We start from the raw sequence: 57,671 nt of genomic DNA on the forward strand, positions 1-57,671 counted from the left end.
ATTAAGAATCAGTGCAGCTTTATTTAACTCATTGAAAAATTCCGGTGTTCGTGAATGTGTACCTCAAAATTTCATTTGAGAACATAATTTGATTAAACCTCAAATGGAATACCCTTTGAACAATTTAACCCTTAGTAGAAAACTACGAGGAGTTAAATTGTTATGTAAAAAGTTTGTTTAATTATTAGCAGTTTTTGGCGGTTCGGCAGGTACAATTGCTAGTCCAAGTCGAGCAACCTAAGAAAAGAAAATACCCCAAAACGAGAAAATTAGCATATCCAGGTGAAAATGTACAATTTTTTTGTTTTGGGGGTATTATGAAATTCTTAAGTTGATGGGCATGCAACTGTACCCCATATTAGAAAAAACGATATTTTGATGCTAAGTTATCGTGCAAGCAAGAGCATTAAAGTTCTATCGCCAATTCTTTTTTTGATATAATAGATGCGTGGCAGAAATTAGATAGAAAGATACTGCTAGTAATTTATACTTAAAGTAGGGAGATTGAACAGAGTTATGGGGAATGAAAAAGAAATTAGTTCCGCTAAATTAATATGGAGGATGACGCGCCCGCATACATTAACGGCGACGTTTTCTCCTGTAATTTTAGGAACAGTAGCATCACTTTATGTTACAGACATTCATTGGCTTTTATTTATTGCGATGATGGTTGCATGTTTAGCATTGCAAATAGCAACGAACTTATTTAATGAGTACTATGATTTCAAACGTGGATTAGATACCGCTGATTCTGTTGGCATCGGTGGCGGAATTGTCCGTCACGGATTGAAACCAAAAAATGTGTTAACAGTTGCACTTTTATTGTATGTAGTAGCAGCAATTATTGGAGTTTATATTTGTATGAATAGCAGCTGGTGGTTAGTCGTCATTGGTTTAATTGGGATGGCGGTTGGCTATTTATATACAGGTGGTCCATTACCAATTGCGTACACGCCATTTGGAGAATTAGTTTCTGGATTGTTAATGGGGACATGTTTTGTACTCATTGCTTTCTTTATTCAAACGAATACGATAACGACTGAAAGTGTATTAATTTCCATTCCAATTGGAATTTTAGTAGGTGCAATTAACATGTCGAATAACATCCGAGATATCGAAGAAGATATTAAAGGTGGAAGAAAGACATTAGTAATCCTACTTGGGAGAGAGAAAGCAATAGTAACACTAGCTGTAGCCTTTTTCGTTGCTTATTTATGGATCGCCGTAATTGTATTGATGGGTTATATAAGCCCTTGGGCATTAGTTATGTTCCTAGGTTTGAGAAAGCCAATCTCTGCCATTCAAAGTTTCCAAAAAGGAGCAAAGGATCCCGGATATATGCGCATCGCAATGAAATCAACAGCGATGACAAATACGATTTTCGGCTTCTTATTGTCAGCAGGATTATTAATTAGTTATTTGTTTTAAATAAAAAATATTGTTACGTGACTAAACCCCAATTTCTCGATTTTAATATGGAGAGATTGGGGTTTTTATTTTTGTATTTATTTAATAATGATCAAAACCTTTTATAAATCTACATTATGTAATAGATTAGTTGAGGTAAAGATCAGGATGATTAGAGGAATGATTTTTATATTTGTCTAAGTTATAGAGGTTTTCAATAAAAAAATAACAAAATACAATATTTTTTTATTGAAAAACGATAAATCACATGTTGATCTTTAAAAAAAGATAGACAAGGATGAAGAAGAATGAAAAAAATATTTTTAATTGGATTTTCTACTATAGCTTTAATTATTATTGGTTTTGTCTCTTACATTACATTAACAACGAAAGATCCATTAAGTGACAAAGAATTTCCAAAAACTCAAGAAAAAGCAAAGGTAACTGCTATTGAATATTTTCAAAAAGAAAAACAGTTAGATGTTGTTATAACTAAAGTTGGGGTAGTGGGAGAAATAGGATATAAAGTTTGGATCGAAGGACATGAGCTGAATAATAAACAACAAAAAATTGATGCAATTATAGATGTTGCAAAAGAAGATAAATATAAAGTAATAAGTTCTAATATTAATTAAATATCAATTGTTACGTATAATTCATTATAGAATACAACCTTTAAAATGAAAAAAGCGCTATCCTGTTTGTAGAAATATACAGAAAGGATGGCGTTTTTTTATGAATCTTTTGATTCAAGAGGAGTTTCATTATTCGCTGAAGAATTACAGCTATCGCTATCTCCACATATTCTTCAATAACTGGAACAAGATCCAGGTTTTGTAAAACGTAAAAATAAGTATGTTGCAAAAGATTTAGCTGCTTTATGTATATGGATTAGTCAACATGTAGCAAGCGATTCTCTTACTTGATTATGTAGTCAGCTTTGTGCAAATACAGCTACAATTATGAGTACAGAAGGACTTAATCAACGTTTTAACCGATGTGCTATTTTATTTTTACAGCGTGTATTTTCCCTTTTAATCAAAAGCAAACTTTAAAAACAAATAAAAATATCAAGCATGTGAGCATCAAGAACGGAAGTGCATGGAATATACATCTTTAGCTTGATGGGTATGTGGCGGTACCCCTATGCCAATCAAGCTAATATTTTGAAATGCCCCAAAAACGAAAATTTTATCTTTTCATAGGTGTCCATGAGAGTTGAACTCATTTTTTCGTTTTGGGGTAATTTTGAATTCTTAAATTGATGGCAATATGGTGAGACCCTTTAATCGTAATTAGCATTATGATAATCGTTATTTAAGCTGGGCACTCTTCCATGGGGACGATATTCTATGTGAAAGGTATTATGTTATTACTTGTATTGAGGCTCTTCATGTTCAATTTGTTGAAGACGAGGATTTAAAGATTCAATAATTTCTTGAGTTTGTTGTGCTGCACCTTTATATAATTGTTTTGCTTGCTTGTTATCAGTATCAAGAACAAATCCTTCTAGGCATGCTTGAGCACTCTTTAATCCAGCGATAGTTTGTTTAAGTTTAGTGCTTACTGTCATGTAGTATTCCTCCTTGTAAATGTACTTCAAAATATAGAATGCCTATTTTGTTATCATCGTACGACTTCCAATTTTAGGGTTATGCGAATGAGAAATTTTATAGTTAATCATTCAAAGAAGGATTTTGTTAGCTAATAGATGCATGGAATAGTTTTGTCCCAATAACAAAAACTAGCAGAAATAAAACGATAATATATAAAGGAGATTAAATATGCTGAAAAAGATAGGAAAAATTTTCCGAGTATTCCTCTTTTTATTTATCGGTGGATGTTTAGTTTTGTTTGTTTGGGGTGAAATTGACAGAACGATAGCCGAAAAAAATGGGGTATTTAGCCAGAATTCTAGTCAATACCCTATGCGTCAAAGTGATATTACTTTGTATACAGATGGGAAACAGTTAAACAATCAACTATTCTCAGATATAGAGAAAGCAAAGCATTACGTGCATGTTAACTTTTTTTCTATTGCTGATGATAAAGTAAGCCATCAGTTTCTAGAGTTATTGCGGAAAAAAAGTCAAGAAGGTGTAGAAGTATACTATGCTTTGGACAGGTTAGGTGGAATTTTACTAAAGAAAAAGGAAAGAGAATTATTAGTTAAAAAAGGAGTTCATTTTACATATTACAATAAACCTGCTTTCCCTTATCTTTTTTCTTCTTTGGATCATCGGAATCATCGTCGTATTTCAGTTATTGATGGAAAGGTTGGTTACATTGGTGGATTCAACATCGGAAAGAAGTATTTGGGGGAAAAAGAAAAACTTGGTTATTGGAGAGATTATCATCTTCAAATACGAGGAGAAGGAGTTCAAGATTTAGAACAACAATTTGTATTAGACTGGAAGAGAAACTCAGAGAAACCGATTCCGATACACAATGCGGTAAAGGAAAAGGGAGCAACCTCGCAACGATTTACTGCATATTATAGTGGAGAAAAACTTGGGCAAGATTATAAAATGCTGTTTCAACAAGCAAAAGAATCCATTATTATATTAACACCTTATTTTATACCAAAAGACAGAACTATTTGGAACGCATTAGTAGATGCAAGAAAGAGGGGAGTCCGTGTCAAAATTCTATTCTCACCTCATTCGGATGCACTATTAGTTAAAGAAGCAGCATATCCATATATCCGAAAAGCATTAAAACAGGGGATGGAAGTATATGGTTACAAAAATGGGGTGTTACACGGTAAAGTATTTTTGATTGATGAAAAAGTATTGATGGTTGGGACCGTGAATTTTGATTCACGCTCGTTTCATTTAAATGAAGAAATGAACTGTTATATTCATGACCCTATCTATATTTCGAGAATAAAACCAGTGATTAATGCAGACTTACAAAATTCAAAGCAAGTAACATCCTCTGACGTCAACCAATTATCTATAAAAGAAAAAATAAAAGAAAAGGTTGCAAAAATGTTTGAGTATTATTTGTAAAGACAATGTATTTTTATACTTGGATAACAGGGGCTATATGCTTAGTGATTTTACATATTTTCCATGGAATCAGCTGGGTAGTTGCTACAAGTTCGATAGAAAAGGCTGTGATTGATGTATTCCACGATCTCTTCGTGGAGAAGCAATGGCATGGCTTTAGGACCAGTATTAGATCTTTGGGTAATCTTAGGTTGATGGCGGTACCCCATCGCCATCAACCTAAGAAAACAGGTCACCCCCAAAACGATAAATAGGCTTTTTTCACAATAAAACCTAAAAATTTCGTTTTGGGGGTGTTATAAAACTTTATCTTGATGGAAATGGGGCGGTACCCCTGGTTTTAAGTTAAAAAAATCCCCGGAAATAAACCTTTTATAAATATGATTATTTTATTTCGAAGGGCTCCTTATAAATCTTAGCTATATATTTTACGAAATCAATGACGGGATAGTGTATGAGGGAACGGTGCTGCGTAAAATGGATCCCTTCTTTTTCCATTTTCGAAATGAGTTGTTCAATTTCCAACTCTTTTTGTTGTATCCTATTATAATTTTGATATACAATGTTTTTCCATTGATAGGAAGAACCGTGAAAAAAATTCTCCCCTTTTACCCTGTGACTAAATATAATTTCTATTTTTTCTCTACGTTGTTTTTCCTTCATATGCGCTTCCGTTGACTGCATGTTTATCGCCTCTTCCCTTTTTGTTGTATACTGTTTCACAAAATTTGGTCTAACTCATCATAGCCAATGTGTATTAAGCTTGTTGGGAATTGTCGTTTAAGGCTATCTCATCAACTATATTTTTTTCAAGCGCTTAATCTAATATATTGGATTATAATCTTACGTCTAAATAAGTTGATAGTGTATATAAAACACTATCAATCTTTATTATAAAACGATTCTTTATAGGCATGCACCTTTTTACACTCACCAAAATTTACAACATGACGAGTATCTTTATCCATGAATGTTATTCTGTATTTACTGAGGTTAGTTTTTATTTTGACTAACTAACATATTGTTTGCCTCAATATCTATTTTATAAAAAAGAAAATAGATGTAACGGTCCCTCTTTTGATAAAAAAATCCTATGAAAATATAGCACTCTTAAAGAGTTTTGTTACAAGTTTGTTATGTTTGATTTAAAAAAAGGAAAGTAATATTTATTTGTAGAAAATTTTTAGAGATAAAAATAAGCTGAATATTCATGGTAAGAAAAGGGGGCACTTATATGCTAACAAATGATTTAGATTTCCGATTAGAACCACGTTTAAAAGAACTGTATGAACAACATAAAATAAGAGCGCAGAAGATAGACTGGGGTTATCATGAGTTTTTACCATGGGATAAGGGAATGGACTTTAAAAGAGTTCCTTGGGATGAAAGTCAAGTTACTCTCCCTTCTGGTGTAATTACGGCCATTGAAACAGCTTTATTAACAGAAGTGAATTTACCATGGTTTACAACGTATTTATCTGCGACTTTTAAAGGTTCCCTTTCTGTTATTACAGACTTTATTCATACGTGGACCTCAGAAGAGGATCAACATTCGAATTTATTAGAGACATATTTACTACTCACTCGAAGTGTAAACCCTAAACGTATACATGAATTAAGAAAATCAGTCGTTGAGTGTGGATTTGAGCCTGATTTTCATACACCAATCGAAGCCATGACGTATACGACGCTACAAGAACTTGCAACAATGGTGTTTTACAATAATGTAGCTAAGGTGGCAAGTAAGCATGATCCAGATCTGGCTACATTATTACGCCGTCTTGCAAAAGATGAAACACTTCATTATGCGTTTTATCGAGACGTTATTCGAACACATTTAGAATTGGAACCAAATTATTGCTACCATATTGCCAATGTGATTAGGAATTTTAAAATGCCAGGTGCCGTCATGCCTGATTTTGAAAATAGAATGGCTGTGATTGCAAAAGAAGCAAACTATGGGCCACTACAATATTTTGATCAAGTACTTGATGTAGTGGTTGAGTATTGGGGGTTAAAAGACTTACGACCAATTGCCCCTCTAGCAGAAAAAGCAAGAATTGAGATTTTGGAGTATCATATAAGATTGAAAAAAATACGGGATCGATTTGGCCGTTTTCAAGGGAAAACTGATCTACGTTAATGAGTAGAGATTTCAGAATATACGCGTGGGAATTCCCTTTTCTTTTATTTGAAATCTAGAACGCTCTCTATTATTTTGCGGCTGTTTTCCTTAATTTAACTTCCGAAGAAAAAGTTATTGACACCAAAAATAAACTCATGATATTATTAAATATTTGATAAAAAACAACATGTGTGTTAAGCTTGAGAAGGTTACCACATATGGAGGTGGGTTATATGTTTCAAATTGGGGATAACATTGTTTATCCAATGCACGGAGCAGGTATAATTGAAGCCATAGAAGAAAAAGAGTTCTCAGGGAAAAAGCAACTTTATTATGTCATAAAAATGTCCATTAGTAATATGCAAATCATGATTCCTAAGGGCAAAATATTGAGTTCGAATATACGCCCAGTTATTGATATACTTACATTAACGCGCATTATACACATTTTTCAGCATGGAGAATCAGGCGAATTAATGCCTTGGAAACAAAGGTATAAAGTAAACACAGATAAAATAAAAACGGGTGAAATACAAGAAGGTGCTGAAGTTATACGTGATTTAATCCGTATAAAGAAGGAAAAAGCACTGAATACAAGCGAAAAAAATTGTTGGATGATGCATATAAATTTTTGGTCAGTGAGCTAGAATTAATTAAAGGAATCACTGAAAAACAAATAAAAAGTTTCTGTTGAGATTTATTATAAATACTGTATGACATTCCTCGGAAATATCCTGAATTCTCTGGGTATATGATGATTATTAAAAGGAAAGTATTTCAAAGATATTCAATTTCTTCAACTCACTTTTAGAGTAGATACCTCTTTTGTTATTACTTCAATCTAATCCATTTTTATTTTTAAATTTCTTTTACGAACGTTTGAAGTTTCATCAAATAACTCGATTAAATAGTCACTTGATTTTTACAATCCTGATTCACACTGGCACGGACAAGGAGCCGTAAGGATGAAAGAGAGGTAGGGCTTTCATTGTTTTAGGTAATATATTATCTAAGTCATTATTTCTAGAAGAAAAAACAATCAATCTCACCACTATCTGTAAGAGTGCCTTATATCTACTGAGACGGTGAATAGTAATTGTTTATCTTCTTTACGTAAAATTGATAAACGAACTGGTAACACCATATGGTCAACTACAAAAAATTGGTTTCCAGACCAGGAAACCAATTTAAATTTTATTTACATACCAATAGTAAATTAAGCAGTAAGAAGGAGTACACACATGAAAAAAATGTTAACAAAAGAATTAAGTAATGAATTAAAGAAGCGAGAAGGGATCATCTCTATTACAGTTGAGTCTTATGAAAAAATCGAAGTTGGTGGAATTCGTGTAGATGGACCAGCTATTATTCTAATTAATCAAGAATAGGTAAAAATAGTTGCATACAAGGAGAAAAGGATCGGCCTTTAAGAGAAGGGGGATCCTTTTTGCTTGTTGCAGCTAATATGGGATATACATAACTTTTATCTGATTTGTTGGGATTAAAAGGAAGGAGAGGGTCGGGATTATCATGGTGGAGAGCTTAATATTGGTAGGATTTCTTTTTACGTTATATAAATTAGTTGATAAAAAACAAACTAATTATTTAAAACGATAGATTGTTTCCTTTTTAAGGGCTAGATTTATTTGAGAGTGAAATGGATTATTTAAAGGAGGAATTTAGATGGATGCAAGGAAAGAACGCATAAAATACGAGAAGATGTCAAAGAATTATGATCGTATTTATTTAGTTTCGTTTATCCTATTAATTGTACTTGTTTGTAGTAGTGTGATTATCATAGGAGCTACAGGGGGAAAATATGGAGTGTTTTTATTGTTAGCAATTTTACTTAACGCACGTATTACGAAAGAATCTCAAAAAAAGTATGAGTACTATTCTAATAAAGGGCGTATTTAAAATGATACATATCCTGAAAGGAACAACCTAGATGTACATTCAAAATATCCCTATATCATCACCTATTAACTAGTAAAAGTAACTTTATATAAATAATTTTTTAGTAATGTAGAAATAGAAACCGTATCTTATTAAAATGTTATTTCCGTTCATATAATGAATTATCCTTCTAGCATATTTATAAGATTTACATCATATATTAGGAGAAAGAATGCGAGTTAGAAAGGAGTCTTATAGAATGAGTTATTTGGAGGGAAATGACTTTAGTAAACAAAATATGGTAAGTGTGCCTAATCCCTATGTATATCAGACATTACAATCAGTAATTGGTAAACATGTGTTTATTGAAACTGTAAGAGGAAATATAAGAGGTAAATTAAAGGATGTGAAACCCGATCATTTGCTCATTGAAGATACGGTGCCATATATTGTACGCATTCAACAAATTGTATGGATTATGCCAAAACAATAATCAAATTACATGTAATTTGATTCATAACAGATTAGCGTCATAGAACATCAAATAAAAACACAGGGTTTTATCTCTGTGTTTCTTCAAATTTTCGTTTTTGGATATATGCTTGAGCATGGATAATTTCTTTCTGAAGTTCTTTTAATTCTTTCGTAGATCCAGATTCAATCCTCATGTACGTAGTAACTAGACTAATCATCATATCCATCTTCTCTACTATATTTTGAATGACCTGTTCAGATTGCTCTTTTTTAGGGTGTTGTATTGCTATTAAAGCATTTTCTATATAATTGTTCTTTCGTTGCTGGATATCATAAATAAACTGTTTTGTGTTTGAGTTCATTTGTTATTCCTCCGTTTTGGATATACTTCCATTCTATCATATTTGAATGTAAAATATTAGATTACCCTAAATTCACACCTGTCCTGGTTTTAAGGTATTCATAATGTGTTCTAAATCAACTTTGATGTACTGAGACTGTTTTTTTACTGTTCCATTTCGAAAGTATCCAGGAAACTCATTTTTGATATACACCATATTATTTAGTTTAAGTCGCGATATCATAGTATTTCTTTTGGTTTTTTATTTGATTCAAATTCATTCCAATTACAAAATTATAATAGCATTTCAATAGTAAGGCTATCTCTGCATTTTATCTTTATACCGTCATGCTATTATCTTGATATAATTATGTTGTATGTAGTAGTAAAGGAAATAGTGAAAGATTTCTAATTGGTTAACATATAAAATGAACTATTTCTTCCTAACAATAAAATAAATCGTGGAGAAGATAAAAGATGCAAAGAACAATATTAATTGTAGAAGATGAAGATATTTTACGTGAAATTATGAAAGATTACTTATTAAACGAAGGGTATAACGTCTTAGAGGCGATGGATGGGAAAGAAGCGTTATCTATATTTGAAGAGCATGAGGTGCATTTAATTATTTTAGATATTATGTTACCGGAATTAGATGGTTGGACGGTTTGTCGGCGAATTCGGAAGAAATCTAATGTACCTATCATTATGCTAACGGCTCGGGTGGATGAGGATGATACTTTACTTGGATTTGAACTAGGAGCAGATGATTATGTTACAAAGCCGTATAGTCCTCCTATTTTATTAGCAAGAGCCAAACGATTAATGGAAAGCCGATATTCTTCCGCTGTTAATGTACCAGCTGAAGACACATTAACGAGTAGTGGCATCCATGTACATTTTCCTTCTCGTACAGTAACTATAGATGGAGAAGACATAAATTTGACTCATACAGAATTTGAAATAGTAACGTATCTCATGCGAAATCAAGGAATTGTAATTTCGAGAGAACAACTAATCAATAAAATTTGGGGTTATGAATTCGCTGGGGATGATCGCACTGTTAATAGTCATATTCGTAATTTGCGTCATAAATTAGGACAAAAAGCAGCTTGTATTGTAACGGTTGTACGAGCTGGTTATAAATTTGAGGGACAAGTATGAAAAAAGGAATTGTATTAAAGTTATTTATGTTAACAACAGCATTATGCACACTTATTTTAGTAACTATTTTTATTGGACAAACTATATTTTTTAAGCAATACTACGCAAATCGAAAAGTGAGTGATATTAAAACAAATATTCAATCCTTTGAAAAAGCATATGTAAAAGCTGGAGATGATGCGAAAGTAATTCAAGAATTAGAACAAAATTTCTATCAAGAGAATGCGACATGGATTACAACGTTAGATCGTGCAGGTAATATAAAATATGCAAATGATTTTTCTATAGAAATTCAATTAGACCCTAACGAAAATAAGAGATTTTCTGAACGTTCCATTCACATACCGTTGTATAGTTTTATCAATTTAGAAGATATACAAAGGATGAAATATAGTTTAGAACAAGGGAGTCATATTATTATCGATGGAGTACAGAAGGGGGGTATAGTAGTCCCTGCGATGTTAACAATAAAAGAGAAGAATGTTGGGCTAGAGAACAAGCAACTGTCAGAAAGATTGTATGGGCCAAAAGCTGTATCTTCAAAAGAAAGTTCACAATTATATTTATCAGGAAGCATTCAGAACGTGCAATTACCGGAGGGGACTGTAGGAACGAACTTTATATATGGAAATCGTGTGCTTATAGATAGAATAAAACAATTTCAGGTTGATTTATTATTGGAGCAAAAATTTAATGATGTTACTTCTATAGAAATAATGGATTACGAAGAAAATGATATTAAATATAAGCTATTAATTAAACCAACAAAAGACGCAGAGGGTAAGACAAACTATATATTTGCTATGACATCATTGCAACCAGTTGATGAAGCGGTGCAAATGATAAAGGATTATTATGTATATTTAATTATCTTTGTATTGATTTTAATTGTTTTAATATCGTTCTATTATTCAAAAAAAATCGCCAAGCCATTATTACAAATAAATGATACTACAAAAAAAATTGCGGGTTTAGATTTCTCAGAGACGATACCTATTACGACAAAGGATGAAATAGGTGATTTATCACAAAATATAAATACACTTTCTAAAGCTTTGCATTCGTACATTCATCAATTACAGCAAGATATCGAGAAAGAAAAGCAATTAGAAAATACACGTAAAGAATTTATTGCAGGTGTTTCACATGAGTTAAAAACACCTTTAAGTATTATGAAGAGCTGTATTTCAATTTTGGAGGATGGCGTTGCTAGTAATAAAAAGGAGTATTACTTTAAAGCAATGTCAAAAGAAGTAGATAAAATGGATATGCTCATTATTGATATGCTTGAGTTAGCGAAATTCGAATCTGGTACATATAAAATGGAAATGGATGTTTTCCATATTGATGAGATGATCGATTACATATGTGAGCAATTAACCTCGGATATAACAGCTAAGCAACTACATGTTCATAAACAACTTTCTAAAATTGAAGTTGTTGCAAACCAGCATCGCATAGAACAAGTTATAACGAACTTTATTACGAATGCGATTCGTTACACACCAGAGCAGGAGAATATTATTATTTCTACAATAGAAGAGAATGAACGTGTAAAAGTATGTGTAGAAAATAAAGGGGCTCATATTGCACCCGAACATTTAGAGAAAATATGGGATCGTTTTTATAGAGGGGATACGTCTCGTCAACGCTCCAAAGGTGGAACAGGATTGGGCCTTGCTATTTCAAAAAATATATTAGAGCTACATGATGCGGAATATGGTGTTTCAAATACAGAAGATGGAGTATTATTTTTAAACAAAATCGACATTATCTGCATTTTATCTTTATCAGCATTCATTACTATTTTCATTAGAAAGAGAATGAAAAGTTGATAAGGAGATTGTTAAAATGAAAAGAAGAGCAATATTGCTTTTGCTTATTATTATAATAATAATGGGTACAGGCGTTAGTTTCATACATGCTAAAGGGCACAAAAACATATCAAAAGAGGATTTACGATTAAAAGGAAAAACTATTGTAATTGATCCAGGGCATGGTGGAGGAGATAGAGGGACGAAAGGAAAGAAATTAGGAACGATTGAAAAAGAGCTTAATTTAAAAGTAGCACAAAATATAAAGAAAGAATTAGAAGAAAGAACGGATGCAAAAGTTATATTAACACGTGAAAAAGATACGAGCTTACTTCCAGAAACAAAGCAAAAGGAAGAATTACAAGCGCGTGTCAAAGTAGCGAAAGACCATGCGGCGGATCTTTATATTAGCATTCATCATGATGCTTTTGAGGATACAAATGTAAAAGGAATAACAACTCATTTTGGATCTAATAAAAGGAAAGATAAAAAGTTAGCTAAGACCGTACAAGAAGCTATTTTTAATCAAAATATAGACAGCCGTGATAGAGGCATTCATGGAAGTGATTTTCTTGTCTTACGAGAAAATCCTTCTCCGGCTATCTTAATTGAATTAGGGTTTACATCTAATGCGAGTGATGAAAAAAGAATGAATTCAGAAGAATTCCAAGCAAAATCGCAACAAGGTATTGTGGATGGCGTTATTAATTATTTTACGATGTAATAAAATAGGCAAATAGAAAAATACTATTCTTTCTAAATCTTAATTAGAAAGAGTAGTATTTTTTATTTTGGGTGTATATTTATTTTTCAAATTTAACAGTATTAATGAAACAAGTTCTTTTTTAGGTAAACACAATACGCTATTCTTTAACTGATTTCGACACTATCTGCATTTTATCTTTACCTCTCTCTATTAATCTATTTATTGTAAACACCGGTTGAAACGAATGATTCAGTCGAACAAAGGCTCAGCCTTATAAATAATGAAAATTAATAGGGAAAGGATCGGAAAATCATGAAAGAATCGAAAAGTAAGAAAAAAACAAGTGTAGTAACGAAGGCAATCATATCTTTAGGAGTTGTTTTAGCAACGACCTTTTTCACATTCTTTTTAATTGGGAAATGGAACTCTACCCCAGCGAAGGGAGTAGCTAATGAAAGTAGTAAACAAGTTGATACGCAACAACAAGAAAAGAAAAAGGAAACACCATCGGCAAAACAGAAAAGACCTGATGGAAAACCGTTAGGAAAGGTTGTGTATTTAACATTCGATGACGGTCCTAGCGAATTAACTGGAAAATTTTTAGATGTACTAAAAGAGCAAAATGTTGCATCGACATTTTTTATGCAAGGTAGCAATTTACAAAATACAGGTTTTCAGGAAAATGTAAAAAGAGCGGTAAAAGAAGGACATTATATTGGTGCTCATAGTATGACACATAATAGTGATAAGCTATACAAAAAAGGACAATTTGTACCGGAGATGAAAGAAACGTTAGCTCTTATCCATAATATTACGGGTACAACGCCTAAACTAGTTCGTCCGCCATATGGATCTGCTCCAGGATTAAAGGGTGAGGAAATTCGTAATCAAATTGTAGAAGCAGCAATAAAAGTTTGGGATTGGACGATAGACTCAAACGATTGGAAATTAAAAGATAATCCAACGCAGATTATCGAAAATGTAAAGAAACAAACAACAGAAGAAGTTGAAGTTGTATTAATGCATGAAAAGGCGCAAACATTACAAGCACTTCCGGAAATCATTAAATTCTATAAGGAAAATGGATATGAATTTGGTGTTTACAATGATGCAGATCATTTTCGACTAAATTTCCAAAAAGATCAACGTCTATAGTATATACATGGTTGTCTTTAAAAAGTGATTTTAAATTATTAAGTTACTACTTTTAATGTGTGTAATATCTATATAAAGCTAATATAAAAAGGGAAGTGAACTATTGCAATTAGCAATAATTCACTTCCTTTTTATTTATATCAATTCATATTCCGCACCATGAGATTGACCGTTAACAAACCATTACAGGGGTTATTAAACACATTTTCTTCAATCAAATTTCATAGAAATAAGGTTATATCGTTTATCGAAAATGTAGTTTTTGCAAGAAAATATTTACATGCCTTCCCGTAAATATGTTAGAAAAATCTTTGTAGCACTTGGAAATGTTTGATGTTTTTTTCAAAGAATATTTAGTCCAGCCTCTAGCTTAGGAGATAGGGGGCGGAAGCAAAGCGTACTTTCCTCAGACGTATTCATAAGCTTATCAATACACACTGCGTAGCCTATATTTTCTTTTACGAGTAAGGATGCATTATAGAGTAAATTATATGTACCTATAACATTCAAGTTTTCAATTTCCTCTCCAAGCCATCCTGATAATTCATTACTTACAGCGGTTTGTCTTGATATGATAAGAGGTTTATTTAGTAAGTCTGTTGGATGGATATAAGCTTTTTCAGCTAAGGAACTGTCTTTTCGCATAAGTACGCCCCATACATCAGTAGCTGGCAACTTTAAGTAGTCATATTTTTGTTTATTTGCTGGCTCCATAACGATACCAAAATCTAATAAACCACTATCTAATTTTGTTGTAATGTCATCAGCGTTGCCGCTATATAAATGAAATTTAATGCTGGGATGATGGGCAACAACTTTTTTTATAGTTTTTGCAATGAACTGCATTGCCTCTGTTTCTCCAGCTCCAATATGGATTTCTCCACTAATAATTTCAGATTGTTGATTAAAATTAGCTTCTGTTTTTTCTACTAAATCCACAATTTCTTTTGCGCGCTCTAATAAAAACATACCCTCGTCTGTTAAAGTAATTTTTCGATTTCCTCTTACAAACAAAGTAGTTCCAAGCTCTTCCTCAAGGTTGTTTAATTGTCTTGATAATGTAGGTTGTGATAAATGTAATGAATTCGCAGCAGCAGATATATTTTCTTGCGTTGCTACCGCAATGAAGTAGCGTAATACACGTATGTCCAAAAAACTCTTCTCCTTCATATGCTTATTTGTTATAGGAATGTATTCAATATAGGTATTTGTTATCTTGATAATACCATTTTATAATCACATTACCAAAATCATTGATGAGAAGTGAAAGAGGAGTTGAAGTGTTTTTTATGAAGAATTCAAAAAGTGTATTAATTTTTATATTAGCAGTAGGGGTTTTCGGTATTCTTAATACTGAAATGGGGTACATTGGCCTGCTCCCGGCATTATCAGATCATTTTGATGTAAGTGTTTCGAAGGCAAGTTTAATGGTTAGTCTGTTTGCGCTCGCCATTGCGATTGCGGCTCCAACGCTTCCTTTAGTTTTTTCGGGTGTAAATCGAAAAACGGTGATGTTGGTAGTACTAGCAATCTTTATTATCGGTAACATTATTTCAATTTTCACAACGAATTTTACAGTTGCTTTAGTTGCACGGGTAATTCCGGCTTTTTTCCATCCAGTGTACGTATCGATGGCTTTATCAGTAGCAGCAACTTCAGTTAATACAAAAGAAGCTCCAAAAGCAGTTGCCAAAGTATTTATTGGTGTTTCAGCTGGTATGGTTTTAGGTGTACCGATTGTTAACTTCTTAGCAAATGTATTTACACTTGAAATATCTTTAGTATTTTTTGCACTTGTTAATATTGCTGCGTTTATTATGACGATCGTATTTATTCCCTCTATGCCTGTTCAGGAAAAGCTTTCTTATGGTTCACAGCTTAAAATTTTAACAAAAGGCATCACATGGCTATCAATACTTGCTGTAACTTTCTTAAACGGAGCAGTATTTGGAATATATAGTTATCTAGCTGAATATTTAGATGTTGTAACAAAAATGTCGCCGTATATGATAAGTATCATGTTATTTGTTTATGGGTTAGCAAATATTATCGGGAATATTCTTGCAGGGAGATTACTGACAATAGCTCCTGTCCGTATGGTAATCATGTATCCAATTGCTCTAATTGCATTATATATTGCCTTTTTCTTTGTAGCAGACCTTACGATTCCAACGGCAATTATTATTGTAATTTGGGGTGTTTTTGGCGGGATTGGGGGGAATGTCAACCAATATTGGATGATGTCTTCAGCACCTAATTCACCTGATTTCGCTAACGGATTATTTTTAACTTCATGTAATTTAGGGACCACAATTGGTACCGGGATTGCAGGGATAATCATTGCACAAATTGGAACGAAATATATTTTATTTGTAGGTATGTTTGCATTAGTATTAGGGTTTATTTGTATTCTGCTTCGAAATATGTTGTATAAATCTACAAATGCCTAAATGCTATTTTACGTTACATTACTGAGGAAAAGTGTATTCGAGGTGTATTAGTAAGAAAATGAGTAAGTTTTTATTGCTTTTTATTGTAATGCCACTATTAATTGCTTGTGGTAGTGAAATATTTAATACGTAGCAATCCTATAACTATGAGAAAGTTTGTTTGTGATTACAAAGAATTATTCTTATAATAATATAAATAATCTATTTTTGAGAATTAGAAGGGATAGCTATGCAAGGTAAAATTATTGTTATGTTTCAAAAAGATTTTCGTTTATATGATAACCCAGCTTTATTTGAGGCTGTTCAGTCTGGTGAGGTTCTTCCGGTATATGTACAAGATGGAACTTTTTCAATAGGAAGTGCATCAAAGTGGTGGTTACATCATGCTATAATAGATGTCCAAAAGCAACTTGAGGCATTGGGATCTACTTTAATAATTCGCAAAGGAAATACACTGGAAGAAATACTTTCTCTCATAGAACAGTTAGGTATAACGGCTGTATATTGGAATGTTTGTTATGATCCAGACAGATTACAATCTAATCAAAAAATGAAAATAGTATTAGAAGGCAAAGGTATTGTCTGTAAGGAATTTAATTCGCATTTATTATTAGAACCGTGGATTATTAAAAAGAAAGATAACACTGAATATAAGGTGTTTACGCCTTTTTACAATGCATTTCAAAAGCAGGAAATACCTAAGCCTATTAGTAAAGTGCAGCGTATAAAGGGAGGAAACTCTTTACCAGCAAGCTTATCTGTTTCAGAATTACATTTGCTGCCGACTATACGGTGGACATCTCATATTGAATCAATATGGGAGCCTACAGAAGAAGGGGCATACAAAGCATGTAAGAAATTTTTCTCTAGCAAATTAGCCTCTTATAGTGAAGGAAGAGACTTTCCAAATGAAAATGCTCATTCGATGTTGGCACCTTATCTTTCATTTGGCCAAATATCAGTGAGATGGATGTATCATTACTTAATAAATAAAAGTACCGAAAGACAATGTAGTCTTTTTGAAAAACAAGTGAATAGCTTTATACGTCAATTAATTTGGCGAGAATTTTCTTATTATTTGCTATATCATTACGCATTTACAGTATATAAACCTCTTAATAAGAGCTTTGAACATTTTCCGTGGAATAATGAAGAGGAGTTATTAACAGTATGGCAGAAGGGTGAAACTGGTTATCCGTTTATTGATGCAGGAATGCGGGAACTATGGCAAACAGGTTTTATGCATAATCGGGCAAGAATGGCTGTAGCCTCTTTTCTTGTAAAGCATTTGTTAATTCCGTGGCAGGAAGGAGCAAAATGGTTTATGGATACACTACTAGATGCTGATATTGCAAATAATACAATGGGGTGGCAATGGGTTGCTGGAAGTGGGGCAGATGCATCACCGTACTTTCGTATTTTTAATCCCATCACACAAGGAGAAAAGTTTGATAAAAATGGAGAGTATATAAGAAGATGGGTACCAGAATTAAGAGATATCCCAAACAAATATATACATAAACCTTGGGAAGCACCTGAGCATATTTTACAAAAATCCAATATAAAACTTGGGAATACATATCCTTATCCGATTGTTGATCATAAGGCAGCACGAGAGAGAGCCCTTTTTGCATATAAAAGTATGAAAGAATTTGTATGAAATAGGTTAAACAATATGAATTTAGAATTTTAATATTAGAATTTTATCCATTACAAGGACATACTAATCATATAAAGTTTCTATAATCTTCTAGTAAAAAGGAGAATGTTTATGAAAAAATCTAGTATTATAGTATTTTTACTAACATATGGTTTGTTTTATGTTTCGAGTGTTTTATTCCCTATTGATCGTACTTGGTATGATGCGTTAGAAAAGCCGTCTTGGACACCTCCTGGTATGACAATCGGAATGATATGGGCTGTATTATATGGACTTATTGCATTATCAGTTGCAATTATTTACAACAAATATGGATGTAAGCCAAAAACATTTTGGTTTGTATTCCTTTTAAATTACATGTGCAATCAAGCGTTCAGCTACTTTCAATTCAGTCAAAAAAATTTATTTTTAGCAACAGTAGATTGTTTACTAGTCGCTATTACTACGTTACTTCTCATAGTGGTTTCTTCCAAATTATCTAAAGTATCGACATGGTTGCTAATTCCATATTTTTTATGGGCCACATTTGCTACATATTTATCTTGGACCATTTATAGTATAAATTAAAGAAGTAAATGAAAACTTGAGCATAATAAAAATGCTCGAGTTTTTATGTTTACTAATGAAAATCTAAAATATAGAATATATACATCTTAGGGAGGTCATCTTTGTGAAGAAATGGATAAAAATTACGCTGTACTCTTTACTAGGTATTTTACTTATAGGAAGTATTAGTTTTTTTGTTTGGTCTCAGTTTACTTATAAACCGACGAAAGAGGCTTTATCGTTAGTAGAGGATAAAAAAGATGAAGAGAATATAGTTTTTGGAGAGAAAGATGGTAAAATAGGGGTTATTTTTTATCAAGGAGCTAAAGTAGAAGCTGAGGCTTATAGTTACTTAGGAGAAGCTCTCGCAAAAGATGGGCACTTTGTAGTAATGCCTAAGTTGCCATTAAATTTAGCGATATTTGGAATCAATGTGGTAGACAGTGTAATGGAACAGTATCCTGAAGTTCAAAAATGGTATGTTGCGGGGCATTCAATGGGGGGAGCTATGATTTCTAAGTATGCCTTTCAACATGAAGACAAGATAGACGGGATCATTTTCTTAGGTTCGTATCCTGCAGATGACTTCTCTACGAAATCGATTCCGATGTTATCAATTTATGGGGAAGTAGATGCTTTAGCAACAGTAGAAAAAATAGAGAACAATAAAAAGTTCATGTCAAAGAATACAACTATGCACATGATAAAGGGCGGAAACCATGCTCATTTTGGCATGTATGGTGAGCAAAAAGGTGATAATGCGAGCTTAATTACGCCAAAAGCACAGCAAGATGAAACAGTGAAAGTAATGGAAGAATGGTTGTTAAAACAATGATAATGAATGTAATAAAGTGATCGAAGAATTCTTCTTCCTCAAAATATCTTAATGGTAGGTTGGAGAGGGAATTAGGAGCCAGCTCATAAGAGTAGGCTCTTTTATTTAATTTCTACCTCTAATTGCTTCCTTATTTTCTCCGGAATATCCTTTTCAGAAATAACGTCGTAAGAATAGACATACTTTCCTTTCACATGAATTTTTAAGTAAGTTTTTCTTCTAAAATCATTAAGCGTGTTCGTTCCAACTTTATATTCTTTTTCATTGCTTAATTCATCAACACCTTTTAGTGAGTACATAGCTCTTCCTTTATGATGATAATCTGGAACACCATATCCTTTCGCAACGGCATATACATTTTTTTCTTCAGCAATCGGATTAAATCTGTCTAAATCTCCGCGTAATATGAAAGGTAGTAAGTATATAGGGAGGCCTATTCCTAGTATGCAAATTACAAATTTCTTCATGATCGTTTCTCCTTTTGTCTATTTACATTTTTGAGTATAGAAAAAAGTTCTTATGAATATAGAGGGAAATTCTTTAAGTTTTTCTTAATAAAGTTTAACTTTGTGAAAAAAACTAATTTGAGCATTAAGTTTACGAAATGAATAGCCAAATAACCTGTTTTCTTTATTTTTTGATGGTAGGTTATTAGGTTTTATATTGGTATGAGTGAATTAAGAAATAAGTGAGATTTAGGAAATAGAATGAATTTATCTTACAGTAATAAGAGAATTACCTAAATAAATGATAGTGAGAACAATTAAAGAAAGCATCTAGTGGGGTGCTTTTTTCTTTTGAAACAGAGAATCTCATGGGTCGGTTACATGTAATTTCGTGCTGTGCTTCTAGGTCATTGGAAAATCCAACAATAAAAAAAGAGGGGGAAGGCGTTTTTTATTGAAGTTTGTTAATGATAGATTTTTAACTTGAGAGGGGGATTGTAAAATAGATTATTAATCTCTTTGGTAATTTTTATTTTCCTTATAGTTGGCATATTGTATTAGAAATTTTAAATTTTGAAGGGAGAATCAATAAGTATGGGTAAGAAAAGAAGAATAAGTAATAAGTTATTACTTATCAGTGCAATTTTTACAATAGCAATTCCCTCAGTCTCATATGCGGAGGAAGTAATTTCACCTGAAAATTTTAAGAGCTCTTCAAATTTGTATAAGGGACGGAATACGGAAATTTTGAAAACAAATTTATATCCTAATACATATAATAATCCATTTAACCACCAATTTATTTCAAAATTAAAGGAAGTAAACACAAATATAAAAAAAATAGACAATAGTGATGATGAAAATCCTATTATATCTACTACTCTTTCATTTATTCGCCATATGAATAGTGAAGATTATAAATCTGCATTTGATTTAACCTCAAGGTCATTACAGAAAATAATATCCGAAGAATGGTTGAAGAGCTATTGGGAGGGACTTCCAGTTCAATTACAAGCAGGTTCTTTTATAGAAATTGGAGAGGTTACACAAAAAGAGACAAATCCTGTTCATACAAATGTGGAGATTCAATTAGTTTTTGAAAAAATGACTGTACCTTTACTAATTAAACTAGATCCATCTGGAAAAATAGACGATTTTCAACTAAGCATGTCGTTTAGTCCTGTTGCTGAGCGTCCATCATATAGTAAGCCTGAATCATTTGTTGATAAAGAAGTAGTAGTTGGAAGTGGTGCATTTCCATTACCAGGAACATTGTCGGTTCCAAAAGGAAATGGTCCTTTTCCAGCGGTTATTCTTGTTCAAGGATCAGGAGCAACTGATCAGGATGAAACAGCGTTTGCTTTAAAACCATTTCGCGATTTAGCTGAAGGTCTTGCATCGAAGGGAATTGCTGTCCTTCGTTATAATAAACGAACGTATGAACATGGGTTGAAAACACAATTCAGTCCCTTCTATACAGTTGATAAAGAGACAACAGATGATGCTCTTCTTGTAACTCAATTTCTTAAAAATGAGCCTCTAATAAATAAGAATCAAATATATATTCTTGGTCATAGTCAAGGTGGAATGATGCTTCCGAAAATGATTGAAAAAGACCAAAATCAAAATATTGCTGGGGCAATTGTAATGGGTGGGCCAGCTCGTACGATTCAAGACGTTGTTTTAGATCAATTTGAGTATCTTTTTTCTATTGGAGCAATGAACCAGGAGCAATATAAATTCTACAAATCGCAATTTGAATTATTAAAGGATCCAAATTTCTCTGGTCAGAATCCTTCAAAAGATTTTTACTTAGGATCAGCAGTATTTTGGGATTCTATTCGGAAAATTAAAGCAGCAGAAATGTCAAAAGAACAAAAGACACCGCTTCTTATTATTCAAGGGGAAAGAGACTATCAAGTTCAATCAAAAATCGAAATTCCTCTTTGGAAAGAACAATTAAAAGAACGAGATAACGTTGATTATCAGCTATATCCAAAGTTAAATCATTTCTTTACAGAAGGGGATGGAAAAATAAGTAAACCGGATGAATATTATAGTCCTGCTAATATTCCTGAGTATGTTATAAATGATATTGCTGCTTGGGTGCAAGGAAGATCGCAATTAAATTAGCAACTATATGTTTTAATAAAGACTTTCTTTCTGTAATCAAACTAGAAACATTATTAGGTTATATGTTTTTTAGCACTCTTTTAAAAAGAGTGTTTTTTTATTTTCCTTTGATTTAATTAACGAAAAAAAATATCTTATACTCCTTTTGTAACTTTTTTAAATAGAAATTTTCTATAAAATAATGGACTTGTCTTCCAAACAAAGCGTTATTTGTAACCCTGTTATCAAAGCAAAGTGCTCGTGACATTTCTTTGATATTCAAAAACATTAATAACCTATTGTGTGAAGTTTTTTGAAAATTTAGGTTTAACATCTTTAAAATAGGTGTATTACATATTACATAACAACTAAATAAGAAAATAAAAAATCTAAGGGAGGAAAAATACAATGCATAAGAATGAAAGAAAACCGGTGGTTCATGAATATGAAAATGAACAGGAAGTAGTTATGAAAGTAAAAGAGCTAGAATTGCAAGGGATTCGCCAAGATGACATTTACGTTTTAACACATGAAACACATCTAACAAAAAAGATTGCGGATGATACAAACACAAATACGATTGGAGTAAAAGAACAAGGATTGGGTACAAGTATTATCAACTTTTTCTCCAAAAAAGGGGACGAACTCCGAAATCAAATGGAGGAAATGGGGTTGTCGAGGGAGGAAGCTAATTTATATGAAGAAAAATTAGATCAAGGGAGAATTTTACTTCTAGTAACAGCTGAAACACCAACGGCGAGTGATAGACAGCCGCAAAACTATCATTCTCTCTAATAGATTGCAACATCTGATAAATAGGTAAGTTAATTATTTTAGGTTGTAGTATGGAAGAAAATAAAAGTAGAGAAGGGTGAGAAAAATGAAACATACAATATTTAAATATGCTGTGATTGGGATTACGACCGGAGTCATGGTCTCCCTATTAAAAAAAGAAAATCGGAAAGCTATACAAACAAAAGGAAAAAGCGTAAAAGACAAACTACAAGAAGGAAACATAAAGGAAACATTAGAGAAGGTAACTGAGACAAGTAAACAATTCTCTGTAACTGCAGCTAATGTTGCAAAACAAACATTACCACAACTGCTTACAGCCACACCGGTTGTCATTTCTACTATTAAAGATTTAACAGAAAACGAAAATAACAAAAAGAAAAAAGATGAAAAGGATAACGAAATAAATCAAAATAGTAAGGACATAGACGGAGAAAAAACGAAAAATGAAAAGAAATATATGAAAGAAGGGAAAGAAGAGAGTGCTTAGATTTAATTCTAAAAAGAGAAAGTGAGGAAAAAAGTATGAAATCTCTGTATGCAATTGATGTAGGAATTGGTTTTACTAAGCGGGCATATCGACAGGATGTAGATTCTGAGGTGACGATTAAGAGTGAAGCTTCCACACTAGCCCCTGTACCTAATCATGCTGAAAGTGAAGATTTAACAAAGGTAAGTTTTATAGACTTAGACTTTGCATACTACATGGGAAATGAAGCACATCAATCTGACGTTTCATTTCTTCCTCCATTTGAAGAAGAAATAGAAAATTATTATGAAAGCGAACAGTTTAAACAACAAATATTTGGTTGCATTGCAATGGATTATAAAGAAAATGTCGTGTTACCTTTAGTTGTGACCGGGCTTCCCGTTACTTATTTTGGTAGTCAGCATGAGCAATTACAAAATGTATTAAAAAAAGAAACTTCCGTGCAAATTGATGGGAAATTTATTAATATTACGGTGGAAAATGTTTTGATTCTTCAGCAACCGGTTGCTTTACATGCCTATTTCTTAAAAGAGGGAATCATTCAGGAACAAGATCGTATCTTAATTATTGATGGTGGATTTCGTACATTAGAAATGACAGATATGAAACAGAATGTCATTTTAAATCATTATGAGACGGAACTAGGATGTAGCAAGCCTTTGAAAAATATTAAGAATATCCTGCAGAATCATGCAGGGGAAAGTGATGACTTGCATATTAACGACATGCCAAAAATATTAGAAAAAGGATATGGAGGTCGAGAAGAAAATCATCAGACAAGTCAGGTTAATACTTTGATTCAAGAAGAGTTGGATACACACTTCCAAGACGTTATGCGTGTATTACAAGAACAATTTAAGTTAGACCAGTATGACACTATTATTTGGACAGGAGGAATAGTAGACATCCACAAAAAACGAATTGAAAAAATGCAAGGTGAAATTTCTTCTTTCCGTATGGTAGACGCTTCGAAAGAGGCAGCACTTCATGGATACTATATGATTGGAAGTCAAGTATTTGATGACATCACCAATCAATCTGCATATGAATCCAAATTATAATAACGACCGAAATGGAGTTCGTTGAATAGACGTGCCAAATTATGTGGCTTCTTTTCCACATATAAATAAGAAAAGATACAAAGTGCTTGTATAGAGGAAAAGTTTAAAATTTAGAATGAAAATAACTAATATATAGGAGGTCTTCCTTGTAACAGAAGAAGACCTCCTATGCCATTTAGTTTGTAATTTAGAGGATCTAAAAACTTTTCCTCCAAGACATGAATACCTACATATAAATTTCATATTACGGATATTATTCGATGAAACATAAAACTATTCAGAAAGGAAGAATAATATGGAATGCATAAAAATGCCGAAATGGGATTGGTATCATGTGAAAACTAGTGAACTTGAAAAACTTTCTTCTATAATCCCTCGTGATGTAACATCTTATTTCTCTCAATTTGTAAAAAAAATAAGTTCTCCTTGTGAAAATGGATTATATGTTTATACGTTATCACCAAGTCAAACTTGTGTATATGGTTCGTTTTTATATGATCAAGATAAAAAGGACGCCAAAATTCAAAAATTTCTTCATTATTTCGTAGCTCATGGAATAATGATAACGGTCCAGGAAAAAGAGGAAGAGGATTTCCAAAAATTAATACATAATTTCCCTATGGGTATAAAAAAATGTAATAGTTCCGCTGAAGGATTATGTGCTATCTTATCAATATTTATATCTCACTATTTACGAAAGGTTGACTATTTTGAAAACAATTTCAGAAATGTGTTATGGGATTTTTATCATCATAATAACATAGCAGTTTTAGAAAGAATTTATCATATTCGTCATGAATTATTTATGAACACACATGTGTTTCGCTTAATACAAGAAGTGTTGCAAGGCTTGGAGGAAGCTTGGTTAGAAAACCTAACAAACACCCTTTGTTATAAACAAACACACGTAAAATTAGAGCGTGGATTACAACTTGTTAAAGAGTACCAAGAAGAATTAGACACGATGATTCATTTACAAGAAGTTGTTTCTTCTCATCGTGGGAATGAAATTATGAAAGCTCTTACTGTATTAACTGCTGTAAGTACGCCTTTGACGGCCTTAGGAGCATTGTGGGGGATGAATTTTAAATACATGCCTGAACTGGAATGGAAATATAGCTATTTAATCGCTCTCTTATTTATCATTTTCACAACAGGGGGGATGTATTTGTATATGCGAGTCAAAGGATGGACAGGTGATTTATTACGAGTAAAGAAAAAGAAATCTTTTTTTAAATCTAATTAATCCTGTTTATAAAAAATATGATAGATATTAACCTAGATATATGGTTAGTAATATTTATTAATGGGGGTAGTGCCATATCCCCATCAAGTTAAAATTTTGATGTCCCCGCAATGATAAAAATGGTGAATATTTATATGAAAGATTAGAGCTCTCCTACACGAAGGAGGGCTCTAATCTTTGTTTAAAAACTATATTATATAAATGGGCAGACACATCATCTGAAATTTGTCCGGGTTCAATTTAGAATATGACAAAAGAGAACTTGCGTTAGAAAACAAGCTCTCTTTAAAAGAAATAACGCAATTGAGATACTTATATAGTAACAATTGTTTTCTTCTAATTCTATATGTCTTATGTTGAGAAATAAATTATAAGTGGCTTGATAAAGCTAAAACGAATTATTGACATAATATTTTGACGATAATATAATAAATCTCGAATTCAAGATAACTTGTAAAGGATTGGTAATTAGGAACGTGAGTAACGATGAGAGCTTATCTTTAAAGTTATTTGTTATATTATCAAGGGCAGTACAGTCAATCACTAAGCGTATTGAAGAGGATATAAAAAGTTATAGACTTAATCCAACTGAATTTGCAGTGCTTGAGCTACTATACAGTAAAGGCGATCAGCCTATAAAAAATTGGAGACAAAATATTATTTGCAAGTAGTAGTATCACGTATACGTCAATTACTTCAGAAGGTATTGAATTGATGGATACTATTTTTCCACAGCATAAAGAGGGGATTCGGCAAATATTTGATAGTTTGGACTATATGGAGAAGAAATGATAATTAAAGAGTTGAAAAAGTTAGGATGTTACACACGGAAATTGTAAGTTTTTAGAGGTTATTTCTGTTTAGTAATATCCTAATTAAATATAAATTAAATAAATAGGAGGAAAAATTAATAAATAGTAGTAAATTTGTTGTAATACAAAATAAAAAAATTATGTAATTGCAATTAGTGTAGTAGGTAATAAAGTTGTTATGTTAACGTATACATATTGTCCTTTTCATTATAAATCTTTCATAAAGCGGAGAGTGGGTATCAAGAATGGAATTACGTCATTTAGAGTATTTTATTCAAGTTTGTAATAATAATAGTTTTACTAAAGCTGCGGAAGTTCTAGGTATTTCACAGCCGACTTTAAGTCAGCAAATACGTGTGTTAGAAGGTGAACTTGATACACCCTTGTTTCATCGAGTTGGAAGAGGTATCAAAATGACAGAAGCGGGTAAGCTGCTATTTGATAAAGGAAAATTTATCATGCAACAATTTGATGACGTTTATAATGAAATTTTTGAATTAAAGGGTGTAAAAAGAGGTGTGATTACTATAGGAGGTTTATTAGAGGACCTCACTTATTTAACACCTTATATTATGAAGTTTCAACAACATTATCCCAACATTATAGTAAAAATTATAGAATCCGAAGTTGCTGTAAATCAAATCGTTGACAAAAATATTGATTTAGGGATCACACGTAGTGCTCAAATTCCAGACACATTAACAAGCACCCTTTTGTATAGCGAAGAGCTCGTCCTTGTAATTCCAAAAAAACATCCTTTGAATGAAAAATCATTTGTTTCTTTTCGAGAATTAGCAGGGCTGAGTAGAATAATGGTTTCATGTAGTTGTCGTGAATCTATTAAGATATATTCTGAGAGTTTAGGGTTATCTTTATCTGAAGCAAATATAGAAACAAAATCTTCTATTTCTCTATTGAGCCTTGTATATAATGGACATGGCGTTGCCATAATACCTCTTTCACTAGTTGACTTTGTTAATAATGATAATTTGAGTATAGTTCGTATTATTGATCCGACACCAAGTCAAGATATTAATCTTATTCACTTTGATGATAAATTTTTAAGTTTTGCAGCACGTATCTTTATGCAAAAGTTAAATGATCCTGAAAAAGTATCAGTATAATAGAAATAATAATGATTCTAGTGTAAAATTTGAAAAAATCTATAAGTCTTGAGGTGAAACCTATATTAAAGTCAAAGGGCAGTGGCTTTATATGTGTGGTGTGATCGATTCAAATGGGAATCCCATTGATTTTTACTTAAGGGAAAAGGACAGACTTTGCCTGGAGAGAAGGCTGTAAAAAACAAGTCAAGTTAATCTATCAACTCTTCGGTCTTCTCGCATAGTAATAGATTCAATTAGGGATATACAATGCTACTTCAAATCTACATATCCTTATTGTAGAAAGAAACCCACCGGCATTATACCGGTGGGTTTGACTTAGAAAGCAAAACAAGTACAACCAATACCCCATTTAGTTCCATCTTTTCCTATTACAGTATGAGTGTGTTGATGGAGAGGGTTACTGCAACTATGTAACTTGTGATCATGGGCATCGTGAGAAAGTATAGTGTGGGCTAGGTTAGCACCACCATAACCATAAACTCCCGTCGGTGACCAATCAGGTGATGCTGGCGGCAATTCAGGTGATAAATTTTTAAATTCATCATTTCCATAAACAACCTGCCCACCCATAATGGTGAGTAATGATTCAAGGTCTTTGATTTCTTCTTCTGGCACAGTAAAGTAGTCAGCAGACAATACAGCAATATCAGCAAACTGACCTACTGTAAGGGTTCCCTTTTTACCTTCATCACCAGAGAACCACGCACTTCCTTTTGAATATAATTCCAGGGCTATTTTTCTATCAAGTTTATTTTTTTCATCGTATATCGAAAGACCACCAATGGTTTTTCCGGCAACCATCCAATAAAGAGCGACCCAAGGGTTATAGCTGGAAACCCTAGTTGCATCACTACCAGCGCCAACAGGTATACCTAGGTCTAACATACGATAAATTGGAGGAGTACGCTTTGCAGCTTCCTTTCCGTATAAATCAACAAAGTATTCACCTTGAAAAGCCATGCGGTCTTGGATGGCAATACCGCCATTTAAAGCCTTAACACGTTCCATACTACGATCTGAGATTGTTTCTGCATGGTCAAACCACCATCGTAGACCATTAAAAGGAATTTCTTTGTTGACTTCCTCAAATACATTTAAGAAACGTGTGATTGACTCGTCATAAGTTGCATGTAAACGGAATGGCCAACGGTTTTCCACCAATAAAGAAATTACTTTCTTTAAGTCAGCTTCCATCATCGTAGCTAGTTCAGGCCGTGGCATTTGAAATTTTTCAAAATCAGCTGCCGAGAATACTAACATTTCTCCGGCACCATTCATTTTATACTTATCAGTTCCTTGACCGGGAGAAACAATTTTTGCCCATGAAGCAAAGTCTTCATATTCATGATTAGGATTTTGCGTAAATAGATTATAAGCAATGCGCAAAGTTAATTGTTCTTTCTCGGCTAAATGTTCAACAACTTTGTAGTCATCAGGGTAATTTTGGAAACCACCACCTGCGTCAATGGCACTTGTAATACCTAATCTATTTAATTCGCGCATAAAATGGCGAGTTGAATTAATCTGGTCGTCAAAATTAAGTATTGGAGCTTTACCCAGACTTGAATAAAGAATAGAAGCGTTAGGATTTGCAATTAAAAGGCCCGTTGGATTACCTCGTTTATCCCGCTCAATTAAGCAGCCTGGAGGGTCTGGGGTATCTTTTGTGTATCCCAGTGCACGCAGCCCAGCACGATTTACAAGTGCTCTATCGTAAAGATGTAGCACAAAGACAGGTGTGTCTTCAGAAACAGCATTAATCTCTTCCAAAGTTGGCAACCGTCTCTCTTTAAATTGAAATTCAGACCAACCTCCAACTACTCTTACCCACTGAGGAGCAGGTGTACGCCTTGCCTGTTCTTTGAGCATTTCGAGAGCAATGGCAAGTGAAGGCACACCTTCCCATCGTAATTCCATATTATAATGAAGACCGCCACGAATAACGTGTATATGAGAGTCATTCAGGCCCGGAATAGCTCTCTTTCTTTTAAGGTCTATTTTTTTTGTTTTTTCTGTGGCACTATCAAGAAGCTCATCTCCACCTACTGCAGTTATTAAACCATCAGCTATGGCGATAGCAGACACCTCAGGTTGAGAGGGATCAAGGGTAGTAATTTTTCCGTTATATAAGATCATATCCGGTAAATTCATATTCACACCTCGTCTACTTCCTATTATTTTGTAACCATGGATGAAATAATTTACCGAAAATCGGCATAACTACCCATGATAGCAAGGACACTATACATACAGAAACGAAAAAAGCGGACATAATAGGATTCATATGTTTTATAATAGGTCCTATCAATTTAGGAACTAACATGCTAAGAGGCCATACACCCAGAAGGGTAACGATAGACATTTTCCATTTTGGCGGTGGAACTGGCGTTTTCGGAGTAACAAACCAATAGGCCAAACTGCTTTCAGTTTTGTACCTCGGATTAGTAACTTGAAATTGTTCTGCCGTTTTTAACAAATCTCGGCGAACATCTGATTCTTGCCAAGCACGTAGATGCTCATACGTATCAAAGCGAAAAATAACAGTATACTCTCTGGATGCATTATTAGGGACTATTAGATTTACACCTAAATGCCCTGGGAATTTAGTAGCGGCAGCTTCGATTTCATGTCTCCATGTTTCAAACTGTTTTTCTTTACCTTGTTGAATTTTCCATGTAACAATCGTTGTTACTGGATCAGCAGCATCCATCGTGTTCTCTGTATAAGTCTCCTCGACAGCTACTCCTTCTTGTTTCATATTTTCCTGCTTGGAAGCGCACCATGCACCATAGTATATGCGTATTCTACGCCTTGACCATAAGCACCAGTGTGTTCTTTTACAATCTCCATTACCGCATCATAAGTGTCTTTGTGTGCCCAGTCACGTTGATATTCAAGTAAAACTTGAATTGCTGTTACTGGAATTGCACCAGCTTGTTCTACACGACGCATAGCAGCGTTATGTGCTGTCAAACTAGTACCACCTGAAGCATCATCAACTGCATACACCTCATAGCCAGCTTTAATTGCTTCAAGCACAGGGAATGCAAGGCAAACTTCAGTCCAAAGTGCTGCAAATATTAATTTCTTTCTACCTGTTGCTTTAACTGCTTCAACAAATTTTGGATCTTCCCAAGAGTTCATTGAACTGCGTTCTATAATTTCATGGTTTGGGAATATGTCAAGAATTTGCGGCCAAAAATAACCAGAAAAGCTGCGTGTCTCAACTGTAGTAAGAATAGTAGGTACGTTAAAAGTTTTTGCTGATTTAGCAAGTAGCATAACGTTATTAATCAATGTTTGTCTATCAATACTTGCAACTCCAAAAGTCATTTGAGGTTGAAAATCAATCAAAATTAAGGCACTGTTCTCCGGATTTAACAATTCGAAATTACTCATAATAAAACGCTCCTTTTTTATTATTTAAGATTAAATTTAGAAAGTAATGTATTTTCTGTCAATATAAGCTGTAATCGTAAAAATAAAAGCTTTACTATACTTTTTAATTTAAAAGAGAGTGCTGACTTAATCAGCACTAAATTTATACTATCCATTTTTTTGAAAGTGATTTAAAGCTATTTCTTTGAAATACATTTATGCATTTTGTTTACTAAGGTCTCGTTGAGCTCCTAAATAGCTTCCAATTATATTTTGATAGCCGGGAAGATTACTAGCAAGTAAATTGCCAAAACCTTCAACATCGTTTCGCCAATCGCGTTGTAATTCGCAAGCTACGCTAAACCAGTTCATAAGTTGCACGCCATTATGTGCCATACGAGTATTGGCAGCATCTGCAACTTGTTTACTGAAAGTTCCTGAAGCATCAGTAACAGCAAATACTTCATATCCAGCTTTTATAGCGGAAAGTGCCGGGAAAGCAACACAAACGTCCGTAACTACGCCCGCGATGATAAGTTGTTTTTTTCCAGTTTCTTCGATTGCTTTTACAAAATCATCATTATCCCATGCATTAATTTGTCCAGGTCGAGCTATTTTTTGTGCGTGAGGAAAGAGATCAACCAATTCTTGCATTAAAGGTCCATTAGGTCCGTTTTCAAAGCTAGTTGTTAAAATAACTGGTAAATCAAAAAACTTAGCAGTGTGAGCAAGAGCTAAAACATTGTTCTTAAATTCATCAACACCATAGTCACGTACTAGTCCGGACATAAGACCAGTTTGATGATCTACTAAAAGCACGACAGCATCATCTTTGTTAATACGAGAATAGAGATCAGTCATTATGTATTCCTCCTAAAAATTAAGTAATCGAAGAAAGTTTAAATAGTCAAATATTATCATGATTTTCTTCGTTTGTTACGATTAGTTTGTAACTAAGCTGAACGATAATATTAGTTATAACAGCATTCACAGAATATGAAGCGCTATACAAATTTATAGTATTTGAAAACCGATTCATTAATCAATTCTAAATTATCTATAATTCGGATAGATGGTAACTATAGTTATTTTCACCATAAAATTGATTGGTTTTACCTATACATTCTATAGATAGAACGATATTGATAGTTACCTATTTTTGTTATTAGAATTGAACAGGAGGAATGTTCAGCAATTATTTCAAGATGAAAAAGCTATTAAATGGGGAATTGTTCCATGCTTAGAGTTAACAACATAAACACGCATAAATAGGTTACGAGATTCATCCGGATTATTGAAGAAAAGGATATATATTAAAATATTTTTTGGAGGTAGAAGAATGGCAAAGATTACTGTAGGAACCGAAAATCAAGCACCAATTGAGATATATTATGAGGATCATGGCATAGGAAAACCAGTTGTACTAATTCATGGTTGGCCGCTAAGTGGTCGATCTTGGGAATACCAAGTTCCCGCTCTTGTTGAGGCTGGATACAGAGTTATAACATATGATCGTCGAGGTTTTGGAAAATCATCTCAGCCGTGGGAAGGGTATGAATATGATACCTTTACTTCTGATTTACATCAACTATTAGAACAGTTAGAGCTTCAAAATGTCACACTTGTTGGTTTTTCTATGGGTGGAGGCGAGGTAGCCTGGTATATTGGAAAATATGGAACCAATAGAGTAGAGAAGGCTGTATTTGCAGGAGCTGTACCACCATTTCTTTATAAGTCAGCTGATCATCCTGAGGGTGTATTAGATGATGTAGCAATTCAAGGATTTGAAAATGGAGTAAAAAGTGATCGCCTAGCATTCCTTGATGAGTTTACGAAAGGATTTTTTGCTGCTGGAGATCGAACTGACTTAGTTAGTGAACCATTTCGACTTTACAATAGGGATATCGCTGCGGGTGCATCACCTAAAGGGACACTAGATTGTATCGCTGCTTTCAGCAAAACAGACTTCAGAGGCGATTTAGCCAAGGTTAATATACCTACCCTTGTTATTCATGGTGATTCAGATGCAACTGTACCATTTGAATATAGTGGGAAGTTAACACATGAAGCAATTCCTAATTCTAAAGTAGCGTTAATAAAGGGTGGTCCACATGGGCTAAATGCAACGCATGCCAAAGAATTTAATGAAGCACTCCTATCATTTTTAAAGGACTGATTACAACTATATAATTGTTAATTGATAAATTATAAACAAGTAAAAATAAAGCTTTATAAAAGATGCTCTTGGATAAATCCAGGAGCATCTTTTTAAATTAGGAGTAGTGCACCACGGTAATCTTCCATTATGAAATTTCTATTCATTTTTAAATGGTGATATTGAGATGTTATCTTGAAAAATACTCATTAATTTCGAATTGAATAATCTTCTTAACAGCTAAAATGTAATGGTTAGAGTTTTTTTAGACCTCTTAGATGTATTGCTATATTACTATCAAGATAATATTTTGAATAATCCTCAAAACAAAGATTTTTTTGTCAGAAAACAATAAAATCTTATTAATTTTTATAATTAGTTGAATTTTTATAGAAATAATCCTCTTAATATATTAAAATAACATCGTATTATGTCTGATTTTAATTAGGGGAGAGAAATTTTATGTTGAAAAAAATCATTCCAGTTGCTTTAGCAATAAGTACAGTTACTTTTACTAGTGTATTTGCTGCGCCTTCAGCACAAGCAAGTACAGAACCAAACCGCTACATAGATGTGCAAATGCTCGGTATTAACGATTTTCATGGGCAGGTAGACACTGTAAAAAAAATTAACAATAAAGATGCAGGGGGAATTGAGTACTTAGGGGCTTATTTACGTGATCGTGAAAAACAAAATCCGAATACATTAAAGGTACATGCTGGCGATGTTGTTGGAGCAAGTACTCCTGTTTCAGCATTATTACAAGACGAACCTACGATTGAATTTCTAAATGATTTGAAATTCGATGTTGGAACTATAGGAAATCATGAATTTGATGAAGGTGTTGCGGAAATGAACCGCCTTATTTATGGTGGATACCATGAGAAAACAGGGAATTTTAAAGGAGCAAAATTCCCATATGTTGCTGCAAATTTATATAATAAATCCACCGGTCGTTTATTTTTACCACCATTCACTATAAAAAAGGTACAAGGAGTTCCTGTTGGATTTATCGGAGTCGTAACAACGGATGTTCCTAACCTTGTTATGCCTACTATGCTAAAGAATGTAGAAATTACAGATGAAGTTGAAGCTATTAACAAATCCGTAAAGCAATTAAAAAAACTAGGCGTTAAATCTATCGTTGTTCTTGCGCATAACGGAGGTACAACAGATGGGAACGGCGTAACAAATGGTGATATCGTCCGATTAGCAAATGAGACTGATCCAGAAGTCGATGTTATTTTTGGTGGGCATAGCCACACTTATGTAAATGGAACTGTTAATAATAAACTTGTCGTACAAGCAAATTCTTATGGTATGGCTTTTGCTGATGTTGATGTAAAGATTGATCGTAAGACACAAGATATTGTTGAGAAAAAAGCAGAAATTGTTACAACTTACCATGAAGGCATGGAGCCTGATAAAAAAATAAAGAAGAAGATGGAGAAATATCAAGCAAAAATCGCACCTCTTGTTAATGAAGTTGTAGGCAAGTCTATTGCTCCACTAGATCGCAAACTAAATACGGCTGGTGAATCTACTCTCGGAAATTTAGTTGCTGATGCCCAGCGTGCAACAATGCAATCCCAAATTGCTCTTATGAATCCTGGTGGTATTCGTAATGACTTAGATGCTGGTGATATTACATGGGGAGAGATATATGGTATTCAACCATTCGGAAATCAATTAATAAAAGTAAATTTAACAGGCCAAGACATTCGTGATATTTTAAATCAACAATGGCAAAAAGACATAACAAGAATGCTTCAAATTTCAGGGATCCAATACACTTGGGATGCGAACAAGCCTAATGGAGAAAAAGTAACAAGTATCCGCTTAACAGATGGAGAAGAAATTATTCCTTCTAAAACTTACAGCGTAGTTGCGAATGCATTTCTAGCTTCAGGTGGAGATGGATTTGTATCCTTTAAAAACGGTAAAGATGCTGAAACAGGACCAACTGATTTTGAAGCATTAGTAGATTATATAAAAAAATCAAAAGAACCAATTCAGTCTATTATTGATGGAAGAATTCAAAAAATAAATTAGGTTTTTATTAATCTCAAAAACAACTAGATTACCTGTGCGCTAAACCTTTTAGTGTGCAGGGTTTATCATTCGTTATCCAAAGGAAAAGGAAAATATAACTGGTTATGCGTATGAGCCTTAGCGTATTTGCTGTGTAGGAGATATTGCAAAAAATATATAAGGAAAAATTAACTTTAGAGGAATATATGAGGTAAGAAAGCCAAAGTGAATTGCAAATCTGTATTTTTGTTTAGGGAATAGTATTTTATAAAATAGTAGGGTACTTTATTTTAATAGATTCAAAAACTGCCTATCTAAAAATTTGATAGGCAGTTTTTTTCTTTTGGGCACAAAGTGAAATAATTTTATGATGTTCGCACATGTAGAAAATGTAATGTGTAAATATATCCGAAACACCAATCATTGCCCCTCATTATTAGCGATAGGATAGCTACTTAAGGACAAAAAAGAATGGGCTAACTTTTGTGCAAAATGTAATGGAGGCTCTACCGACTGGATATGAATATACATAATTAAGGGATTCATGTACAGCCAGTGATTATGTAAAGCACTTACAATGATTCCTTGTTGTACAATTGATTTCATAAATGCAGGAATTTCTTCTTGTAGAACAGCGATTTCGCCTAAATTTAATGCATTACCATTTGGATCCAACGATTCAAAACTTACTCCGACGGGCACTACAGAAGTACTCGGTTTTGCTTGAACAAGCACCCTAAAATCGCGGTGAAAAGACACTGAACAACCACCTTGATTTCTTTTACCTTTCCCTTTAAGTATTGTAGCAAATTGTTCACAAAGGAAATTAAAATTTTGCATAAATTCAATTCCTTTCTTGTACAAAATTATATAATTAGGGATTCGATTGAGGAGATACAGATAAACAATCTTTCTTTAGCATTCAAAAAACAGGCTGTGATTTTAATGTATCCAATGTTTATTTTAAAAGAAATACACGCGATATTACTTGGATATTCAGGATTTCATTGAAGATGATTCGTGTATCCGGGTTAATAAATTTATGATTCATGATAGTCCGTTCGAGATATTGTTATAAAAAATCGATAAAGTATGCAATTATACGCTTTTAGTTTATGTAGGCTAGATAAATATGTGTCTAAATTTGAATGATAAAACTAGAAAACAACGTTGAGAAAATAACCAATATTATTTTATTTTCTATAAACAAGTACTGCTAAATAGTAATCTTTTTCGAAATGAGTGTAAAAAGACAATAAAACTATTAAATTTTAAAGCCTAAAACAAGCATAACCCCGTTCTAAATTTAGGACGGGATTAAAATATAGTTGTTTAATTTTCGATATAAGATACTTCACTGTACTCAAAAATATAACAATAAAGTCGTTTGAAAATCTAAGGTTTCTTCAACAATATCCCCTCTAATGGAAGATTGATCTACAATATCAGAGTGAAATAATCACCTGATTCATAGAAAAAACGCGGTTTATACTGTAATCCGTACCATAACAAAGCATTAGCCAGTTCCCATGTGTTCAATTAATTGAAATGCTGTCGGAGTTGGACCATTTTCGAGCCTCAAGCGAATTAAATTAGCACAATCTTCAGGGTTTAGTACTGAAGTATCGATTTCTAAGTCATAAATACCGAGCTCATGGACGGACTCTTGCCATAGTTTTACTGGTAATGGGATTGAACCATCTTCTGAGTAACCAACTTTCCATGTCTCTATCCGTCGTTTCATAATAATTTCAATTGGACAATGTACCCCCACAAACATAACTGGCAGTCCCTTTAGTATCCGTGCACATTCGGGCAAAATTCTCCGTGGGACGGAATAATTGTCATGATGACCAACATCAACTACGATGTTTATCCCTAAACGACTGTGTGCAGCAATAGACTCATACATGGCTTTATACATAAGTATAACCAAGGGCTCAATATCGGGTCGCTCGCCACCAGGACGTAACCCAATACCTGGGTGATAGCATTCTGGGGTCATTTGCATGAACCCATCTACTCCTAAGTTCATCCACACACCTTTAAACGTGCTCTGGATTATAGTGGCGATACTAGATTTTCCAGATCTAGGAGTACCGTTCATAATAATAATTTGTCCAGGTTTATCCATTGGTAACATACAGGAAGACCCCTTTCATGATTCTACCTTGTAATCGTAACTCCGATTTTCCCTTTAAAAGAATAACTTACAACTTCAAGAATGATCCTCAAGAGTCCTTTCTCATTTCACAATCTGGCCCAATTGTTGAATAACATAATAAAGTCGTTTAAAACAACTTTATTATGTTTTAAACGACTTTATTGTAAATCGAACAACTTTATTACCTCTGTACAATGAGTCTTTCTTATATAAGTATATTACTACTATGAATTAAATACAGGATTTCGTTTGAATACTAAAGAACGGGTTCTAAAATACCGTATCTATTCACGAAGAATCTAGTTGTTTCTTCTTGTATCTATTTACATTTTTCAAGAAAAAATATAGAGGTGAATTCTTTAATTTTTTCTTGGAAAATGTTCATGTACGGTTATTTTAACCAAAATTTTCATGAAAATACCTTCAGAAAGAACGTAGGTTCGTGTACAATGAGAACAAACGTTCTTTTTGTTAGGGGTGATAACCTTGTATGATTATTCTCTTTTACCGAATCGTATTATTCTTTGTGTAGATCTTCGTAGCTTTTATGCAAGCGTATCATGTATTAAAAAAGGACTTGATCCACGATATACGAAATTGGCTGTTGTAGGAGATGTAAACCGGAGTGGATCAATTGTATTAGCAGCAACACCGCCACTAAAAGCGTTAGGAATTAAGAAAATGGCACGGTTGTACGAAATACCGAAGCGGCCAGATATTATTATTGTAAATCCGATTATGCATACGTATATGAAATGTTCAACTTACATAACAGGCTTAGCTTTACAGTATGTTGCGCCGGAAGATTTTCATCAATATAGTATCGATGAGTTTTTCATAGATATGACCGCAAGTATTCATTTGTTTGCGAGTAATCCGTGCGAGTTTGCATTAAAGTTTAAGAGAGAAATATATGAACGTACACGGATTGAAAGTACGATTGGTATCGGTCCGAATTTATTATTGAGTAAAGTAGCGATGGATGTGGAAGCGAAGAAGAATAGGGATGGAATAGCGCAGTGGACGTATGACGATATACCCGAGAAGTTATGGAGTATTAGACCGCTCAGTAAATTTTGGGGTATATCGTATAAAACGGAAATAAAATTAAATCGAAAAGGTATACATACGATTGGGGATTTAGCGCAGTACCCATTGAAGTATTTAAAACAATCATTTGGTGTAATAGGAGAAGAATTACACTTGCATAGTAACGGGATTGATTTCAGCAGAATAGCAGAGAAATATGTTCCAGCGACAACATCTATAGCAAAAAGCCAAATATTATTTCGTGATTATTCAATAGAAGAGTTCGCTGTTATTTTATTAGAGCATACAGAAGAAGTTTGTTACAGATTGAAAAGCGAAAAGAAATACGCGCAAACGATTCATTTTTCAGTCGGATATAGTAGGGAATACGGGGGAGGAATAAAAAAAGCACATACGTTAAATAGAGCAACAAATTTAACGATGGACATTTACAACGTTTGTACCTATTTTTTATACGAGAGGCATACAGGAGAACCGATTCGATCGGTAAGCCTTTCCTTAACAAATCTAATAAATGAAGGAGAAGAGCAAATTTCGCTTTTCGATAACATTATACAAAGAGAAAAAGAAATGAGATTAACGAAGGTGATGGACGAAATTCGAACACGATTTGGTAAGAACAGTATTTTACGTGGGATTTCTTACACAAGCGTCGCAACAGCAAGATATAAAAACACATTATTAGGAGGGCACAAATCGTGAAGAATGCTAATATGCCAAAAGGAAGAGGAATGGTAAAGTGGCAACCGTTTGCTAGTATGCCAGAGCAGTTCATCTGTATTAAAGACATGATACAGGAGCAAACAAAAGTCCCGCGTCCAATCTTAACGCAAGATGCAAAAGAAAGGATTGAAAATAAGCTGTTAATTTCATATTTAGGTGAAGAAGAGGTTTTACTTACATATTATAAAGAGGGCTATCTATATAAAAATTACATAACAGTAGCTGATATAAATCCATTAAATAAGACGATTACTTGTACCGATACTTTTCATAATCAAAGGATGTTTAAGTTTGGTGATGTAGTTGAAGTGAATTAGAGGGGGGAATATCTCTTCCTAACTTAATTATATCATGTAAATCAAGTTCGAAATAGACTGTTTATTCGTATTTACTACTGCTACAATCAAGAACACATGCATAGTAAGGAGAGATGGTAAATGAGTTCTTTCGTTCTCGATTTTCAGGAAATAGAAAACACGCAGCTTGCACTCGTTGGTGGAAAAGGATTGAATTTAGGGGAGTTATCAAGCGTTCAAGGGATACAAGTGCCAGAAGGATTTTGTGTTACAACGGTAGGATATGAAAAGGCCATCGAGCAAAATGAGGAGCTTCAAACTTTGTTGCAGCAACTAACAAAGTTGAAAAAGGAAGAGCGAGCTCAAATTGGTGAAATGAGTAAGAAGATTAGAGAAGTCATTATGGCAGTAGAAATCCCTACTGATGTAGTGGAAGCGGTAGCTCATTATCTCTCACATTTTGGAAATGAACATGCGTATGCTGTGCGTTCTAGTGCTACGGCTGAAGATTTACCGTATGCCTCATTTGCTGGTCAACAAGATACGTATTTAAATATTATCGGTAAAGAAGCGATTTTGCAGCATGTAAGAAAGTGCTGGGCTTCTTTATTTACAGAGCGAGCAGTTATGTACCGCATGCAAAATGATTTTGAACATAATCAAGTTTCTATATGTGTTGTCGTTCAAAAAATGGTTTTCCCAAAGGCTTCGGGAATTTTATTTACTGCTGATCCGGTTACTTCTAACCGAAAGGTAGTATCAATTGATGCCAGTTTTGGACTTGGTGAGGCATTAGTATCAGGACTGGTCTCTGCTGATAATTATAAAGTAAAAGAAGGCAAAATTACCGAAACGATGATAGCAACTAAAAAATTAGCTATTTATGCTTTAAAAGAGGGCGGAACGGAGACGAAACAGATTGATCCGGCTCAGCAAAAAATTCAAACATTGTCTGAACAACAAATTTTACAACTAGCACAGATTGGAAGACAGATTGAAGCTTATTTTGATCGTCCGCAAGATATTGAATGGTGTTTAGTTGATGATACATTTTATATTGTCCAAAGTCGCCCAATCACGACTTTATATCCAATCCCTGAAGAAAATGATGAGGGAAATCATGTGTATATATCGGTTGGTCATCAACAAATGATGACCGATGCGATGAAACCATTAGGGTTATCTTTTTTCTTGTTAACGACTAGTGCTCCTATGCGTAAAGCGGGGGGAAGGCTATTTGTGGATGCTACACAAAGATTAGCTTCACCTGCTAGCAGGGATTACTTAATAAATACTTTAGGGAAATCGGATCCGCTCATAAGAGATGCATTAACGACTGTAGTCGAGCGAGATGATTTTATTACATTGTTACCAGATGATGAAACAGGAAAGAGCGCAGGTAAAAGTGTGCCACCTGCAAGCTCGCAACCAGATGTCGAAAATGATCCAGTAATTGTTACGAATTTAATACAGAATAGTGAAGCATCAATCGAAGAGTTAAAACGAAACATGCAAATGAAATCAGGGGTGGATGTACTTGATTTTATTTTGGAAGACATTCAGCAATTAAAAAAAGTATTATTTAACCCGCAAAGTATAGCTGTTATTATGGCTGGTATGAATGCTTCAACATGGATGAATGAAAAGATGGAGCAATGGCTAGGCGAAAAGAATGCAGCAGACACGCTTTCTCAATCTGTACAAAATAATATTACGTCTGAAATGGGTTTAGCATTACTAGACGTTGCTGATGTGATTCGGCCGTACCAAGAAGTTATTACGTATTTACAACGTGTAGAAAATGATAGGTTTTTAGATGAATTAGTTAAGTTTAAAGGCGGAGAAAAAGCTCGAGATGCCATTCTAACTTTTCTAAATAAATACGGCATGAGATGCAGCGGCGAAATCGATATTACAAAAACGCGCTGGAGTGAAAAGCCAACTACAATTATCCCGATGATTTTAAATAATATAAGAGACTTTGAAGCGGGTGCTAGTAAACGGAAGTTTGAAGAAGGGCTGCAAGAAGCATTGAAAAAAGAAGAAGATTTAGTAAATCGATTGCAGCACTTGCCAAATGGAAAGCAAAAAGTAGAAGAGATGAAGCGGATGGTTCGTAATATCCGTAAATTTATCGGTTATCGTGAATATCCAAAATACGGTATGATTAATCGTTATTTTATATATAAGCAGGCATTATTGAAAGAAGCTGAGCAACTTGTGCAGACCGGTGTCATTCGTGAGGTCGATGATATATACTATTTAACTTTTGAAGAACTTCACGAAGTTGTTCGCACGAATAAACTAGATTACGCGCTTATTCATAAACAAAAAAATGAGTACAAATTATATGAAAAACTCATGCCTCCTCGTATCATGACGTCTGATGGAGAAATCATTACAGGCAAATATAAACGAGAAAACCTCCCAACTGATGCGATTGTAGGTTTGCCTGTTTCTTCAGGAGTGATTGAGGGAAGAGCTCGCGTTATTTTAAACATGGAAGAAGCGAATTTAGAAGAGGGCGATATATTAGTTACTGCTTTTACTGACCCGGGCTGGACACCGTTATTTGTGTCTATAAAAGGGTTAGTCACCGAAGTTGGCGGGCTTATGACTCACGGGGCAGTGATTGCACGTGAATATGGATTACCAGCAGTCGTCGGGGTAGAGAATGCTACGAAACGAATAAAAGATGGGCAACGAATTCGGGTGCATGGGACTGAAGGGTATATTGAAGTGTTGTAATGAAATAAAAGATCATCCGCTATTATAGTGGATGATCTTTTATTATATAGCTGACTTATTTTTTTAAGCCAGCCGCATAAAAAGGTCCATGAACTGCGATTGTTGATAAAATACGAGCAATTTCCTCAGGTGTTTCTTTTTGCCCGTTATTTAACCATTGTTGAATGACACCTATATGAGCAGATGCCATATATGAAGTTAAGTATTGGCTTGGGACAAGTAAATTCTCCTTATTAATGAGAGCACCATTCGTATCTTCAAATAGTGTTTTCCACATAAAGTCTTTCAGTTTTGTTTGGAAAGATAAATCTCCTTTTGGGCTAAGTACAGCTTTCATAAAATCACTATTTTCATTTAGAAATTCAAGAATAGAAGTGATAAGTATAAACGGCATTGTTGGGGAAGGATTTGACCCAAGATCAGCAATAACTTCAGGCAATCTCTGTTTGGCAATGCTAGAAAACTCATACATAATTTCTTCTTGGCATTTTGTCATTAAATCAAATTTATCTTGATAATGTGCATAGAAAGTACCGCGATTTATGTTTGCTTTCGTTGTAATATCTTTCACTGTAATGGCTTCAAAACCTTTTTCTTCAATTAACTCAACCAATGCGTTTCGTATGGCAGTTTTCGTACGAATAACACGTAAATCTAAATTACTATCGCGCAAAGCATGTCCCTCCTTAATTTTTCTCAACACTTTTCAAGAATGTGTCTTATAACCGACACATTCACGATTTTTGATTATTGTATAAGGTTCAACTCGAACATATAATTCAAAATATAAATAAACAACACGTTGTTGGTTATTATAAATCAAATGATAGGAGGAGAAAAGAAATGTTTAAAAATAAACTTTTATATGTATCACCAGTTATTGCACTACTTGTTGTTTTTATTTTTTTATTAACTTTATTTCCAACCGTTCAACCTCAGCCGAAAAACTTGCCAATCGCAATTGTAAATGAGGATCAAGGAGTAGAAATTCCGAATCAACCGAAGATGAATATGGGGCAAACGATTGTTGATAATATGAAAAAGACATCAAAATCAGAGGAAGAACCTGCGGTGAAGTGGGTAGAAGTGAAAAATAAAGAAGCAGTTCAAAAAGGTTTAAATAATCAAGAGTATTACGCAGCATTAGTTATTCCGAAAGACTTTAGCGCAAAACAAGCATCATTACGAACACCACAGCCATCTTCGCCAGAGGTAGAAATATTCATAAATCAAGGAATGAATACAGCAGCTTCAACTATGGCGGGGCAAATGTTAAATGTGATCGTTGATAATATGAACAATACTGTTCGTACACAACTATTAGAAGGATTGAAAGCAAAAGGAGCTACATTAACAGCAGACCAAGTTTCAAATGTAATAACACCTATTGCAAAGAAAGTGACAAATGTGAATGAAATCGGCAAAAATAGTGCGAACGGTAACTCGCCAATGTCTTTATTCCAGCCGTTATGGATTGCAAGTTTAGCGAGCGCAGCAATTATCTTTATTGCGATAAGTAAAATGCCAGTAGGTACAAGAAAAGAAAGCTTCATATTAAAACTAAAACAAATCATAACAGGTGCTGTCACGACACTTGTCATTGGGTTCGGTCTTACATGGATTGCAGGTGGCATGGTAGGTTTAAATATTTCGAATTTCACGGATACAGCGTTGTTCTTATCTATTACATCTTTTAGTTTCTTCTTAATGATATCGGCGGTACTTTCAATAGTTGGACTAAAGGGAATCGGTCTATTCGCGCTGTTACTATTCTTCGGAGCACCGTTATTATCATTAGCACCGGAAATGTTGTCGCCATTTTATCAAGACTGGGTGTACGCATGGTTGCCAATGCGATTTATGATTGAAGGACTTAGAGAAATATTCTTCTTTGGAAAAGGGTTAAGCTGGAGTACACCCCTTACTGTGCTCGTTTGGATTGGCGTAGTAAGTATGGTTATTATTTTAGCGACTGCTTTCAAACGTAGTGTAGTAAAGGAACGAAAAACTGAAGTGAATGCATAAAAATAAGTAATGGAAAAACCGTTTCACTAGTAGTGAAGCGGTTTTTATGTTGAAATACAAGTAAGGGTATAAAATATATTGATATAATGAAAGGGAGTTAGCTATTTTTTAAACTAACTGTCCATTAGCTAGGCTTGGGATGAAGAAATCCTACTGAAAACTTTGTCGTATTATATAATTATTGTCCCTAATATACTTTATTTTTGTTAGTTTTTCTGCATTTTCTACCATACAGCGTGAAATCGTAGAGGTTGTTGCAAAGTTAACAAAACATAAACATGCAAAAATAAATGCATAAAGAAATATAGTACTCAAGATTATCTTAAAAAAGTAAGGATTTCATAATAAAGCTCTTTTAAGAAGGTATAAACAAAATAGACTAGTTTAAAATTGAACGTATGAAAAAGGAATGAGAGGAAGAGTAAAATGAAGCAGATTTCAATATTAATAGCGGATGATGAGGTGGAAATTGCTGAATTAATTGGGATACATTTAGAAAAAGAAGGTTATCATGTTGTGAAAGCTACTGATGGAGAAGAAGCAGTTCTTATCATTCAATCGCAACCAATTGATTTAGTTATTTTAGATATTATGATGCCGAAAATGGATGGTTATGAAGTAGCAAGACAAATTCGGATGAAACATAATATGCCAATCATTTTCCTAAGCGCGAAAACATCTGATTTTGATAAGGTGACAGGTCTTGTACTAGGTGCAGATGATTATATGACAAAGCCTTTTGCACCAATTGAATTAGTTGCACGTGTAAATGCACAATTACGTCGATTTCTTACGTTAAATCAACCGAAAGTAGAGGAGAATAAATCCGTTTTAGAAATAAGCGGAGTGGCTATTAATCTTGATCAACGAAAGGTAACTGTATATGGCGAACAAATTGAATTAACTCCAAAAGAGTTTGATATTTTATATTTATTAGTGAGTCATCCGAAGAAAGTGTACAGTGTGGAACACATTTTTCAACAAGTGTGGGCGGATGATTATTTCGATGGTGGAAGTACAGTTGCGGTACATATTCGTACTTTACGAAAAAAAATTGGGGAGGATACAAGAAAGGATAAGTTAATAAAAACGGTATGGGGGGTAGGTTATACGTTCAATGGCTAACATGATGAGAAGTTTTCGTTTTAAAATGATTGCTTTGTTTGCGCTAAGCATGGTGTTAGCAGCTGGCGGAACATATATAATTTATAAAGCATTACAGTTTTATTATAGAACGATGGTACGTTACGAAGATTATTTAGCTCAATTTAGACCAATTGTAGATATTAAATTCTTTTTAATGTGTTTTATCCCACTATCTGTTGTATTCTTTTTCTTTTTAACAAAACCATACTTAAAATATTTTAATGAAATTTCTAACGGTATTCACCATCTTTCTAACGGTGATTTTACAAAGAAAGTTCATATTACTTCAAATGATGAATTTGGCGAGATTGCGCGTGAAATGAATATAGCGAGTGAAAAATTAAAAGAGGCTGTTGAGAGAGGTGACTTTGCAGAAAGTAGTAAAGATCAGCTCGTCGTTAACTTAGCTCATGATTTAAGAACGCCTTTAACATCTGTTTTAGGTTATTTAGATTTAATTCTTAAAGATGAGAGTTTATCGAAGGAGCAAATTAAACATTTTTCTATGATTGCATTTGCGAAATCACAGCGACTTGAAAGCTTAATTGATGAGTTATTTGAAATTACGCGAATGAACTATGGCGTGCTAAAGTTAGATAAAAAAACAATTAATATAAGTGAATTGCTTATACAATTAGATGAGGAACTATATCCATTATTGGAGAAACATCATTTAGAAGCTAGGTTGAATGTTAATCCTCATTTATATATTTACGGTGACGGGAATTTGTTAGCTCGAGTATTTGAAAATCTTGTAACAAATGCGGTTAGATACGGAGATAATGGCCAATTTGTTGATATGAATGGATATATTGAAAATGGAGAGGTTATCGTACAAATTATTAATTACGGAGATAGCATTCCAGAAGAAGATTTACCCTATCTTTTTGACATGCTTTATACAGGTGATAAAGCAAGAACAGGGCAACAAGGTGGTACAGGCCTTGGGTTATTTATTGCAAAAAATATTGTTGAACAGCATAATGGAACGATTTCAGCAGAAAGTAATGTAATTAGAACAATATTTGAAGTAAGATTGCCAAAAGAAGAGAGTTCAAGAATTTAATAAAAATTTAATGTTTACCCCACTTTTTATTTAACTAGTTTTTTCTATCCTATACGTATGTTAGGTCAAGGAGGAACTGGTAATGAAAAAGTGGGGCTTTTTATATTGTACATAGTATGTACGAGGCTTTATATATCATTTTCAAAAACGTTCAAAAATTATTCAAGAAAAGGACGTACAGTTTCTAAAAGTAAAACACATGAAAAAGTGAGGATATTATGATATGAAGAAAGCAAAAAAACTAGTCATCGTTGGTGTGGTCACAATTGGTTTAGGAGTAGGGTCGTATATGACATTTGCAGGAGAATCTGAACCAGTTGAAACTTATAAAACATATGAAGTGACAGAAAAACAAATAGAGAATGAGCAAAAATTAGGCGGCGAGGTTATCCCAAATGGTATAGAAACAATTTCATTCGATCCAACAAAAGGTACGTATGAAATAGCTGTTAAAAAAGGTGATGAAATAAAAAAAGGGCAGCTTCTTTTTAAATATAATGACCCAATTACTAAACAAGGTGTAACAGAAGCGGAAATGCAAAAGAAAATTGGGCAAAAAGAAGTAACATTGCATCAGAAACAAATGGATGCAGCGAAGCAGAAATTAAAAAAAGATAAAAACGCTAGACTTCCTGAGGAAACGTTAAAAGCATCAGAAATCGAAGTACAACAATTAGAATCACAAATTGAAATGAAAAGGTTTGAAGTAGAAAAAGCTGATGAAATGATTAAAGCAGCAAAGGAGAAAGTAAACACACTTTCAGTAACGAGCCCGGCTGATGGTGTAATTGATGACATCGTCAAAAATAATGATGCTGGAATGAGTGGGATTACGCTTCGTCACGCTGGTCCATTTAAAGTAAAAGGTCAACTGTCTGAATATGAGCTTGCGAGTGTGAAAGTTGGACAAGAAGTAATAGTTTCATCAAAAACTGTATCTGGTAAGACGTGGTCAGGAAAAGTCACAGAAATCGGATCTACACCAGTAAAGAATATGGATGAAAACAAAAGAGTTTCTAGCTATCCATTCACTGTTACATTAAACGAAAGTGAAGGATTACAAAACGGTTTCCACGTAAACGTGACAAATAAAACAGGTGAAGCAACAGGTACAATCGTTCCGAAAAGCAGTATGGTGAAAAAAGGTGACAAAGATGTTGTATTTGTTGTCAAAGATGGAAAAGCGAAAGAACAAGTAGTTACGGTTGAATTTGAAACGGATCATGAAGCAAAAGTTTCTGGAGTGAAAAAAGGTGTACAAATTATCTCTGAACCTATGAAAAATGTAAAAGATGGTATGGAGGTTAACACAAAATGATTCATTTAAAAGGCATCACGAAATCTTTTCAAAACGGTACAGAGTCCGTCCAAATATTACATGGAATCGATGTAATACTGAACCAGGGGGAATTCACTTCCATTATGGGACCATCAGGTTCTGGTAAGTCGACCTTAATGAATATTATCGGTTGTTTAGATAAACCAACTGCAGGTACGTATGAATTAGCTGGTCAAAATATTTCAAATATGTCTGAAACAGAACTTGCACATGTACGTAATAAAGAAATCGGCTTTGTATTTCAAAATTTCATGTTACTACCAAGGCTTACAGCACTTCAAAATGTAGAATTACCTCTTATTTATGCAGGAGTTGATAAAACAGAAAGACGCGAGCGTTCGTTAGCTGCTTTAACGAAAGTTGGGTTAGCTGAACGTGCTACTCATCTTCCAAGTGAGTTATCAGGTGGTCAAAAACAGCGTGTTGCTGTAGCGCGTGCAATTGTAAATAATCCGAAATTTATTTTAGCCGATGAACCAACAGGTGCACTTGATACGAAAACGAGTGAACAAATTATGGACCTCTTTTACGAATTAAATAAACAAGGTTCAACGATTATTATGATTACTCACGATCGTGAAATCGGAGAAGCAGCAGCACGTCAAATTGTAATTCGTGACGGAAATATCGTACAAGATTGGAGAGAATAAATTTGAATACGAATGAAAATATACGCATGGCCATATCTTCTATTTTTGCGCATAAAATGCGATCTATATTAACAATGCTAGGCATTATTATTGGAATCAGTGCAATTATAACAATTATTTCAATGGGAGATGGACAGACTGCAAAGATGCAAAAGGAACTTGCAGAGAATCAGCATATGGATGAACTTAAAATAGAATATTTCAACCCTGATTCTCCGACAGAAAAAGCAAAAATTACACCACATATGGTAAAGCAATTGCAAGTGATACGAGGTGTAAAAGATGTGTATCCCAATGTGCATATGGACGTAAAAGTATATACAGGATCAAAAAATGTTTCCTTTAGTTTAAATGGGGGAACAGGAAACTTTATGCAGGACTCTAAAATGAAAATGGTGCATGGGCGAGAGTTAACACCGGATGAACTGAAAAAGCCAATTCCTGTTGTAATTGTAGCTGAAGATTTATTTAAAACACTATTTGAAACTTGGAAAGATGATTTGTATATAGATATAAAAGGAAAACCATATAAGGTTGTCGGGGTGTACAAATATGAAGACGGTTTTCAACGTCAATTTAAATTGTATGAAGGGTATACATCTATCGATAATGCAGCTTTAATTGCAGGGATTGAGGAATACGATACAGTGAAAATTAAGTTATCTTCCCCAAGTGAGCGAGAGGCTGTAGAAAAACAAGCTATATCTGTATTGAATGAATTGAAATCCCCAGAATTTGAGCATTCTTTTACAGTGGAGGATACGAAAGCATATGGTCAAAAAATAGAAGAGTCAACACGAACGATGAAAATAGTATTTGCTAGTATTGCTGGGATTTCCTTACTTGTAGGTGGTATTGGTGTGATGAATATTATGTTAGTATCCGTGACAGAGCGTACACGTGAAATAGGTATTCGAAAAGCACTCGGTGCAACGAGAGGAAAAATATTAACACAATTTCTCATCGAAGCATGTATTTTAACGTCATTAGGCGGGGCGATTGGTTTTGGATTAGGTATGTTTTTTGCTTGGATCGCATCATCAATAGGTGAATGGCCACTAGTTATTTCTGTAAGTCTTGGATTACTCTCAGTTGGAATATCGATGTCAATTGGTATTGTCTTTGGTATACTGCCAGCTAATAAAGCAGCTAAATTAGATCCGATTGAGTGTTTGCGATATGAATAAGTGAAAAGGGTAGTTTGTTAGTAAAGTGTTTTCAAAAAAAAGTAAATACTCCTGCGAGTATTCACTCTTTTTCCAACAAGTCATTGATGTAATGTCTTCTATTTCTGGAGGTTCAGATAAATGAATTTATTTGATATAGTTCAACGTAACATACGGCGTAATTTTAAAGAGTATATACTTTATTTTGTATCGTTAGCTTCCAGTATGCTTATCTATTTTATATTTGCATCACTTCGATATAGTACTCAAATAAAAAAAGAAATGGTTAATAATGTGATGATTAATAGTGTTCTTCAATCTTCAAAAGTGATTCTCATTATTTTTATAGCCATATTTATTATTTATTCTACTAATTTTTTTATAAGGAAACGTAAAAAAGAGGTAGGATTATATTCTTTACTAGGAATAACTAAAAAACAAATTGGTACGATGTTATTTTGTGAGACTATGATAATGGGAGGCGTTGCGTTAGTAGTTGGCATACTGATTGGTAGTGTGAGCTTTAAATTATTTTTAGAGTTGCTAATGAGTTTAATGAAATTACATGTACCTATTCATTTTGAGTTATCTATAAAAGCAATAATAGACACGTTCATCGTCTTTTTATCTATTTTATTATATACAGCATGGAAAAATTCTCGCATCATTTATAAATTTCCATTGATTGAAATGTTTCAAGCTAATCATCAAGGAGAACGTATGCCAAAAGGTTCTGTACTTAGGGCGTATATAGGTCTTATTTTAATGGGAGTAGGATATATATTAGCAGGCTTCTTCCGTGAAGTAGTAAATATAGTGCGGAATCCTATAGATCCAATGAACCCACTTATAAATCCTATAATGATTCCAGTTTTTATTTTGTTTGTAGTTGTTTTTGGGACATACTTTCTATTCACTTCTTATACAGTTATTGTTTTAAAGAAAATTAAAAGTAAAAGAGAAATATTTTATAGCGGAATAAATATAATAAACATTTCGCAATTACTGTACCGAGTAAAAGGAAACGCTAAGTTACTTGCAACAATCGCTATATTAAGCGCCACAGCTTTAACTGCAATTAGTACAGTCGCAGCAGGGTATTATGTAGGGCAATCTGAAACAAATGGAGATTTTATGCAACTGTATGGAGTTGCGTTATTTATTGGAAGTTTTTTAGGGGTAATATTTGTTTTGGCGACAGGTTCAATTATATATTATAAACAATTATCTGAAGCGTATGCTAATCAGAGATATTATGAAACTCTTCGTAAAATAGGTGTTATGAAAAAAGAGGTAAGAAAGTCAATTTCGAAACAAGTTAGCTTTAGTTTTATTTCACCTCTAATAGTCGGACTTGTTCATAGCTTATTTGCGATACCGATAATAAACAACATGCCTATAAATAATATCATTATTCCTATATTAATTAGTAGTGGTGCATATTGTATAATTTACTTTGGGTATTATGTGTTAACTGTTTATTCCTATTTTAAAGTTGTGTATAAATGAAATGTGTAAAAGATAAAAACGGTTCACTAATAGTGAACCGTTTTTTTGTGAATTTATTATTAATCTATAGGGAAATCAAGCAGTGATAGATAGATTTTTTTAATCGAAGAGTTGGGATTTGCGTTTTCCTTTTATATACATGCTCCTGCTATTTCAAATTGCATAAAATGTTATGTAAAATAATGGAGGGGATACGATGTATAATTCGAATGATTATGATTGGTATAGGCAAAATGATAAGTTGATTCGTGATATTGAGAAAGCAATCAATGGAGAATTTAGTGCAATAAGTTGCTATGCGAAATTAGCCAACATGGCTCCAAATGCGGCGGAACGAAATCAAATTCTTGAAATTCGTAACGATGAAATAAAGCATTTCCATCATTTTGTACAAATCTATACAAATTTAACTGGTCAGCAGCCGAAACCACAAATTACAGAAGAATGTCCAAATACGTACTTACAAGGATTAGAATTCGCAATACAAGATGAACAGAAGACAGTAGATTTTTATTTGGAAATTTCAGATGAAACATCAGATGCACATCTAAAAGAGTTATTGCGCAGAATAGCTGCCGATGAACAAAATCATGCAGTGTGGTTTTTATATTATTTTGTGAAGACGAAGTAAATGCTAAAGGAATTAAAACCGTTTCACTAGTAGTGGGACGGTTTTTTTGTGGAATAGAAGTTGTAAAATAGATATCTTTGAAGGGGGAGTAATTAATTTTGGTATATAATGTATAAAACGAAATAAAGGAAGAAGTAAACATTTGAAAGGGGAACGGCAATATGGAGAGAAACACAGTTAAAGAATATACAATTCGAACTGCTACTGAAGAGGAAAGCGATAGCATTATTACTCTATTAAGAGAAGTAGCAGAGTGGCTACAACATAAAGAAGTCGATCAATGGCAGTATCTGTTAGGTGGAGAAGCTACGGCTGAAATACTAGAAGGTATAAGAGAGAAATATACATATGTGGTTACGAAAGAAAATGAAATTGTCGGTACGGTTACCGTATCTCCTAAACAAAATGATTGGGATGAGCGTATTTTTGGTAAGGCGGAAGTTGCTGATTCTTTATATATTCATAGATTTGCGGTGAAACGGAAATATAAGGGAAATGGAATCGGAGAGTGGATTTTACAATGGATAGACGAGAATGTACAATGTGATAAAGAGTACTTGAAGCTAGATTGTGTGGGGCATAATCGTACGTTGAATGACTTTTATAAGAGTAGTGGTTTTGATTATATTGGAAGTACGGATGGACTTAGTAAGTTTCAAAAGAAAAGGAGAAAATAAATGAATCAAATTCATACAGATTTAGCTAAAAGGTTAATAGGGGAACAGTTTCCTGAATGGGCACATTTAGAAGTGAAGCCTGTAAAGTTTAGTGGGCATGATAATAGAACGTTTCATCTAGGGGATGATATGAGTGTCAGATTGCCAAGTGACGAGGCATATGCACCGCAAGTAGAGAAAGAAAATAAGTGGCTACCTATATTAAGTAAGGAGCTTTCTTTACCGATTTCTGCACCAGTTGCGAAAGGAAATCCATCTGAAGAGTATCCATTGCCTTGGTCTATTAATAAGTGGATAGAAGGGGATACTGTTACGAAACAAAATGTTCGTGATCTAAGTGAGCTTGCGGCGGACTTAGGATCATTTTTAGTAGAATTGCAATCCATTGATGCGAGTAATGGACCGATTGCTGGAGCACATAATTTTTACCGAGGCGGGCTTATATCTGTATATGATGAAGAGGCGAGAGGTGCGATCGAAAATAACAAGGACGTTTTTGATGAAACTGTATTAAAGCACCTTTGGGATGTAGCACTCCAGTCAACGTGGGAGCGTAAGCCAGTTTGGGTTCATGGGGATGTTGCACCTGGAAACTTACTCGTTAAGGACGGAAAGCTTTCTGCCGTAATTGATTTTGGTATTTTAGGAGTAGGCGATCCGGCTTGTGATGCAGCGATGGCATGGACATTTTTTGATAAGAATAGCAGAAACGTATTTAAAGACGTATTGCGCATAGATGAAGAAACGTGGAATAGAGCGAGAGGATGGGCACTTTGGAAGGCGTTGATTACATATGATGCGAATAAGACTAGTAATAAAATAGTGGCAGACGAATCGTATCGTGTGATTCAAGTGATTGTGGATGATTATGAGAGATAGTAGAAAAAGCCTATTTTAAAATAGGCTTTTTTTATATGATTAAATATTAGAAACTGAAAGAAGGAATGTAACATTATTATACAGAATATTTAGATAATGGGAGGTGTCGAATTTTGAGTGAAATTGAATTAAAAAGGAATGTAATTAAGACTGGGAGTGAGAAGGGGGTTATTCTCCGGTTTATACTCGCTAGTCTAGTTGGGGTGTTTATGTTTTTCGTACCAGTTACGATAAACGGTGCTTCGTCCATTATGATTGATCATATCGTATCATGGATCAGGACTTCGGTTCCGAGCGTCGTACCTTATTATGCACTACTCGTTATGATAATAGGTGCGATTTATCCGTTTTATACGAAAAAGTGGAATGCATCTATCGTAGACATTTGTTTTTCGATTTTAAAAGTAGTTGGTGTTGTCTTTGGTGTATTATATTGCTTGAAAGTAGGGCCAGCTTGGTTCTTTGCACCAGATGTAGGGCCGTTTTTGTATGAAAAACTAGTCATATCGGTAAGTTTACTCGTACCAATTGGCTCGGCTTTTTTAGCGTTATTAGTCGGATACGGATTACTTGAATTTATTGGTACGTTTTGCCGTCCCATTATGAGACCGTTATGGAATACACCAGGACGATCAGCAATCGATGCGGTTGCGTCCTTTGTAGGGAGTTATTCGTTAGCTTTATTAATTACGAATCGCGTGTATAAAGAAGGAAAGTATACGACAAAAGAAGCAGCGATCATCGCTACAGGCTTTTCTACAGTATCCGCAACATTTATGATCATCATCGCAAAAACATTAGACATTATGCATTTATGGAATGTTTATTTTTGGACTACTCTTGTTGTAACATTCATCGTAACTGCTATCACCGTAAGAATCCCACCACTTAGTAGAAAACCAGATACATATGTAACGAAAGAAGGGTTCCCAGAGCCTGTTTATAAAGAGAAAATGTTAGAACGTGCTTGGGAAGACGCGCTAGAAGTATCGAAATCTGCACCGAGTATTATGAAAAATATCGCAGTGAATTTAAAAGATGGTTTTATTATGACGATGGGAATTTTGCCATCTATTATGTCAGTAGGATTAATTGGTATCGTCTTAGCGAAATTCACGCCAATATTTGATTGGATCAGCTATATTTTCTATCCATTTACATGGCTATTACAATTACCAGAAGCAGAACTAGCTGCTAAAGCGGCATCCGTTGGTATCGCAGAAATGTTTTTACCTTCTCTTTTAGTTGTAAGTGCACCACTTGTGACAAAGTTTGTTATTGCGGTTGTTTCCGTGTCATCTATATTGTTCTTCTCAGCTTCCATTCCTTGTATTTTATCGACAGACATTCCGTTAAAAGTATCGGAACTTATTATTCTCTACGTACAAAGAACGATATTAACATTACTTATTATTACGCCGATTGCTTATTTGTTACTTTAAAGTTTTAAAAAGATAAATCTCTAACAAAAGAAGCCTTCTGTAAAAGGAAGGCTTCTTTTGTTTAAAATCGGGTTATTCCCACATCACTATCATGCTAAGAAAATCAAATATCCTAAAATGTGAAAATATACTATTTTCTGTTTTTATGATGTTTTTATTTATTTTTTGAATATGACGTCATGCTTCTTAAGAAGATTCCTAGTCCTGCAAAAAAGAAACCTAAGCATAATAAGCTGCCTGGTGTTCCCCAAGTAATTTGATCTAGCATTTTCATCCCCTCCCATTTATCATTATATAGCATTTATTGGGAATTATCAAAATTTTCCTTTTTAAAGGTTAGTGATGAGCTTTCCCGCCTTATACGAGAAGAATATATTTGAAAAGGAATTGTTTTAAATACATTCTATTATTCTTATAAAACGTTTTCTTTTCATATGATATAGTAACAACAAAAGGGGGCTTTCAAATGGAAATGATTCACGAAAGAGCAAAGTTACGGTTAATAGATAGTGATGATGTCGAAACTTTGTTTTCGATTGTAGAAGGAAATCGGGATATTTGGGCGTATTTAATCTCTAAAATGGATAGTGTGCAAGATATGCAGCAATACGTTCAAAAAGCGATACAGGGTTATGGAAATGGTACTCAAATACCTTTTGTTGTAGTGGATCAACAGACGAATACGATTGTAGGAAGTACACGTTTATATAATATTTCAGTAGAAGATAAAACAGTAGAGTTAGGGCAGACTTGGTATCATCCAAGTGTGCAACGTACGAGTATAAATACAGAGTGTAAGTATATGCTTCTTCAGTATGCTTTTGAAAAATTACGTATGCTGAGAGTACAAATTAAGACGGATGCAAGAAATGAAAAAGCACAACGAGCAATTGAAAGGTTAGGTGCAGTAAAAGAGGGTGTGCTTAGAAACGAAAGAAAATTGCCAAGTGGTCATGTGAGAGATGCGGTTGTGTATAGTATTATCGCAAGTGAATGGCCAGTTGTGAAAGCACGTTTATTAGAAAATTTAGAGTTGTATAAAGAAAAGTTATAATTCGTGTTTGGAAAGGTATATTGTTCGTGATGTATGAAAAATATACCTTTTTTCTTACAAAATGCTACTTTATTTTAATTCCTTTTGTTTCATCGTTCCCTTCTGAGAAAAAATTCGTTACAATGTAGTTGTATGGTAATAAACTTATGAATTTAAAACATGTAATGAAAACTGCAAATAAAAATGAATTGATAATCCTCAATTTTTAATGAAAACCCTTTTATACATAAATAACAAGTAAAGTACCTTCTTTTAAATAAACTCAAACGAAACGATTTGATATAAATGTTTTTTATAGAAGTATGGATGATGTACGGAGGCAATTACAAATGAAAGAAAATAAGAAAAATAAGAAAAGACGAATCTTTCAAGTATTTTTACTAATGATTTGTTCTGCTATTTTATATGTAAGTTATGCAGCTTACGATATTTGGAGCTATCGTTTTAAAACAGATGATAGTGTGAAAACGGATGCTGGTATCGTACTAGGAGCGGCTTCTTGGAACGGAAAACCATCCCCTGTATTTAAAGAAAGAATTAATCATGCGATTTCTCTATATAAGAACGGAAATATTAAAAAGATTATTTTTACAGGTGGTACAAAGTTCGAGGCAGAACTTGAGGAAGCGCGTACTGCAAGAGTATATGCAATGAAACAAGGTGTAAAAGAGGAAGATATTTTAATTGAAACAAAATCCCTTTTCACAGAAGAAAACTTAAAGAATGCGAAGGAAGTTGGAATAGAGAACGGAATACGCACATACACGATTGTAAGTGATCCACTTCATATGAAACGCGCAATGAGAATCGCAAAACATATTAATATTGAAGCGTATGCTTCACCAACGCCGACATCAGCATATAAAACGTTAGACACAGAAATACCATTCTTCTTTAAAGAATTATTCTCGTACATTGGATATGTAACCTCTTTGCCGTTAAAGGCATTGAAGGGAGACTAATATAAGAAAAGAACCTATTTTAAATGGGAACTTTTCTTATTGGTCAAAAACATTGTATTTTTATCGGAATAGTGAAACAATAGAGAGGTAGCTTCATATAATCATAATGAAAAAGTGAGCGGTTGATGAATCGAACATAAAGGAGATTATAGTATGGCACTCTCATTTGTTGAAACAGAAGAACAATCTTTCATTATTGAACAAATAAATAAATTGATTCTGAAGTTCATGGAAAGAGAGCATCAACTAAGTGAATTAGGATCATTTCCGTATGAAAATATAAGTGATTTGAAAGATATCGGATATACGAAATTAACGTTACCGAAGGAATTTGGTGGTAGTGCGATTTCTTTATATGACTTTGTTTTATTTCAAGAGAAAATCGCGGAAGGCTGCGGAGCTACTGCGTTATCGATTGGCTGGCATATTGGCATTGTGAAAGAGCTAGCGGAAAATCACTCTTGGAATGATGAGATGTTCAAATGGTTTTGCGAAGAAGTACGTAACGGTGCACTCTTTAATCGGGCAGCAACAGAACCAAAAACAGGGAGTCCGACGCGTGGTGGTAAGCCAGAAACAATAGCGGTTCAACAAGGCGAGAAGTGGATTATAAATGGAAGAAAAACTTTTACAACGATGGCGCCAATACTTGATTATTTTATTATTTCAGCAAGTATTGAAGGTCGAGAAGAAGTTGGAGAGTTTGTCATTCCGAGAAATACGCTCGGTGTATCCATTGAAGAAACGTGGGATAGCGTTGCGATGCGAGGGACTGCTAGTCATGACCTTGTCTTACAAAATGTAGAGATAGAAAGTCGCTTTTTTACAGATGTAAAGGGCGGGAAAGTGAAACAAAAGGGTATTGGCTGGTTGCTACATATACCAGCATGTTATTTAGGAATTGCACAATC

General features: G+C 33.8%; 52 protein-coding genes and 7 pseudogenes (1 of these 59 running past the window's edge). 46 read left to right on the forward strand and 13 right to left on the reverse strand.

The annotated features are described in order from the left end of the window. The 4 genes and pseudogenes from JDS99_RS32015 to JDS99_RS12540 form a co-directional block, all read left to right on the forward strand. A pseudogene (locus tag JDS99_RS32015) lies at positions 1-79 on the forward strand (spore coat protein); the annotation flags it as partial. Positions 80-516: 437 nt separating this feature from the next. Further along, positions 517-1,428, forward strand: a complete 912-nt coding sequence (gene menA / locus JDS99_RS12530) for a 1,4-dihydroxy-2-naphthoate polyprenyltransferase (protein WP_098858023.1) — start codon at positions 517-519, stop codon at positions 1,426-1,428. Positions 1,429-1,715: 287 nt separating this feature from the next. After that, on the forward strand, positions 1,716-2,042 hold the full coding sequence (locus tag JDS99_RS12535; RefSeq protein ID WP_199695151.1) for a hypothetical protein: 327 nt from the start codon (positions 1,716-1,718) through the stop codon (positions 2,040-2,042). A gap of 100 nt (positions 2,043-2,142) precedes the next feature. Next, positions 2,143-2,459, forward strand: a pseudogene (locus JDS99_RS12540) (IS4 family transposase); the annotation flags it as partial. Between the two features lie 320 nt (positions 2,460-2,779). On the opposite strand, the gene JDS99_RS12545 reads toward JDS99_RS12540, so the two are convergent. Beyond that, a complete protein-coding gene (locus JDS99_RS12545) occupies positions 2,780-2,980 on the reverse strand; it encodes a DUF1657 domain-containing protein (protein WP_000218933.1) in 201 nt (66 codons plus the stop codon). A gap of 211 nt (positions 2,981-3,191) precedes the next feature. Here JDS99_RS12545 and JDS99_RS12550 point away from each other — a divergent pair, with 211 nt between their 5' ends. Continuing rightward, entirely contained in the window at positions 3,192-4,418 is a 1,227-nt protein-coding gene (locus tag JDS99_RS12550) for a phospholipase D-like domain-containing protein (protein ID WP_098858024.1), read from the forward strand. 384 nt (positions 4,419-4,802) lie between these two features. On the opposite strand, the gene JDS99_RS12555 is transcribed toward JDS99_RS12550, so the two are convergent. After that, complete coding sequence (locus JDS99_RS12555; RefSeq protein WP_199695152.1) at positions 4,803-5,102, reverse strand: hypothetical protein; 300 nt, start codon at positions 5,100-5,102, stop codon at positions 4,803-4,805. 550 nt (positions 5,103-5,652) lie between these two features. Here JDS99_RS12555 and JDS99_RS12560 point away from each other — a divergent pair. The 5 genes and pseudogenes from JDS99_RS12560 to JDS99_RS12580 all read left to right on the forward strand — a co-directional run bounded on the left by JDS99_RS12560 (position 5,653) and on the right by JDS99_RS12580 (position 8,932). After that, positions 5,653-6,561, forward strand: a complete 909-nt coding sequence (locus JDS99_RS12560) for an acyl-ACP desaturase (RefSeq protein ID WP_000957101.1) — start codon at positions 5,653-5,655, stop codon at positions 6,559-6,561. A 200-nt stretch (positions 6,562-6,761) separates the two neighbouring features. Continuing rightward, positions 6,762-7,237: pseudogene (locus JDS99_RS12565) on the forward strand (CarD family transcriptional regulator). A gap of 547 nt (positions 7,238-7,784) precedes the next feature. Further along, positions 7,785-7,931, forward strand: coding sequence for a BC1881 family protein (locus JDS99_RS12570; RefSeq protein WP_000738548.1), 147 nt, complete (start codon positions 7,785-7,787; stop codon positions 7,929-7,931). Positions 7,932-8,226: 295 nt separating this feature from the next. Continuing rightward, complete coding sequence (locus JDS99_RS12575; RefSeq protein WP_000340034.1) at positions 8,227-8,460, forward strand: hypothetical protein; 234 nt, start codon at positions 8,227-8,229, stop codon at positions 8,458-8,460. Between the two features lie 238 nt (positions 8,461-8,698). Next, complete coding sequence (locus JDS99_RS12580) at positions 8,699-8,932, forward strand: YuzF family protein (protein WP_098858025.1); 234 nt, start codon at positions 8,699-8,701, stop codon at positions 8,930-8,932. Positions 8,933-8,999: 67 nt separating this feature from the next. On the opposite strand, the gene JDS99_RS12585 is transcribed toward JDS99_RS12580, so the two are convergent. After that, entirely contained in the window at positions 9,000-9,275 is a 276-nt protein-coding gene (locus JDS99_RS12585) for a hypothetical protein (protein WP_001087713.1), read from the reverse strand. Positions 9,276-9,730: 455 nt separating this feature from the next. Between JDS99_RS12585 and JDS99_RS12590 the strand changes: the two genes are divergently transcribed. The 4 genes from JDS99_RS12590 (at position 9,731) to JDS99_RS12605 (ending at position 14,092) form a co-directional block, all read left to right on the forward strand. After that, positions 9,731-10,417: a response regulator transcription factor gene (locus JDS99_RS12590; RefSeq protein WP_001189873.1), complete on the forward strand. Its 687-nt coding sequence runs from the start codon at positions 9,731-9,733 to the stop codon at positions 10,415-10,417. Further along, a complete protein-coding gene (locus tag JDS99_RS12595; protein WP_242475732.1) occupies positions 10,414-12,252 on the forward strand; it encodes a sensor histidine kinase in 1,839 nt (612 codons plus the stop codon). The genes JDS99_RS12590 and JDS99_RS12595 overlap by 4 nt, the downstream gene beginning before the upstream one ends. A 16-nt stretch (positions 12,253-12,268) precedes the next feature. Continuing rightward, positions 12,269-12,955, forward strand: a complete 687-nt coding sequence (locus tag JDS99_RS12600) for an N-acetylmuramoyl-L-alanine amidase family protein (RefSeq protein WP_199695153.1) — start codon at positions 12,269-12,271, stop codon at positions 12,953-12,955. A gap of 294 nt (positions 12,956-13,249) precedes the next feature. Continuing rightward, complete coding sequence (locus JDS99_RS12605; protein ID WP_199695154.1) at positions 13,250-14,092, forward strand: polysaccharide deacetylase family protein; 843 nt, start codon at positions 13,250-13,252, stop codon at positions 14,090-14,092. 276 nt (positions 14,093-14,368) lie between these two features. Here JDS99_RS12605 and JDS99_RS12610 read toward each other — a convergent pair. Next, positions 14,369-15,244 (reverse strand): annotated as a pseudogene (locus tag JDS99_RS12610) (LysR family transcriptional regulator). A 104-nt stretch (positions 15,245-15,348) separates the two neighbouring features. On the opposite strand from JDS99_RS12610, the gene JDS99_RS12615 reads away from it, so the two are divergent. From JDS99_RS12615 to JDS99_RS12630, 4 genes are all read left to right on the forward strand, one after another. After that, a complete protein-coding gene (locus JDS99_RS12615; RefSeq protein WP_199695155.1) occupies positions 15,349-16,542 on the forward strand; it encodes an MFS transporter in 1,194 nt (397 codons plus the stop codon). 229 nt (positions 16,543-16,771) lie between these two features. Continuing rightward, positions 16,772-18,202: a cryptochrome/photolyase family protein gene (locus JDS99_RS12620; protein WP_199695156.1), complete on the forward strand. Its 1,431-nt coding sequence runs from the start codon at positions 16,772-16,774 to the stop codon at positions 18,200-18,202. A gap of 111 nt (positions 18,203-18,313) precedes the next feature. Further along, positions 18,314-18,769, forward strand: a complete 456-nt coding sequence (locus JDS99_RS12625) for a TspO/MBR family protein (RefSeq protein ID WP_141542865.1) — start codon at positions 18,314-18,316, stop codon at positions 18,767-18,769. Positions 18,770-18,872: 103 nt separating this feature from the next. Beyond that, positions 18,873-19,583, forward strand: coding sequence for an alpha/beta fold hydrolase (locus tag JDS99_RS12630; RefSeq protein ID WP_199695157.1), 711 nt, complete (start codon positions 18,873-18,875; stop codon positions 19,581-19,583). 101 nt (positions 19,584-19,684) lie between these two features. On the opposite strand, the gene JDS99_RS12635 is transcribed toward JDS99_RS12630, so the two are convergent. Further along, a complete protein-coding gene (locus JDS99_RS12635) occupies positions 19,685-20,050 on the reverse strand; it encodes a YxeA family protein (protein ID WP_199695158.1) in 366 nt (121 codons plus the stop codon). Positions 20,051-20,623: 573 nt separating this feature from the next. Here JDS99_RS12635 and JDS99_RS12640 point away from each other — a divergent pair. After that, positions 20,624-22,162 carry an alpha/beta hydrolase gene (locus JDS99_RS12640; RefSeq protein WP_199695159.1) on the forward strand — a complete coding sequence of 513 codons (1,539 nt, stop codon included), beginning with the start codon at positions 20,624-20,626 and terminating at the stop codon, positions 22,160-22,162. A gap of 112 nt (positions 22,163-22,274) precedes the next feature. Here JDS99_RS12640 and JDS99_RS32020 read toward each other — a convergent pair whose 3' ends face one another. Next, positions 22,275-22,430, reverse strand: coding sequence for an acyl dehydratase (locus JDS99_RS32020; protein ID WP_088063940.1), 156 nt, complete (start codon positions 22,428-22,430; stop codon positions 22,275-22,277). A 119-nt stretch (positions 22,431-22,549) separates the two neighbouring features. On the opposite strand from JDS99_RS32020, the gene JDS99_RS12645 reads away from it, so the two are divergent. From JDS99_RS12645 to JDS99_RS12675, 7 genes and pseudogenes are all read left to right on the forward strand, one after another. Continuing rightward, the gene (locus JDS99_RS12645; RefSeq protein WP_199695160.1) at positions 22,550-22,936 is read left to right on the forward strand and encodes a YflT domain-containing protein; all 387 of its coding nucleotides are present in this window, start codon (positions 22,550-22,552) and stop codon (positions 22,934-22,936) included. An 85-nt stretch (positions 22,937-23,021) separates the two neighbouring features. After that, positions 23,022-23,423, forward strand: coding sequence for a hypothetical protein (locus JDS99_RS12650; RefSeq protein WP_061671948.1), 402 nt, complete (start codon positions 23,022-23,024; stop codon positions 23,421-23,423). A 35-nt stretch (positions 23,424-23,458) separates the two neighbouring features. Continuing rightward, positions 23,459-24,484 (forward strand): ParM/StbA family protein, encoded by a 1,026-nt coding sequence (locus JDS99_RS12655; protein ID WP_199695161.1) that lies wholly within the window; start codon positions 23,459-23,461, stop codon positions 24,482-24,484. Between the two features lie 295 nt (positions 24,485-24,779). Continuing rightward, on the forward strand, positions 24,780-25,730 hold the full coding sequence (locus tag JDS99_RS12660) for a magnesium transporter CorA family protein (protein WP_199695162.1): 951 nt from the start codon (positions 24,780-24,782) through the stop codon (positions 25,728-25,730). Between the two features lie 476 nt (positions 25,731-26,206). Next, a pseudogene (locus JDS99_RS12665) lies at positions 26,207-26,569 on the forward strand (MarR family winged helix-turn-helix transcriptional regulator). Between the two features lie 218 nt (positions 26,570-26,787). Next, the gene (locus tag JDS99_RS12670) at positions 26,788-27,666 is read left to right on the forward strand and encodes a LysR family transcriptional regulator (RefSeq protein ID WP_088063904.1); all 879 of its coding nucleotides are present in this window, start codon (positions 26,788-26,790) and stop codon (positions 27,664-27,666) included. A gap of 55 nt (positions 27,667-27,721) precedes the next feature. Continuing rightward, positions 27,722-27,805, forward strand: a pseudogene (locus JDS99_RS12675) (DDE-type integrase/transposase/recombinase); the annotation flags it as partial. 179 nt (positions 27,806-27,984) lie between these two features. Here the strand turns inward: JDS99_RS12675 and JDS99_RS12680 are convergent. From JDS99_RS12680 to ycaC, 4 genes are all read right to left on the reverse strand, one after another. Continuing rightward, positions 27,985-29,820 (reverse strand): amidohydrolase, encoded by a 1,836-nt coding sequence (locus tag JDS99_RS12680; RefSeq protein WP_199695163.1) that lies wholly within the window; start codon positions 29,818-29,820, stop codon positions 27,985-27,987. A 13-nt stretch (positions 29,821-29,833) separates the two neighbouring features. Beyond that, positions 29,834-30,427 (reverse strand): antibiotic biosynthesis monooxygenase, encoded by a 594-nt coding sequence (locus tag JDS99_RS12685; protein WP_199695164.1) that lies wholly within the window; start codon positions 30,425-30,427, stop codon positions 29,834-29,836. Beyond that, a complete protein-coding gene (locus JDS99_RS12690) occupies positions 30,424-31,068 on the reverse strand; it encodes a hydrolase (protein WP_149212675.1) in 645 nt (214 codons plus the stop codon). The genes JDS99_RS12685 and JDS99_RS12690 overlap by 4 nt, the downstream gene beginning before the upstream one ends. 195 nt (positions 31,069-31,263) lie before the next feature. Continuing rightward, a complete protein-coding gene (ycaC, locus tag JDS99_RS12695) occupies positions 31,264-31,908 on the reverse strand; it encodes an isochorismate family cysteine hydrolase YcaC (RefSeq protein WP_000131218.1) in 645 nt (214 codons plus the stop codon). Between the two features lie 478 nt (positions 31,909-32,386). On the opposite strand from ycaC, the gene JDS99_RS12700 reads away from it, so the two are divergent. The 3 genes and pseudogenes from JDS99_RS12700 to JDS99_RS31720 all read left to right on the forward strand — a co-directional run. Then, a complete protein-coding gene (locus tag JDS99_RS12700; RefSeq protein ID WP_199695165.1) occupies positions 32,387-33,223 on the forward strand; it encodes an alpha/beta fold hydrolase in 837 nt (278 codons plus the stop codon). 441 nt (positions 33,224-33,664) lie between these two features. Further along, positions 33,665-35,254 (forward strand): bifunctional metallophosphatase/5'-nucleotidase, encoded by a 1,590-nt coding sequence (locus tag JDS99_RS12705; RefSeq protein ID WP_098133157.1) that lies wholly within the window; start codon positions 33,665-33,667, stop codon positions 35,252-35,254. Between the two features lie 55 nt (positions 35,255-35,309). Further along, a pseudogene (locus JDS99_RS31720) lies at positions 35,310-35,448 on the forward strand (M15 family metallopeptidase); the annotation flags it as partial. Positions 35,449-35,653: 205 nt separating this feature from the next. Here JDS99_RS31720 and JDS99_RS12710 read toward each other — a convergent pair. Together JDS99_RS12710 and JDS99_RS12715 are read right to left on the reverse strand one after the other, a co-directional pair. Beyond that, positions 35,654-36,073, reverse strand: a complete 420-nt coding sequence (locus tag JDS99_RS12710) for a DUF1259 domain-containing protein (RefSeq protein WP_088063898.1) — start codon at positions 36,071-36,073, stop codon at positions 35,654-35,656. 676 nt (positions 36,074-36,749) lie between these two features. Beyond that, positions 36,750-37,376, reverse strand: a complete 627-nt coding sequence (locus tag JDS99_RS12715) for a chloramphenicol phosphotransferase CPT family protein (RefSeq protein ID WP_087953209.1) — start codon at positions 37,374-37,376, stop codon at positions 36,750-36,752. A gap of 507 nt (positions 37,377-37,883) precedes the next feature. Between JDS99_RS12715 and JDS99_RS12720 the strand changes: the two genes are divergently transcribed. The 3 genes from JDS99_RS12720 to ppsA all read left to right on the forward strand — a co-directional run bounded on the left by JDS99_RS12720 (position 37,884) and on the right by ppsA (position 42,214). Further along, positions 37,884-39,149, forward strand: a complete 1,266-nt coding sequence (locus JDS99_RS12720) for a Y-family DNA polymerase (RefSeq protein WP_199695166.1) — start codon at positions 37,884-37,886, stop codon at positions 39,147-39,149. Further along, the gene (locus JDS99_RS12725) at positions 39,146-39,487 is read left to right on the forward strand and encodes a YolD-like family protein (protein WP_199695167.1); all 342 of its coding nucleotides are present in this window, start codon (positions 39,146-39,148) and stop codon (positions 39,485-39,487) included. The genes JDS99_RS12720 and JDS99_RS12725 overlap by 4 nt, the downstream gene beginning before the upstream one ends. 120 nt (positions 39,488-39,607) lie before the next feature. Next, positions 39,608-42,214: a phosphoenolpyruvate synthase gene (ppsA, locus tag JDS99_RS12730; RefSeq protein ID WP_199695168.1), complete on the forward strand. Its 2,607-nt coding sequence runs from the start codon at positions 39,608-39,610 to the stop codon at positions 42,212-42,214. Between the two features lie 55 nt (positions 42,215-42,269). Here ppsA and JDS99_RS12735 read toward each other — a convergent pair whose 3' ends face one another. Continuing rightward, a complete protein-coding gene (locus tag JDS99_RS12735) occupies positions 42,270-42,887 on the reverse strand; it encodes a TetR/AcrR family transcriptional regulator (protein WP_199695169.1) in 618 nt (205 codons plus the stop codon). 170 nt (positions 42,888-43,057) lie between these two features. Here JDS99_RS12735 and JDS99_RS12740 point away from each other — a divergent pair, with 170 nt between their 5' ends. The 14 genes from JDS99_RS12740 to JDS99_RS12805 form a co-directional block, all read left to right on the forward strand. Continuing rightward, the gene (locus JDS99_RS12740) at positions 43,058-44,239 is read left to right on the forward strand and encodes a YhgE/Pip domain-containing protein (protein ID WP_199695170.1); all 1,182 of its coding nucleotides are present in this window, start codon (positions 43,058-43,060) and stop codon (positions 44,237-44,239) included. A 426-nt stretch (positions 44,240-44,665) separates the two neighbouring features. Continuing rightward, positions 44,666-45,364, forward strand: a complete 699-nt coding sequence (locus JDS99_RS12745; protein ID WP_149212679.1) for a response regulator transcription factor — start codon at positions 44,666-44,668, stop codon at positions 45,362-45,364. Continuing rightward, positions 45,357-46,451 (forward strand): HAMP domain-containing sensor histidine kinase, encoded by a 1,095-nt coding sequence (locus JDS99_RS12750; protein ID WP_199695171.1) that lies wholly within the window; start codon positions 45,357-45,359, stop codon positions 46,449-46,451. Before JDS99_RS12745 ends, JDS99_RS12750 begins: the two co-directional genes overlap by 8 nt. Before the next feature lie 223 nt (positions 46,452-46,674). Further along, positions 46,675-47,769: an efflux RND transporter periplasmic adaptor subunit gene (locus JDS99_RS12755; RefSeq protein WP_199695172.1), complete on the forward strand. Its 1,095-nt coding sequence runs from the start codon at positions 46,675-46,677 to the stop codon at positions 47,767-47,769. Continuing rightward, positions 47,766-48,440, forward strand: coding sequence for an ABC transporter ATP-binding protein (locus JDS99_RS12760; protein ID WP_199695173.1), 675 nt, complete (start codon positions 47,766-47,768; stop codon positions 48,438-48,440). The genes JDS99_RS12755 and JDS99_RS12760 overlap by 4 nt, the downstream gene beginning before the upstream one ends. A 2-nt stretch (positions 48,441-48,442) precedes the next feature. Further along, complete coding sequence (locus JDS99_RS12765; protein ID WP_087984547.1) at positions 48,443-49,627, forward strand: ABC transporter permease; 1,185 nt, start codon at positions 48,443-48,445, stop codon at positions 49,625-49,627. Positions 49,628-49,747: 120 nt separating this feature from the next. Continuing rightward, positions 49,748-51,115, forward strand: a complete 1,368-nt coding sequence (locus tag JDS99_RS12770) for an FtsX-like permease family protein (protein ID WP_199695174.1) — start codon at positions 49,748-49,750, stop codon at positions 51,113-51,115. Positions 51,116-51,311: 196 nt separating this feature from the next. Continuing rightward, positions 51,312-51,746 carry a ferritin-like domain-containing protein gene (locus tag JDS99_RS12775; protein ID WP_199695175.1) on the forward strand — a complete coding sequence of 145 codons (435 nt, stop codon included), beginning with the start codon at positions 51,312-51,314 and terminating at the stop codon, positions 51,744-51,746. Positions 51,747-51,907: 161 nt separating this feature from the next. Beyond that, the gene (locus tag JDS99_RS12780; RefSeq protein ID WP_098858046.1) at positions 51,908-52,423 is read left to right on the forward strand and encodes a GNAT family N-acetyltransferase; all 516 of its coding nucleotides are present in this window, start codon (positions 51,908-51,910) and stop codon (positions 52,421-52,423) included. After that, positions 52,424-53,302 (forward strand): aminoglycoside phosphotransferase family protein, encoded by an 879-nt coding sequence (locus JDS99_RS12785; RefSeq protein WP_199695176.1) that lies wholly within the window; start codon positions 52,424-52,426, stop codon positions 53,300-53,302. 113 nt (positions 53,303-53,415) lie between these two features. Beyond that, positions 53,416-54,744: a YjiH family protein gene (locus JDS99_RS12790; protein ID WP_098858048.1), complete on the forward strand. Its 1,329-nt coding sequence runs from the start codon at positions 53,416-53,418 to the stop codon at positions 54,742-54,744. 466 nt (positions 54,745-55,210) lie between these two features. Continuing rightward, the gene (locus tag JDS99_RS12795) at positions 55,211-55,798 is read left to right on the forward strand and encodes a GNAT family N-acetyltransferase (protein ID WP_098858049.1); all 588 of its coding nucleotides are present in this window, start codon (positions 55,211-55,213) and stop codon (positions 55,796-55,798) included. Positions 55,799-56,127: 329 nt separating this feature from the next. Continuing rightward, the gene (locus tag JDS99_RS12800) at positions 56,128-56,760 is read left to right on the forward strand and encodes a YdcF family protein (protein WP_199695177.1); all 633 of its coding nucleotides are present in this window, start codon (positions 56,128-56,130) and stop codon (positions 56,758-56,760) included. A gap of 153 nt (positions 56,761-56,913) precedes the next feature. After that, positions 56,914-57,671 carry the 5' portion of an acyl-CoA dehydrogenase family protein gene (locus tag JDS99_RS12805; protein WP_199695178.1) on the forward strand. The gene runs 391 nt beyond the window's last position, so 758 of the gene's 1,149 nt are visible here — the first part of the coding sequence; it begins with the start codon at positions 56,914-56,916; its stop codon lies off the right edge, out of view.

Source organism: Bacillus cereus group sp. N6 (assembly GCF_016483705.1).
Taxonomy (GTDB): domain Bacteria; phylum Bacillota; class Bacilli; order Bacillales; family Bacillaceae_G; genus Bacillus_A; species Bacillus_A wiedmannii.

Bases quoted from the DNA above. Each gene is read 5' to 3' on its own strand.
- JDS99_RS12645 (WP_199695160.1), top strand. From the start codon at position 22,550: ATGCATAAGAATGAAAGAAAACCGGTGGTTCATGAATATGAAAATGAA.
- JDS99_RS12690 (WP_149212675.1), bottom strand. From the start codon at position 31,068: ATGAGTAATTTCGAATTGTTAAATCCGGAGAACAGTGCCTTAATTTTG.
- JDS99_RS12715 (WP_087953209.1), bottom strand. From the start codon at position 37,376: ATGTTACCAATGGATAAACCTGGACAAATTATTATTATGAACGGTACT.
- JDS99_RS12705 (WP_098133157.1), top strand. From the start codon at position 33,665: ATGTTGAAAAAAATCATTCCAGTTGCTTTAGCAATAAGTACAGTTACT.
- JDS99_RS12745 (WP_149212679.1), top strand. From the start codon at position 44,666: ATGAAGCAGATTTCAATATTAATAGCGGATGATGAGGTGGAAATTGCT.
- JDS99_RS12760 (WP_199695173.1), top strand. From the start codon at position 47,766: ATGATTCATTTAAAAGGCATCACGAAATCTTTTCAAAACGGTACAGAG.
- JDS99_RS12590 (WP_001189873.1), top strand. From the start codon at position 9,731: ATGCAAAGAACAATATTAATTGTAGAAGATGAAGATATTTTACGTGAA.
- JDS99_RS12750 (WP_199695171.1), top strand. From the start codon at position 45,357: ATGGCTAACATGATGAGAAGTTTTCGTTTTAAAATGATTGCTTTGTTT.
- JDS99_RS12585 (WP_001087713.1), bottom strand. From the start codon at position 9,275: ATGAACTCAAACACAAAACAGTTTATTTATGATATCCAGCAACGAAAG.
- JDS99_RS12755 (WP_199695172.1), top strand. From the start codon at position 46,675: ATGAAGAAAGCAAAAAAACTAGTCATCGTTGGTGTGGTCACAATTGGT.
- JDS99_RS12615 (WP_199695155.1), top strand. From the start codon at position 15,349: ATGAGAAGTGAAAGAGGAGTTGAAGTGTTTTTTATGAAGAATTCAAAA.
- JDS99_RS12700 (WP_199695165.1), top strand. From the start codon at position 32,387: ATGGCAAAGATTACTGTAGGAACCGAAAATCAAGCACCAATTGAGATA.
- JDS99_RS12635 (WP_199695158.1), bottom strand. From the start codon at position 20,050: ATGAAGAAATTTGTAATTTGCATACTAGGAATAGGCCTCCCTATATAC.
- JDS99_RS12620 (WP_199695156.1), top strand. From the start codon at position 16,772: ATGCAAGGTAAAATTATTGTTATGTTTCAAAAAGATTTTCGTTTATAT.
- JDS99_RS12775 (WP_199695175.1), top strand. From the start codon at position 51,312: ATGTATAATTCGAATGATTATGATTGGTATAGGCAAAATGATAAGTTG.
- JDS99_RS12770 (WP_199695174.1), top strand. From the start codon at position 49,748: ATGAATTTATTTGATATAGTTCAACGTAACATACGGCGTAATTTTAAA.
- JDS99_RS12575 (WP_000340034.1), top strand. From the start codon at position 8,227: ATGGATGCAAGGAAAGAACGCATAAAATACGAGAAGATGTCAAAGAAT.
- JDS99_RS12670 (WP_088063904.1), top strand. From the start codon at position 26,788: ATGGAATTACGTCATTTAGAGTATTTTATTCAAGTTTGTAATAATAAT.
- JDS99_RS12605 (WP_199695154.1), top strand. From the start codon at position 13,250: ATGAAAGAATCGAAAAGTAAGAAAAAAACAAGTGTAGTAACGAAGGCA.
- JDS99_RS12570 (WP_000738548.1), top strand. From the start codon at position 7,785: ATGAAAAAAATGTTAACAAAAGAATTAAGTAATGAATTAAAGAAGCGA.
- JDS99_RS12545 (WP_000218933.1), bottom strand. From the start codon at position 2,980: ATGACAGTAAGCACTAAACTTAAACAAACTATCGCTGGATTAAAGAGT.
- JDS99_RS12595 (WP_242475732.1), top strand. From the start codon at position 10,414: ATGAAAAAAGGAATTGTATTAAAGTTATTTATGTTAACAACAGCATTA.
- JDS99_RS12555 (WP_199695152.1), bottom strand. From the start codon at position 5,102: ATGCAGTCAACGGAAGCGCATATGAAGGAAAAACAACGTAGAGAAAAA.
- menA (WP_098858023.1), top strand. From the start codon at position 517: ATGGGGAATGAAAAAGAAATTAGTTCCGCTAAATTAATATGGAGGATG.
- JDS99_RS12655 (WP_199695161.1), top strand. From the start codon at position 23,459: ATGAAATCTCTGTATGCAATTGATGTAGGAATTGGTTTTACTAAGCGG.
- JDS99_RS12660 (WP_199695162.1), top strand. From the start codon at position 24,780: ATGGAATGCATAAAAATGCCGAAATGGGATTGGTATCATGTGAAAACT.
- JDS99_RS12710 (WP_088063898.1), bottom strand. From the start codon at position 36,073: ATGCAAAATTTTAATTTCCTTTGTGAACAATTTGCTACAATACTTAAA.
- JDS99_RS12800 (WP_199695177.1), top strand. From the start codon at position 56,128: ATGAAAGAAAATAAGAAAAATAAGAAAAGACGAATCTTTCAAGTATTT.
- ppsA (WP_199695168.1), top strand. From the start codon at position 39,608: ATGAGTTCTTTCGTTCTCGATTTTCAGGAAATAGAAAACACGCAGCTT.
- JDS99_RS12600 (WP_199695153.1), top strand. From the start codon at position 12,269: ATGAAAAGAAGAGCAATATTGCTTTTGCTTATTATTATAATAATAATG.
- JDS99_RS12795 (WP_098858049.1), top strand. From the start codon at position 55,211: ATGGAAATGATTCACGAAAGAGCAAAGTTACGGTTAATAGATAGTGAT.
- JDS99_RS12625 (WP_141542865.1), top strand. From the start codon at position 18,314: ATGAAAAAATCTAGTATTATAGTATTTTTACTAACATATGGTTTGTTT.
- JDS99_RS12780 (WP_098858046.1), top strand. From the start codon at position 51,908: ATGGAGAGAAACACAGTTAAAGAATATACAATTCGAACTGCTACTGAA.
- JDS99_RS12560 (WP_000957101.1), top strand. From the start codon at position 5,653: ATGCTAACAAATGATTTAGATTTCCGATTAGAACCACGTTTAAAAGAA.
- JDS99_RS32020 (WP_088063940.1), bottom strand. From the start codon at position 22,430: ATGTTTTTGAATATCAAAGAAATGTCACGAGCACTTTGCTTTGATAAC.
- JDS99_RS12680 (WP_199695163.1), bottom strand. From the start codon at position 29,820: ATGAATTTACCGGATATGATCTTATATAACGGAAAAATTACTACCCTT.
- JDS99_RS12785 (WP_199695176.1), top strand. From the start codon at position 52,424: ATGAATCAAATTCATACAGATTTAGCTAAAAGGTTAATAGGGGAACAG.
- JDS99_RS12740 (WP_199695170.1), top strand. From the start codon at position 43,058: ATGTTTAAAAATAAACTTTTATATGTATCACCAGTTATTGCACTACTT.
- JDS99_RS12640 (WP_199695159.1), top strand. From the start codon at position 20,624: ATGGGTAAGAAAAGAAGAATAAGTAATAAGTTATTACTTATCAGTGCA.
- JDS99_RS12650 (WP_061671948.1), top strand. From the start codon at position 23,022: ATGAAACATACAATATTTAAATATGCTGTGATTGGGATTACGACCGGA.
- JDS99_RS12580 (WP_098858025.1), top strand. From the start codon at position 8,699: ATGAGTTATTTGGAGGGAAATGACTTTAGTAAACAAAATATGGTAAGT.
- JDS99_RS12550 (WP_098858024.1), top strand. From the start codon at position 3,192: ATGCTGAAAAAGATAGGAAAAATTTTCCGAGTATTCCTCTTTTTATTT.
- JDS99_RS12535 (WP_199695151.1), top strand. From the start codon at position 1,716: ATGAAAAAAATATTTTTAATTGGATTTTCTACTATAGCTTTAATTATT.
- ycaC (WP_000131218.1), bottom strand. From the start codon at position 31,908: ATGACTGATCTCTATTCTCGTATTAACAAAGATGATGCTGTCGTGCTT.
- JDS99_RS12685 (WP_199695164.1), bottom strand. From the start codon at position 30,427: ATGAAACAAGAAGGAGTAGCTGTCGAGGAGACTTATACAGAGAACACG.